This window comes from Streptomyces sp. NPDC101178, assembly GCF_044767965.1.
GTDB lineage: Bacteria > Actinomycetota > Actinomycetes > Streptomycetales > Streptomycetaceae > Streptomyces.
The window spans coordinates 462,412-517,702 of the sequence record NZ_JBIWOZ010000006.1; the positions used below are offsets into that span (position 1 = coordinate 462,412).

52 protein-coding genes and 1 pseudogene (2 of these 53 running past the window's edge) are annotated in these 55,291 nt (G+C 72.9%); 28 read left to right on the top strand and 25 right to left on the bottom strand.

The features are described 5' to 3' along the window. Positions 1-2,938 carry the 5' portion of a LamG-like jellyroll fold domain-containing protein gene (locus ACIRR8_RS20190; RefSeq protein WP_404066416.1) on the bottom strand. 416 nt of this gene lie to the left of the window's left edge, so the window shows 2,938 of its 3,354 coding nt (coding positions 1-2,938); its start codon is at positions 2,936-2,938; its stop codon lies off the left edge, out of view. Between the two features lie 257 nt (positions 2,939-3,195). Here ACIRR8_RS20190 and ACIRR8_RS20195 point away from each other — a divergent pair, with 257 nt between their 5' ends. Both ACIRR8_RS20195 and ACIRR8_RS20200 read left to right on the top strand, forming a co-directional pair. Continuing rightward, positions 3,196-3,612 carry an ATP-binding protein gene (locus ACIRR8_RS20195; RefSeq protein ID WP_404066418.1) on the top strand — a complete coding sequence of 139 codons (417 nt, stop codon included), beginning with the start codon at positions 3,196-3,198 and terminating at the stop codon, positions 3,610-3,612. Positions 3,613-3,730: 118 nt separating this feature from the next. Next, positions 3,731-4,279: pseudogene (locus ACIRR8_RS20200) on the top strand (FHA domain-containing protein); the annotation flags it as partial. 259 nt (positions 4,280-4,538) lie between these two features. Here the strand turns inward: ACIRR8_RS20200 and ACIRR8_RS20205 are convergent. The 4 genes from ACIRR8_RS20205 to ACIRR8_RS20220 all read right to left on the bottom strand — a co-directional run bounded on the left by ACIRR8_RS20205 (position 4,539) and on the right by ACIRR8_RS20220 (position 7,313). Further along, positions 4,539-4,922 carry a YkvA family protein gene (locus tag ACIRR8_RS20205; protein ID WP_404066420.1) on the bottom strand — a complete coding sequence of 128 codons (384 nt, stop codon included), beginning with the start codon at positions 4,920-4,922 and terminating at the stop codon, positions 4,539-4,541. A 49-nt stretch (positions 4,923-4,971) separates the two neighbouring features. Further along, a complete protein-coding gene (locus ACIRR8_RS20210; RefSeq protein ID WP_317824076.1) occupies positions 4,972-5,229 on the bottom strand; it encodes a WhiB family transcriptional regulator in 258 nt (85 codons plus the stop codon). Positions 5,230-5,310: 81 nt separating this feature from the next. Further along, a complete protein-coding gene (locus tag ACIRR8_RS20215; RefSeq protein WP_404066423.1) occupies positions 5,311-6,435 on the bottom strand; it encodes a PP2C family protein-serine/threonine phosphatase in 1,125 nt (374 codons plus the stop codon). Positions 6,436-6,479: 44 nt separating this feature from the next. Next, positions 6,480-7,313 (bottom strand): Scr1 family TA system antitoxin-like transcriptional regulator, encoded by an 834-nt coding sequence (locus tag ACIRR8_RS20220; protein ID WP_404066426.1) that lies wholly within the window; start codon positions 7,311-7,313, stop codon positions 6,480-6,482. A 168-nt stretch (positions 7,314-7,481) separates the two neighbouring features. Between ACIRR8_RS20220 and ACIRR8_RS20225 the strand changes: the two genes are divergently transcribed. Beyond that, positions 7,482-7,892: an ATP-binding protein gene (locus ACIRR8_RS20225; RefSeq protein ID WP_404066429.1), complete on the top strand. Its 411-nt coding sequence runs from the start codon at positions 7,482-7,484 to the stop codon at positions 7,890-7,892. Positions 7,893-7,979: 87 nt separating this feature from the next. On the opposite strand, the gene ACIRR8_RS20230 is transcribed toward ACIRR8_RS20225, so the two are convergent. Continuing rightward, positions 7,980-8,684 (bottom strand): ribonuclease H, encoded by a 705-nt coding sequence (locus ACIRR8_RS20230; RefSeq protein WP_404066432.1) that lies wholly within the window; start codon positions 8,682-8,684, stop codon positions 7,980-7,982. Between the two features lie 168 nt (positions 8,685-8,852). Here ACIRR8_RS20230 and ACIRR8_RS20235 point away from each other — a divergent pair, with 168 nt between their 5' ends. Next, positions 8,853-10,742 (top strand): ABC transporter ATP-binding protein, encoded by a 1,890-nt coding sequence (locus tag ACIRR8_RS20235; protein WP_404066435.1) that lies wholly within the window; start codon positions 8,853-8,855, stop codon positions 10,740-10,742. A gap of 12 nt (positions 10,743-10,754) precedes the next feature. Here ACIRR8_RS20235 and ACIRR8_RS20240 read toward each other — a convergent pair whose 3' ends face one another. Then, entirely contained in the window at positions 10,755-11,015 is a 261-nt protein-coding gene (locus ACIRR8_RS20240; protein ID WP_404066437.1) for a hypothetical protein, read from the bottom strand. 152 nt (positions 11,016-11,167) lie between these two features. Between ACIRR8_RS20240 and ACIRR8_RS20245 the strand changes: the two genes are divergently transcribed. Beyond that, complete coding sequence (locus ACIRR8_RS20245) at positions 11,168-11,896, top strand: class I SAM-dependent methyltransferase (protein ID WP_404066440.1); 729 nt, start codon at positions 11,168-11,170, stop codon at positions 11,894-11,896. A 508-nt stretch (positions 11,897-12,404) separates the two neighbouring features. Next, positions 12,405-13,874 (top strand): SulP family inorganic anion transporter, encoded by a 1,470-nt coding sequence (locus ACIRR8_RS20250; RefSeq protein ID WP_404066443.1) that lies wholly within the window; start codon positions 12,405-12,407, stop codon positions 13,872-13,874. A 121-nt stretch (positions 13,875-13,995) separates the two neighbouring features. Here ACIRR8_RS20250 and ACIRR8_RS20255 read toward each other — a convergent pair whose 3' ends face one another. The 3 genes from ACIRR8_RS20255 to ACIRR8_RS20265 all read right to left on the bottom strand — a co-directional run bounded on the left by ACIRR8_RS20255 (position 13,996) and on the right by ACIRR8_RS20265 (position 16,433). After that, the gene (locus tag ACIRR8_RS20255) at positions 13,996-14,430 is read right to left on the bottom strand and encodes a DUF2267 domain-containing protein (protein ID WP_404066445.1); all 435 of its coding nucleotides are present in this window, start codon (positions 14,428-14,430) and stop codon (positions 13,996-13,998) included. Positions 14,431-14,607: 177 nt separating this feature from the next. Continuing rightward, positions 14,608-15,393 carry an SAM-dependent methyltransferase gene (locus ACIRR8_RS20260; protein WP_404066448.1) on the bottom strand — a complete coding sequence of 262 codons (786 nt, stop codon included), beginning with the start codon at positions 15,391-15,393 and terminating at the stop codon, positions 14,608-14,610. A 110-nt stretch (positions 15,394-15,503) separates the two neighbouring features. Continuing rightward, positions 15,504-16,433, bottom strand: a complete 930-nt coding sequence (locus ACIRR8_RS20265) for an oxidoreductase (protein ID WP_404066451.1) — start codon at positions 16,431-16,433, stop codon at positions 15,504-15,506. Between the two features lie 158 nt (positions 16,434-16,591). Between ACIRR8_RS20265 and proP the strand changes: the two genes are divergently transcribed. Beyond that, complete coding sequence (gene proP, locus ACIRR8_RS20270) at positions 16,592-18,091, top strand: glycine betaine/L-proline transporter ProP (protein ID WP_404066587.1); 1,500 nt, start codon at positions 16,592-16,594, stop codon at positions 18,089-18,091. A gap of 3 nt (positions 18,092-18,094) precedes the next feature. On the opposite strand, the gene ACIRR8_RS20275 is transcribed toward proP, so the two are convergent. The 4 genes from ACIRR8_RS20275 to ACIRR8_RS20290 all read right to left on the bottom strand — a co-directional run bounded on the left by ACIRR8_RS20275 (position 18,095) and on the right by ACIRR8_RS20290 (position 21,713). Further along, positions 18,095-18,577, bottom strand: a complete 483-nt coding sequence (locus ACIRR8_RS20275; RefSeq protein ID WP_404066454.1) for an NUDIX hydrolase — start codon at positions 18,575-18,577, stop codon at positions 18,095-18,097. 29 nt (positions 18,578-18,606) lie between these two features. Further along, positions 18,607-20,193 (bottom strand): apolipoprotein N-acyltransferase, encoded by a 1,587-nt coding sequence (gene lnt, locus ACIRR8_RS20280; RefSeq protein WP_404066589.1) that lies wholly within the window; start codon positions 20,191-20,193, stop codon positions 18,607-18,609. 75 nt (positions 20,194-20,268) lie between these two features. After that, positions 20,269-20,832, bottom strand: a complete 564-nt coding sequence (locus ACIRR8_RS20285) for a hypothetical protein (protein ID WP_404066457.1) — start codon at positions 20,830-20,832, stop codon at positions 20,269-20,271. A 95-nt stretch (positions 20,833-20,927) separates the two neighbouring features. After that, positions 20,928-21,713, bottom strand: coding sequence for a glutamate racemase (locus tag ACIRR8_RS20290; RefSeq protein ID WP_404066460.1), 786 nt, complete (start codon positions 21,711-21,713; stop codon positions 20,928-20,930). A 58-nt stretch (positions 21,714-21,771) separates the two neighbouring features. Here ACIRR8_RS20290 and ACIRR8_RS20295 point away from each other — a divergent pair, with 58 nt between their 5' ends. Next, on the top strand, positions 21,772-22,971 hold the full coding sequence (locus ACIRR8_RS20295) for a glycosyltransferase (protein WP_404066462.1): 1,200 nt from the start codon (positions 21,772-21,774) through the stop codon (positions 22,969-22,971). A gap of 39 nt (positions 22,972-23,010) precedes the next feature. Here the strand turns inward: ACIRR8_RS20295 and ACIRR8_RS20300 are convergent, their stop codons facing one another. Further along, on the bottom strand, positions 23,011-24,327 hold the full coding sequence (locus ACIRR8_RS20300) for a TerD family protein (protein ID WP_404066465.1): 1,317 nt from the start codon (positions 24,325-24,327) through the stop codon (positions 23,011-23,013). Between the two features lie 77 nt (positions 24,328-24,404). After that, positions 24,405-25,085 carry a 2-phosphosulfolactate phosphatase gene (locus ACIRR8_RS20305; protein ID WP_404066468.1) on the bottom strand — a complete coding sequence of 227 codons (681 nt, stop codon included), beginning with the start codon at positions 25,083-25,085 and terminating at the stop codon, positions 24,405-24,407. Positions 25,086-25,346: 261 nt separating this feature from the next. Here ACIRR8_RS20305 and ACIRR8_RS20310 point away from each other — a divergent pair, with 261 nt between their 5' ends. From ACIRR8_RS20310 to ACIRR8_RS20330, 5 genes are all read left to right on the top strand, one after another. After that, the gene (locus tag ACIRR8_RS20310) at positions 25,347-25,526 is read left to right on the top strand and encodes a hypothetical protein (protein ID WP_404066471.1); all 180 of its coding nucleotides are present in this window, start codon (positions 25,347-25,349) and stop codon (positions 25,524-25,526) included. Between the two features lie 429 nt (positions 25,527-25,955). Then, positions 25,956-26,435, top strand: a complete 480-nt coding sequence (locus ACIRR8_RS20315) for a DUF6643 family protein (protein WP_404066473.1) — start codon at positions 25,956-25,958, stop codon at positions 26,433-26,435. A gap of 70 nt (positions 26,436-26,505) precedes the next feature. Beyond that, positions 26,506-27,330 (top strand): MOSC domain-containing protein, encoded by an 825-nt coding sequence (locus ACIRR8_RS20320; RefSeq protein ID WP_404066476.1) that lies wholly within the window; start codon positions 26,506-26,508, stop codon positions 27,328-27,330. A 58-nt stretch (positions 27,331-27,388) separates the two neighbouring features. Beyond that, positions 27,389-27,988, top strand: coding sequence for a hypothetical protein (locus ACIRR8_RS20325; RefSeq protein WP_404066479.1), 600 nt, complete (start codon positions 27,389-27,391; stop codon positions 27,986-27,988). Between the two features lie 170 nt (positions 27,989-28,158). Continuing rightward, a complete protein-coding gene (locus tag ACIRR8_RS20330) occupies positions 28,159-30,585 on the top strand; it encodes a right-handed parallel beta-helix repeat-containing protein (protein WP_404066482.1) in 2,427 nt (808 codons plus the stop codon). Here the strand turns inward: ACIRR8_RS20330 and ACIRR8_RS20335 are convergent. Next, complete coding sequence (locus ACIRR8_RS20335; protein ID WP_404066485.1) at positions 30,555-32,969, bottom strand: hypothetical protein; 2,415 nt, start codon at positions 32,967-32,969, stop codon at positions 30,555-30,557. The two genes, ACIRR8_RS20330 and ACIRR8_RS20335, sit on opposite strands and share 31 nt — an antisense overlap. Before the next feature lie 264 nt (positions 32,970-33,233). On the opposite strand from ACIRR8_RS20335, the gene ACIRR8_RS20340 reads away from it, so the two are divergent. The 5 genes from ACIRR8_RS20340 (at position 33,234) to ACIRR8_RS20360 (ending at position 38,907) form a co-directional block, all read left to right on the top strand. Continuing rightward, on the top strand, positions 33,234-34,088 hold the full coding sequence (locus ACIRR8_RS20340) for a DeoR/GlpR family DNA-binding transcription regulator (protein ID WP_404066488.1): 855 nt from the start codon (positions 33,234-33,236) through the stop codon (positions 34,086-34,088). Positions 34,089-34,149: 61 nt separating this feature from the next. Then, a complete protein-coding gene (locus ACIRR8_RS20345; RefSeq protein ID WP_404066490.1) occupies positions 34,150-34,587 on the top strand; it encodes an SRPBCC family protein in 438 nt (145 codons plus the stop codon). Between the two features lie 105 nt (positions 34,588-34,692). After that, positions 34,693-36,687 carry a hypothetical protein gene (locus ACIRR8_RS20350; RefSeq protein ID WP_404066493.1) on the top strand — a complete coding sequence of 665 codons (1,995 nt, stop codon included), beginning with the start codon at positions 34,693-34,695 and terminating at the stop codon, positions 36,685-36,687. A 77-nt stretch (positions 36,688-36,764) separates the two neighbouring features. Continuing rightward, the gene (locus ACIRR8_RS20355; RefSeq protein ID WP_404066495.1) at positions 36,765-38,369 is read left to right on the top strand and encodes an SDR family oxidoreductase; all 1,605 of its coding nucleotides are present in this window, start codon (positions 36,765-36,767) and stop codon (positions 38,367-38,369) included. A 58-nt stretch (positions 38,370-38,427) separates the two neighbouring features. Then, the gene (locus tag ACIRR8_RS20360) at positions 38,428-38,907 is read left to right on the top strand and encodes an SRPBCC family protein (RefSeq protein WP_404066498.1); all 480 of its coding nucleotides are present in this window, start codon (positions 38,428-38,430) and stop codon (positions 38,905-38,907) included. A 51-nt stretch (positions 38,908-38,958) separates the two neighbouring features. On the opposite strand, the gene ACIRR8_RS20365 is transcribed toward ACIRR8_RS20360, so the two are convergent. Then, entirely contained in the window at positions 38,959-40,104 is a 1,146-nt protein-coding gene (locus ACIRR8_RS20365; RefSeq protein WP_404066500.1) for a PLP-dependent cysteine synthase family protein, read from the bottom strand. A gap of 250 nt (positions 40,105-40,354) precedes the next feature. On the opposite strand from ACIRR8_RS20365, the gene ACIRR8_RS20370 reads away from it, so the two are divergent. Together ACIRR8_RS20370 and ACIRR8_RS20375 are read left to right on the top strand one after the other, a co-directional pair. Beyond that, positions 40,355-40,672, top strand: coding sequence for a hypothetical protein (locus ACIRR8_RS20370; RefSeq protein ID WP_404066592.1), 318 nt, complete (start codon positions 40,355-40,357; stop codon positions 40,670-40,672). A 246-nt stretch (positions 40,673-40,918) separates the two neighbouring features. Next, positions 40,919-41,437 carry an ATP-binding protein gene (locus ACIRR8_RS20375; RefSeq protein WP_404066503.1) on the top strand — a complete coding sequence of 173 codons (519 nt, stop codon included), beginning with the start codon at positions 40,919-40,921 and terminating at the stop codon, positions 41,435-41,437. 70 nt (positions 41,438-41,507) lie between these two features. Here the strand turns inward: ACIRR8_RS20375 and ACIRR8_RS20380 are convergent, their stop codons facing one another. Next, a complete protein-coding gene (locus tag ACIRR8_RS20380) occupies positions 41,508-42,722 on the bottom strand; it encodes an ROK family protein (protein ID WP_404066505.1) in 1,215 nt (404 codons plus the stop codon). A 241-nt stretch (positions 42,723-42,963) separates the two neighbouring features. On the opposite strand from ACIRR8_RS20380, the gene ACIRR8_RS20385 reads away from it, so the two are divergent. The 3 genes from ACIRR8_RS20385 to ACIRR8_RS20395 all read left to right on the top strand — a co-directional run bounded on the left by ACIRR8_RS20385 (position 42,964) and on the right by ACIRR8_RS20395 (position 45,286). Next, entirely contained in the window at positions 42,964-44,088 is a 1,125-nt protein-coding gene (locus tag ACIRR8_RS20385) for an MFS transporter (RefSeq protein WP_404066507.1), read from the top strand. 34 nt (positions 44,089-44,122) lie between these two features. Next, positions 44,123-44,884 (top strand): maleylpyruvate isomerase family mycothiol-dependent enzyme, encoded by a 762-nt coding sequence (locus ACIRR8_RS20390; protein ID WP_404066509.1) that lies wholly within the window; start codon positions 44,123-44,125, stop codon positions 44,882-44,884. Between the two features lie 90 nt (positions 44,885-44,974). After that, entirely contained in the window at positions 44,975-45,286 is a 312-nt protein-coding gene (locus ACIRR8_RS20395) for a DUF6332 family protein (RefSeq protein ID WP_404066512.1), read from the top strand. Positions 45,287-45,304: 18 nt separating this feature from the next. Here ACIRR8_RS20395 and ACIRR8_RS20400 read toward each other — a convergent pair whose 3' ends face one another. Further along, positions 45,305-46,024: a TetR/AcrR family transcriptional regulator gene (locus ACIRR8_RS20400; RefSeq protein WP_404066515.1), complete on the bottom strand. Its 720-nt coding sequence runs from the start codon at positions 46,022-46,024 to the stop codon at positions 45,305-45,307. A gap of 178 nt (positions 46,025-46,202) precedes the next feature. On the opposite strand from ACIRR8_RS20400, the gene ACIRR8_RS20405 reads away from it, so the two are divergent. Then, positions 46,203-46,655, top strand: a complete 453-nt coding sequence (locus ACIRR8_RS20405; RefSeq protein ID WP_404066518.1) for a nitroreductase/quinone reductase family protein — start codon at positions 46,203-46,205, stop codon at positions 46,653-46,655. Here ACIRR8_RS20405 and ACIRR8_RS20410 read toward each other — a convergent pair. Next, positions 46,639-47,310, bottom strand: a complete 672-nt coding sequence (locus tag ACIRR8_RS20410; protein ID WP_404066520.1) for an alpha/beta hydrolase — start codon at positions 47,308-47,310, stop codon at positions 46,639-46,641. The two genes, ACIRR8_RS20405 and ACIRR8_RS20410, sit on opposite strands and share 17 nt — an antisense overlap. A gap of 32 nt (positions 47,311-47,342) precedes the next feature. After that, the gene (locus tag ACIRR8_RS20415) at positions 47,343-48,560 is read right to left on the bottom strand and encodes a geranylgeranyl reductase family protein (RefSeq protein WP_404066522.1); all 1,218 of its coding nucleotides are present in this window, start codon (positions 48,558-48,560) and stop codon (positions 47,343-47,345) included. Positions 48,561-48,756: 196 nt separating this feature from the next. On the opposite strand from ACIRR8_RS20415, the gene ACIRR8_RS20420 reads away from it, so the two are divergent. Next, positions 48,757-50,121, top strand: a complete 1,365-nt coding sequence (locus ACIRR8_RS20420) for a dipeptidase (RefSeq protein ID WP_404066525.1) — start codon at positions 48,757-48,759, stop codon at positions 50,119-50,121. 241 nt (positions 50,122-50,362) lie between these two features. Here ACIRR8_RS20420 and ACIRR8_RS20425 read toward each other — a convergent pair whose 3' ends face one another. Continuing rightward, positions 50,363-51,400 carry an NUDIX domain-containing protein gene (locus ACIRR8_RS20425; protein ID WP_404066527.1) on the bottom strand — a complete coding sequence of 346 codons (1,038 nt, stop codon included), beginning with the start codon at positions 51,398-51,400 and terminating at the stop codon, positions 50,363-50,365. A 201-nt stretch (positions 51,401-51,601) separates the two neighbouring features. Here ACIRR8_RS20425 and ACIRR8_RS20430 point away from each other — a divergent pair, with 201 nt between their 5' ends. Beyond that, on the top strand, positions 51,602-51,805 hold the full coding sequence (locus ACIRR8_RS20430) for a hypothetical protein (protein WP_018514796.1): 204 nt from the start codon (positions 51,602-51,604) through the stop codon (positions 51,803-51,805). A 72-nt stretch (positions 51,806-51,877) separates the two neighbouring features. Here the strand turns inward: ACIRR8_RS20430 and ACIRR8_RS20435 are convergent, their stop codons facing one another. Next, on the bottom strand, positions 51,878-52,807 hold the full coding sequence (locus ACIRR8_RS20435) for an ROK family protein (protein WP_404066530.1): 930 nt from the start codon (positions 52,805-52,807) through the stop codon (positions 51,878-51,880). A gap of 286 nt (positions 52,808-53,093) precedes the next feature. Between ACIRR8_RS20435 and ACIRR8_RS20440 the strand changes: the two genes are divergently transcribed. After that, a complete protein-coding gene (locus tag ACIRR8_RS20440; RefSeq protein ID WP_404066532.1) occupies positions 53,094-54,122 on the top strand; it encodes a LacI family DNA-binding transcriptional regulator in 1,029 nt (342 codons plus the stop codon). 7 nt (positions 54,123-54,129) lie between these two features. Here ACIRR8_RS20440 and ACIRR8_RS20445 read toward each other — a convergent pair whose 3' ends face one another. Further along, complete coding sequence (locus tag ACIRR8_RS20445; protein WP_404066535.1) at positions 54,130-54,954, bottom strand: alpha/beta fold hydrolase; 825 nt, start codon at positions 54,952-54,954, stop codon at positions 54,130-54,132. Between the two features lie 93 nt (positions 54,955-55,047). Between ACIRR8_RS20445 and ACIRR8_RS20450 the strand changes: the two genes are divergently transcribed. Then, a protein-coding gene (locus ACIRR8_RS20450) for a CGNR zinc finger domain-containing protein (RefSeq protein ID WP_404066537.1) crosses the window boundary here: on the top strand, positions 55,048-55,291 show its 5' portion. It continues 311 nt past the right edge of the window; 244 of the gene's 555 nt are visible here — the first part of the coding sequence; the start codon lies at positions 55,048-55,050; the stop codon falls past the right edge of the window.

A 55,291-nucleotide genomic window follows, 5' to 3' on the forward strand; every position in this document is an offset into this window, starting at 1 on the left:
CCGTGTAGTCCTTCGTGGTGTCCACGACGGGACCGGTGCTCTGCGCGTACTGGCCCTCGCCGTCGAACTTCAGCGCCGAGCCCGTGACGCCCGGAGCCCAGGACGTGCCGCCTTCCAGGGTGAGATGGGCCTTGTTGGGGCCGCTGTCGCGGGCCGTGGCCCCCTTGTTCTCGTCGAGCGACCAGGAGCCGCCGCCCTTCAGCTCGTCGCGCTGACCGGCGCCGGCTCCGGCGGCGATGACCTGGCGGTTGATCTCCCGGACCTTCTTCGGGTCGACCTTGATCTCCCGACGGTCGTACGTCCAGAGCCCGTTGAGCTCGTTCTCCAGGTCGCTGACCTGCGTGTAGACGGAGCCGGACAGCTCGGCACCGGCAGCCGCGAGGTAGTACGTACGGGTGTTGTCGACGTACTTCGCGGTGAGGGCGGCCTTGTCCGCCACGCCGGAGTAGATGTTGGCAGGCGCACCCGGCCACATGTGGCCCGGCGTCCGGAGGGTGAAGCCGCCGTGTTCGCCGTCCATCGCCGCGCGGCGGTCGTCCGGGAAGGCCGGATCGTCGTTCACGTAGTCGTGGTGGTCGATGATCTCGCCCTTGCCGGAATCACCCTTGGAGGCACAGCAGTTGACGCCACTGTGCGCGTTGACGACCCGGGACGGGTCCAGCGCCTTGACCTCCTCGGCGATCTCACCGGTCACCGTCCGGTCCCACTCCCCCCAGCCCTCGTTGAAGACGATCCAGCCGCTGATCGAGGGGTAGTTGTGGAACTGCTTCATCAACTCCTTGCCCTGCGTGAGGAAGGCGTTCTTTCCGGCGTCGTTGTCGATGTCGGCGTTGACGAAGTCCTGCCACACCAGCAGGCCGAGCCGGTCCGCGTGGTAGTACCAGCGCGGCGACTCCACCTTGATGTGCTTGCGTACGGCGTTGAAGCCGAGGTCCTTCTGCGCCTTCAGGTCGAAGGTGAGGGCCGCGTCGCTGGGCTGGGTGTACAGCCCGTCCGGCCAGAAGCCCTGGTCGAGCATGGCGAGGGAGAAGAACGGCTTGCCGTTGAGGACGAGCTTCTGGTAGCCGCCGACCTTGTCCACCTTCAACTGGCGCATGCCGAAGTAGCTTTCGACCCTGTCCTTGGACCGGCCGTCGGTGAGCGACACGTCGAGGTCGTACAGGTAGGGATCGTCCGGCGACCAGAGGCGCGGGTTCTTGAGCTGGAGGCTGAGCTCGCGGTTGGCGGGTCCGGAGACCGCACCGACGACCTTGCCCTTGCGGTCGCGGGCGACGGCGGTGATACGGGAACCGGCAGACGCCTTAGCCGAGTTGACGGTGACCGCGAGGCGGCCGGTGTCGATGTCCGGGGTCATGGTCAGGGAGTCGACGGCGGCGGGCGCGACCGGCTCCATCCACACGGTCTGCCAGATGCCGGAGGTCGGCGTGTAGACGATGCCGCCGGGGCGGGTGGACTGCTTGCCCTTGGGCTGGTTGGGGCCGGTCTTGTCGGTGACGGCGACGACGATCTCCTGCGGACCGGTGCCCTTGAGCGCGTCCGTGATGTCGGCGCTGAACCCGGTGTACCCACCGGTGTGTTGGGCGACCTTGGTGCCGTTGACCCAGACCGTGGACCGGTAGTCGACGGCGTCGAAGTTGAGCTTCAGCCGCTGGTCCTTGCCGGAACCGCCCTTCCCGACCGACCAGTTCTTCGGCACGGTCACGAGCTTGCGGTAGAACATGTGGTCCTCGTCGCGCTCCAGGCCGGAGAGCTGGGACTCCACCGGGAACGGCACGATGATGCGCTCACCGAGCTTCTTGCCGAACACCGGCTTCTCGCCTTCGGTGGCTCCGGCGAACTCCCACGGGCCGTTGAGGTTCTTCCACCGGTCGCGGACCTGCTGCGGGCGCGGGTACTCGGGCAGCGGGTTGTTCTCGTCCAGCTTGTCGCCCCAGGTGGTGGTGAGGCGGTGCGTGGAGAGGTTCTTCGCCGTCCGGCCGATCTCCGGGACGGTCTCGGTGCCGGACGTCAGCCCGCCCTTGCCGTCGTAGACGACCTTGACCCGCTGGTCCTTCAGAACGGGAGCGGCGAGGTCGATGATCAGCGCCCGGGGGTTGCCGGAGGCGCGGCTCACCTTTTTCACCGGCATCGGTGAGGTGTCGACCTCGATCTTGAGGTGGTCCTTCACCTTCCCGTGGTTCGCGACCCGGTCCTTGAAGGTGGCCTGGAGGCGCCTGCCGTTCTCGGCGATGGTCAGGGCGACCGGGTAGACCTCGAAGTCGGCGGGCGGGGTGAAGGCGGACTCGGGCACGATCTGCTTCTTCAGCGTGTCGCTCTGCCAGCGCAGGAACATGCTGGCGCCGCCGATGTCCTGGAACATCTCCAGCTTGAAGTCGTGCTTCTCGCCCGCCTTCAAGCTGATCGGCGCGCTGTGCTGCTCGTTGTCCCAGTCCGGCTGCCAGTGGTCGATGACAACGTTGCCGTCGAGGAAGAGCCGGAAGCCGTTGTCACCGATGGCGGAGAAGGTGTACGAGCCGGTCTCGGGCGCTTCGAGCTGCCCGGTCCACCGGGCGGTGGTGTGCTCGGTCCTGCCGGTCGCCGACTCGAACGTCCCGGTGAGACCGGGGAAGTCGATCTCGGGGTCCAGGGAGGTGGCGCCGAGCTCCGCGAAGTCCCGGGCGCCGGGCGCGGACATGCTGAAGTACTCGCCCTTCAGCCCGCGCACATCGGTGACCGGGTCGTCGGCGGTGAAGGTGGGCGCGGAGGCCGGTGCGGAGGTGGCCGGTGCGGCGGCGGCCGTCGGCACCAGGGTGGCGCCGACCGGTATCAGGAGCGCCGCGGCGCAGGTGAGGGCCCTGAACAGGGCACGGGGGCGCGGGTGTTGTCGTGTCAAGGCGTCATCCTCGTCGAAGAGCCGGGAGTACCTCGAACCGGCGAGGCACTGCACATAGTCGAACATTGAGCCACAACACCAAACACGGCACAACGGTCGTGCACGGAGAATTTTCAACGATAGAAACGTGCGGGACGGCGTGGCCGCACGCACCCGGAGCCTCGGCGCGGCCCTACTTCGGGAGGGCCGCTACGGTCGTGCGGGGGGCCGTGAGAAGGCTGCGAGAGGGCCGGGTTCACCCGTTCTCGCGGCCGATTTCCATGAAACGCCGATACGGGGGTATCCGGACTTCAGCCAGAAAGCTACGCGACGGGGTGACCGCCATGAACGACCGCATGCTGATGACACTTTCGCCGGACGGGGAGACCCGCACCGATTACGTCTGCCGGCCGGAGAAAGCCGCCGACGCCCGGGACGCGGTCGCCAGCTTCCTCTCCCGGCTGCACCCAGCGCCGGCCTCGCACGTGGTGCAGAACCTGCTGCTCCTCGTGACGGAGCTGGTCACCAACGCCGTCCGGCACGCCGGATCCGTCACCGCGCTCTGGCTGACCGCGGACCGCACCGGCGTCCACGTCCGGGTCACCGATCCCAGCCCGGCGCACCCGCAGGACCGGACGCCCGACCTGACGGGCCGCACCGGCGGCTTCGGCTGGCCGATGGTCCAGCGGCTGTCCCAGGAGGTCACGGTCCGCGAGTCGCCGGACGGCGGCAAGGTCATCCTCGCCACCGTGCTCCGCTGACGACGAGATACCTCCGCCGGACGTCGGCACCCCAGCACCCCGGCACCCCCACACCTTGCTCCACGGTCGACCCCGGCCGCGACGGGTGCCGATCATGATGTCTCCGTAGAATTCGGACATGGCAGAGCGGCCCGCAGCGCCGACAGCGCCCGAGCCCGCCCTGGAGACCGACATCGCCTCCACGGTGATGAGGCCGAGCCGGGACCACCATGTGGGGCGCGATCCCGAGAGCGACCTCGTCATCGACGACGCCCGGGTCTTTCCCGGAACCACGCGGTGCTCCATCCCGAGGCCGGTCACTGGACGCTCCAGGGCAAGGACAGCTCCAACGGCACGTACACCGATGTTCATCGCATCCACGATTCGGGCGCCGGCAGCATCATCAACTTCGGCAACCCGGGCGACGATCCCGCCCACCGCGGACGGCCCCTCCCCCGTCTCGATGCCCGCCGCCACCGGCACCTTCCGGCAGCCCACCGCCGTACGCCCGCCGCCCGCGAAGACCGTGCGCATCAGCCGCGACGGCGGCGACGACCTCGTCATCGACGATCTCGTCGTCTTTCGCCACCACGCCGAGCTGCGGGCGCTCCCCGACGGCCGGCACAAGATCCTCGACCTCGGCAGCCACAACGGCACGTTCCTCGACGGCCGGCCCGTCGTAACCGCCCTGCCCGCCGGGGTCCGGCGACGCTTCCTGCCCTCCGGGCGCAGTGACGCCCCCACGCGACGCCCCGTCCCCGCGGGACGGCGGGACCACACCTGCGAACGACGGCAGGACCACGCCGCCGACGACGACCGAGCCCCAGGTGGATACCGGGCCCGCCTCCGGAGACCTCGACCGAGCCGCAGCCGGAGAGCCGGCCGGCTCCGCCGCCACAGGAACAGCCGCAGGAACAGCAGCCCGACAACCGGTCGGCGCCGCAGCCTCAGGACGGAAAGCCGGAGCCCTGCGAGGACTGACGCACCGCGCCCGGTCGCGGCCCGGCCGCCTTCTCGGGGTTCGGGATCTCCGCCGGGGCGCCCGCGCCCTTGGCCCGGCCCAGTCCCGCGGACGCGGCGGCCTGGTGGAGGGAGCGCAGCGCGAGCAGCAGGAAGCCGATGTCGTCGAGGTAGACGGGATCCGGCAGCAGGTCGACCGGGGAGACGGTGTAGACCACGGCCGCCCAGACGAGCGCCTTGCTGCGCAGCGGGATCCCGGCGTCGACCAGGAGCTTCCTGGCCTTGAATACCCGCACCAGCAGTACGGCGGCCAGAGCCAGCATGGTCAGCGCGGCGACGGCGGCGACAACGAGCCAAACGGTGGTGTCCATGGCTCATCGTCTACCCGATCGGCCGCCGCTGACGGCGTTTGCGGGGAAGTCAGCGGGCGGTGTTCCCGGTACGCCGGCGGTTCCTGCGCTTGAGCGCACGTCGTTCGTCCTCGGCGAGGCCTCCCCAGACGCCGGAGTCCTGGCCGTTCTCCAGGGCCCATTCCAGGCACTGGGCCTGGACCGGGCAGGTCCGGCAGACCGCCTTTGCCTCCGCGGCCTGGACGACGGCGGGGCCGGACGTCCCGATGGGGAAGAACAGGTCCGGGTCCTCCTCGCGGCAGGCCGCGTGCGTGCGCCAGTTCTCCATGCTGCTCACTCCCGGTGTCGGATGCGTGCCGTAGGCACCTGCCGTACGGCCGTAACGTCCGGATGACCGGTGATCGGCGGCTCAAACACGTGGCCGCCGGGGAAACCGGACGGCTTCGGGGCCGGGGCGGTGCAGGGCCAGGAGGGCCTGGTCGTCCTGGATGCGGCCGCCGGTGTGGCGGCCGACGTCCTCGATCAGCAGTTGGAGGATCTGTGCGGGGGCCGGTGGATCGCCGACGAGGGAGCGGTGGCGCAGGAGGCGGGGCAGCCGTACGGACGCGTCGTAGAAGACCCCGGCCTCGTCACGGGCCTCGGTGACGCCGTCCGTGTAGCACAGGAGCGTGGAACCGGGCGGGAACGGGAACGTGTCGACCCGTGCCGACCAGGTGCCCAGGTCCGCCATACCGAGCGGGGGCGCCTCCTGGGACGGTTCGAGGGCAGTGGCCGTGCCGCGGGCGTCCAGCAGCAGCGGGGGCGGATGGCCGCGGTTGACGATGCGTACGGCGTCGAGACCGGCGGCGAACTCCACGATCAGCGCGGTGGTGAACCCCTCGTCCTGCTCCTGGCCGCCACGCCGCCCGCCCTCGCGCAGCAGGGCGCCCTCCAACGCGGTCACCAGGTGCGGCAGGTCCGCCGCCTCGTCGGCGGCGAACCGGAAGGCACCCAGGTCCGCGCAGACCGCGCTGACGGCCCCCAGCCCCTTGCCCCGCACGTCCCCGACCATGACGCGCACCCCGTGCGGGGTGTCCTGCACGACGTAGAGGTCGCCGCCGATCATGGCCTCGTCCTCAGCGGGGACGTAGCGGGCGGCGATCCGGAGGTCGCCGAGGCGTGACGGGGGCCGGGGCAGTACGGCGGCCTGGGCGACGGCGGCGACCTGGCGGGCGCGCCGGGTCCGTGCGCTCTGGCCCTCAAGGGTGCGGTTGATGAGGACGGCGAGCACGGTCACGGCCAGAAGGGTGAGCTGGTTGGAGACGCCTCCGTGCCAGCCGAAGGTGTGATCGACCCGGGCGAGGATCACCTGGACAGCCATCGAGAGGGCACCGACCGCGATGATGCCGGGCGGGCCCAGGAGCGGGGCGGCGGCGACGGGCGCGGTCGCCAGCAGGGGCGCGGACGTCACATCGGTCGGGGTCACCAGGTCGCTCACGACGGCCAGCACGACGACCCCGACCGGAATCCACTGGGCCCACCGCTGCCGCGCCACTCCCTCACCCTGGACGCCCCGGGCCCGGACCGCATCCCGGGTGCTCAGAGCGGCAGCGGGGTTCCCGGCGGCGGGGCGGCGGCGCACGCGGCGTCGAGACGGATGCGGTGGGCCATCACGGCGTCCGGGTCGTCGATGAGGTCGACCCGCACGCCGGGCATCTCCAGGACGGCCTGGTCACCGATCTCCGGAGCGGGCACCCGGAGCAGGTGCAACGACGGCATGGCGGTCATGGGGTGCGGGGGGTGATCCAGTGGCACCACCTGGACGGTGACGTGCTGCCGCTCCATCGCCTCGGCCAGCGCCTGCCGCTGTCCGGCCATCGTCGCCGGATCGCCGACCCGGGTGTGCAGAGCGGCGGCCGGGAGCAGGGCCCACAGAGCCGTACCGCGCTCGGTCAGCCGGCGCTGCCGCTCCCGCAGCAGCTCCAGGCGGCGCTCGCGCCGGGCGGGGCTGTCGTCGGGGTAGCGGATCCGGTAGAGCCCGTCGGCGTAGGCGGAGGTGCGCAGCAGCTCGGGTACGAGGGCCGGGTGCCAGGTGCGGACCAGGGCGGCCGAGGACTCGACGCCGATGACGTCCTGCTGCCAGCTCTCCATCGCGTCCCGCCACCGGTGCCACCAGCCGGGCAGGTTCGCGGCCCCGAGTCCGGCCAGGATCGGCTCGGCGACGCGCGGCGGGGCCCCGTAGCAGCGCAGCAGCTCGGCGACCTGCCGGGCGTCGAGCCCGGTCTCGGCCCGCTCGATCCGCCGTACGGTCGCGGGGTGCGCGTCCAGCGCGTCGGCGGCGGCCCGGAGCGTGACGCCCGCCTGCTCCCGCAGGATCCGCAGCCGGGCGGCCAGGACGCGGTGCTGCACCGTGGGGCCGGAGCGGGGTCGCATGCTCGTACCTCGTTCGTCGAGCCCCGGAGCGGAGCTTTGGACATTCTGTCGCTTGCAAAGTACGCGTTTTGCACCGAGAGTGCATACATGTCGGAAATAGCCATGAGTGCGGAACGCACTCCGGACAGCGGGGGAGTCAGAGGTGCGCACAGTTGGTGGGTCCCCCGGTTGCCAGGGGGCGTTCCCGAGGCCCGTCACCGGGTGCAGGAGGCGATGCGCGCGTGGGGAGAACCCGCGGAACGCATCGAGGCGGCGGCGCTGATAGTGACCGAACTGGTCACCAACGCCGTGCAGCACACCAGCACCCGCCGGATCCGCTGCCGGCTTCTCCGCTCGGCGGAGGGGGTGCGGATCTGCGTATGGAACCGCGGCCGGGCCCGTATCCCGGGGCCGGCGTCCTCGCCCGACGCGTCGGGGCTGCCCGTCGCGGCGGCTCCGGCGGCGGACGGACCCGACGGCGACGATTCACTCGACTGCCTGGCCGAGGACGGCCGGGGCCTCCTGCTGGTGGACGCCCTGGCGGCCCGCTGGGGCACGCGCGCGGCGCTGGCCGGCCGACTCGTCTGGGCCGACGTCTGATGCTCCCCGCATGAGCAGGGGCAGGAACTCCCCCAGGTGACCACCAGGCGAGGGCTCGCGTGCGATCAGGCAGAGGCTCGCGCGTGATCAGACAGGGGCGGTACGGCACTCCGGGTGGCCCCAGCCGTTGGGGTTCTTCGCGATCGGCTCCTTGGCCGCGTACGGCCTTCCGCAGTGGCACCGCCCCGCGAACCGCGCCTTGATCGTGGAGCCGGAAGACCGCCCGCCCCGGGACGCGCCCTTCGCCTTCGTCTCCCCCGCGCCGCCCGCCTCCGCACGCCCCTTCGTGGAGCGCGCCTGGGCGGGTACGGGCAGGGCCGTCGCGCCGTGGGCCGTACCGGCCGGCCGCTGCGCCACCGCCGCCTCGCTGGCGGCCTGGTCGGCGAGCGCGTTGAGCGGGTCGCCGTCCACCTGGTGGGCGGGCACATAGCGGAACGTCACCGAACGGGCGGTGAGCAGGGCGTCGATGCGGGTGACCAGCTCGCGGTTGGCGACGGGCTTGCCCGCCGAGGTCTTCCAGCCGTTGCGCTTCCAGCCCGGCAGCCACTTGGTCACGGCGTTCATGGCGTACTGCGAGTCCATCCGCACCTCGACGCGCGCCGCCGGGTCGGTGGACTCCAGCAGTTCGGCCAGCGCGGTGAGCTCGGCGACGTTGTTCGTCGCGGTGCCCAGCGGGCCCGCCTCCCAGCGCCGAGGGGTGCCCTGCGCGTCGGCGACGACCCAGGCCCAGGCGGCCGGTCCGGGATTTCCCTTGGACGCGCCGTCACACGCGGCGATGATGCTCTCGTTCATCCCTCGATCATGCCAGCCCCGCATGACCGTCCCGACCCGCCGCCGCCCCACCGGCCGATGACCGACGCCTGACGGTGCGCGGACCGCACCGTTGACCTCAACCAAGCTTGAGGACTTAGCGTTCCGAGCAGTCCGCACAGGCACATCAGCAGAGTTCGGAGCTCTCCCATGGACATGGAAGTCACCGCTTGGACATCGCTGCACAGCGCGATGAACGCCGAGCACGACCGGCGGCCCTTCTCCAGAGCGACGTTACGGCGCATCCTGGTCTTCGCCCGGCCCCACCGGAGCCGTATCTACCGGTTCCTCCTGCTCAGCGTCGTCACCGCGCTGCTGGCGGTGGCCACCCCGGTCCTCGCCGGCCGGGTCGTCGACGCCATCGTGCGGGGAGCGGACTCGGGTACGGTCACCCGGCTCGCCCTGCTGATCGCGCTGATCGCGGTCGCCGAGGCCGGTCTCGGTCTCCTCACCCGGTGGCTTTCGGCCAACCTCGGCGAGGGGCTGATCCTCGATCTGCGGACCGCGGTCTTCGACCATGTGCAGCGGATGCCCGTCGCCTTCTTCACCCGCACCCGGACCGGCGCGCTGGTCAGCCGGCTCAACAACGACGTGATCGGCGCCCAGCGCGCTTTCAGCAACACGCTCTCCGGTGTCGTCTCCAACCTCGTCACCCTGCTGCTGACGCTCGCCGTCATGCTCACGATCTCCTGGCAGATCACCGTGGTCTCGCTGGTCCTGCTGCCCGTCTTCGTCATCCCGGCCCGCCGCATGGGAGCCAGGATGGCCGGAATGGAGCGCGAGGCCGCCAACCACAACGCCTCGATGGGCACGCAGATGACCGAGCGCTTCTCCGCGCCCGGCGCCACCCTCGTCAAGCTCTTCGGCCGTCCGTCACGCGAGTCGGCCGAGTTCGCCGTGCGGGCCCGCCGGGTCCGCGACATCGGCGTCCGCTCCGCCATGATCCAGTCCGCGTTCATCACCGCTCTCACCCTGGTCTCGGCCCTCGCGCTGGCCCTCGTCTACGGGCTCGGCGGCTACTACGCGCTGCGCGGCACGCTGGAGGCCGGTGCCGTCGTCTCACTGGCCCTGCTGCTGACCCGCCTGTACGCCCCGCTGACCTCGCTGGCCGGGGCACGGGTCGAGGTGATGAGCGCGCTCGTCAGCTTCGAGCGGGTCTTCGAGGTGCTGGACCTGAAACCGCTGATCGTCGAGAAGCCGGACGCCCGCGGGGTGCCGGAGGGCCAGGTGTCGGTCGAGTTCGAGAAGGTCTCCTTCGGCTACCCGTCGGCGGACAAGGTCTCGCTCGCCTCGCTGGAGGAGGTGGCGACGCTGGACAGCCGGGGCGGCACCACGGTCCTGCACGAGGTGTCCTTCCGGGCCGAACCGGGCCAGATGATCGCCCTGGTGGGCTCGTCGGGCGCGGGCAAGTCGACCATCGCGCAGCTGCTGCCGCGGCTGTACGACGTGGACGCCGGTTCCGTACGGCTGAACGGCGTCGACGTACGCGATCTGAGCGCCGACTCGCTCCGCGACACGCTGGGCATGGTGACCCAGGACGGGCACCTGTTCCACGAGTCCGTACGCGCCAATCTGCTGCTCGCCCGGCCGGATGCCTCCGAGGACGACATCTGGGACGCGCTGCGCCGCTCCCGGCTGGAGGGGCTGATCGCCTCGCTGCCGCAGGGGCTGGACACGGTGGTGGGCGAGCGCGGCTACCGGCTCTCCGGCGGTGAGCGTCAGCGGCTCACCATCGCGCGGCTGCTGCTGGCCCGTCAACGCGTCGTCATCCTGGACGAGGCGACCGCGCACCTCGACTCCACCTCCGAGGCCGCCGTCCAGGAGGCCCTCGGCGAGGCGCTGGAGGGGCGGACCGCCGTGGTGATCGCCCACCGGCTCTCCACCGTGCGGGCGGCCGACCAGATCCTCGTCGTCGAGGCGGGCCAGGTCGTCGAGCGCGGCACGCACAGCGAACTGCTCGCGGCAAACGGCCGGTACGAGGAGCTGTACCGCACGCAGTTCGACCGGCCGTCGGCGGACGAGGCGCAGCCGGTCGGCTGAGAAGGGTCCCGCTCAGCGGCGGACGAGTCGGGGACGTCCCGTGGCGCGCAGGCGCCGCAGGGCGTCCCCGCCGCAGCTGCGCCACTGCTTCGGCGAGACCCGCGGGCGGTGGGCGCCGTTGGTGACGAGCGCGTTCACCGAGGTCATCGGGTCCGCAGCCATGGACTTGGCCAGCAGCACACCGACCACCAGCGGGAGCAGCGAGACCGCGAGGGCGGTGCCTGCGGTGGTGACGTGCTGGATGCGGGGGTGGGGCTGCGCTGCGGAGTCCATGGCCTCATTCGAACAGCGGGCGGACGGCGGAACATCGGGGCAGGTACTCAGCGGTGCGGGCCGCGCATACTCAGACGCGCGTACGGGGACGCTGGGGACGCGGCCCCCGACGGCGGGGGCGCGGGCCCCCGGACCACGGAAGGACCACGCCGATGAGTGAGCGCCAGGGAGAGCCGGCGGAGCGCCCGGACGAGGACGCGGGCGTGGCCCACGGCCTGCCCGCCGCGGCGGTGTTCGACGCGCTGGGGGCCGAGTACGAGCGGGCGTTCGCCGGTTCGGCCGCCCACCGCGCCTCGCTGGACCGGCTGCTGGAGCACCTCGCGCCGGGCAGCCGGGTCCTGGACGTGGGCAGCGGTACGGGGGTGCCGACCGCTCGGCGGCTGGCGGCGGCGGGGCACCGGGTGGTGGGCGTCGACGTCTCCCCGGTGATGACCGCGCTGGCGGCCCGGCAGGTGCCGGAAGCCGAGTTCCGGTGCGGCGACGTCCGGGAGCTGCCGTGGGCGGACGGGGAGTTCGACGCCGTCTGCGTCTATTTCTCACTGCTGCAGATGTCCCGCGGTGAGCAGACGGAGCTGCTGGGCCGGCTGGCGCGTGCGGTGAAGCCGGGCGGCCTGCTGGCCGTGGCCACCGTTCCGGTGGACGTGGCGGACGCGCACGCCGTCTTCATGGGGCAGCCGGTGGTGGTGTCGAGCTTCGGCGAGGAGGAGTTCGCCTCCGTGGTGGCCGGGGCGGGGTTCGCGTTGGAGGAGCGGCACAGCGTGCTGTTCACGCCGGATCACCCGGCAGGCGCACCGGAGCCGCATCTCTTCCTGCACGGCCGTCGCATCCGACGCCCCCGCCCCAAGCCTTTCGCAGTCACAAAGAACAAGCCGAATGAATGACAAGAATGGCGCATTCGCACTCCTTCACAAGAAGGTAATGCGATAGCAAAGTTCCGGTCTATATGCTGAGCTGTAGTCGTATACGTCCGGACGCTGGCCGCGCGCCCGGACGGGCCGGATGTTCGATGAAAACACGAGGTGGAACACATCTCCCCCTCCGAACATTCATACGGATTTAATCAGCACATTCGTCAATATGACCCGACCACACCGCTCCCCGGCACCCCCGGATGCAGGAGGCAGGCCACCCATGAAGTCCCTTGTCGTACCCGTCCGGACTTTTCCCGGACACGGCGCCGCGAACGCAAAGGAGGCCGGGCTCCCCACGTACGCCCGGCCCCCGAGACCTTTCCGTACGAGCCGCGGCGTAGTGCACCCCGGCTCGATCAGCGTTCACCGGCCGGAGAGCGGCCCCTCGCGCGGCCGCCTCTGACGGCTTCCCGCCCCCACCCATCCGCGCCCGGCCCCCGGCCGGGCGCGGATCTGACCCTCAAGGGAATCGTCACCCGTGATCTCCGTGAAGGAACTCAGGAACCCCCACGTCGTACGTCGTGACCTGCTGGCGTCACTCGTCGTCTTCCTCGTCGCCCTCCCGCTCTGCCTCGGCGTCGCCGTCGCCTCCGGCGTACCGGCCGAACTCGGCCTGGTCACCGGCATCGTCGGCGGCCTCGTCGTCGGCATGCTGCCGGGCAGCAGGCTCCAGGTCAGCGGGCCCGCCGCCGGCCTCACCGTGCTCGTCTACGAGGCGGTCACCGAGTTCGGCCTCGGCACGCTCGGGCCGATCGTCCTGGCCGCCGGCCTGCTCCAGGTGGTGATGGGCTTCGCGCGCTTCGGCCGCTGGTTCCGCGCCATCTCCGTCTCCGTGGTGCAGGGCATGCTCGCCGGCATCGGCCTGGTCATCGTGCTGGGCCAGCTGTACGCCATGGCCGACACCGAACAGCCGGGCACCGCGCTCGCCAAACTCGCCGGGCTGCCCGGGCTCGCCGCCGAGATCGCCACGGACCAGGAGGCGCTGACCGCCTTCGGGCTCGGCGCCGGGACCGTGGCCGTCCTGCTCATCTGGCCCAAGCTCCCCGCGCGCGTACGGCTCGTGCCCGCGCCCCTCGCAGCGGTCGGCCTGGCCACCGCCGTCGCCGCGCTGGCCGGACTGCGGCCGCTGGTGGCCGATGTGAACGGCCTGCTCCACGCCATCGAACTGCCGGGTGCGGCGGAGTTCGGCAACCTGACGAACGTGGCGGTCATCGGGACCGTCCTCGCCTTCGCCCTCATCGCCTCGGCCGAGAGCCTCTTCAGCGCGGCGGCCATCGACCGGATGCACGACGGGCCCCGTACGAACTACGACAAGGAGCTCGTCGCGCAGGGCGTCGGCAACACGATCTGCGGGGCGCTCGGCGCACTGCCGATGACGGCGGTGATCGTGCGCAGCGCGGCCAACGTCCAGGCCGGGGCCACGACCGCGCTCTCCCGGGTCGCGCACGGGCTGTGGCTGCTGCTCTTCGCGGCGCTGCTGCCCGCCGCCATCGGCATCATCCCGCTCGCCTCGCTCGCCGGAATCCTGGTGCACGCCGGGTGCAAGCTGGTGCCCTGGAAGGAGTTCGGCCCGCTCTGGCGCGAACACCGCGGTGAGGCCGTGCTGTTGGCGGTCACGGCGCTGGCCATCGTGGTGACCAACCTCTTCGAGGGTGTGGTGCTGGGTCTGCTGCTGGCCGTGGTCAAGTCGGCCTGGGAGACCTCCCACGTACAGCTCTCCACCCGCGAACTCACCGGCGGCCGGGTCGTGGTGACGCTCACCGGCAACGCGACCTTCCTCCGGCTGCCGCGCATCCTGGAGCAGTTGGAGAAGCTGCCGCAGGACCAGCCCATAGAGCTCGACCTGAGTGGCCTGCGCCACCTCGACCACGCCTGCCGGGTGGCGCTGGAGAACTGGGCGCGCCGGCACAACGACGCGGAGACCGATCCGGTGACGATCCGCCGGTAGCGCGGTGGTTCAGGCGGCCGCGCGGGGAGCCGATGGACACCGTCCCGGCGCTCACCGATGCGGCCGCCGCCCCGCCCTCGGCCGGAGCGCCCGGCGGAGGGCTGGGACCGGACCGGCGCGCTCAGGCCGCCGTGGTGAGCTGCGCGCGGCCGAAGAGCAGCGCGTAACCGGTCGGCAGGGTGTCGATGATCCGGGTGACGAGGGCCGGGTCCATCAGCGTGCCGGCCGCGGCCAGCACGGTGCCCGCGTCCCAGCGGGCGGTCGCCGCCGTGCCTCCGGTGCGCACGGCCAGGTCGTCGACGAAGCGGGCGGCGGGAGCCGGGGCGATGCCGGGGGCCTCCGCGGTGAAGACCAGGGCGGCCTCCCTGGGGAGCGCGGCGGCGAACGCGACCCGCTCCTCGCCGGTGATCTGGGCGCCGAGGCCGCCGAGGACGGCGCGGAGAGCCTCTTCGGCGCGTTCCCGGGTGGGGTAGGCCCCCTCGTACCTGATCTTCTCCAGCAGCCGGTCGAACGTCATGGCCTTCGGGGCGGCGATGGTCCGAGGCTCAGGAATCATGGCGGCGGAGGCCCTTCTCGTCGTGGTGCGGTGGCGGTTGCCTCTCGCTTCTTCTCCGAAAACGGCGCCGTACACCCCCTGGGGGGTATTCACTCGGTCACACCGGAACACGACGGAGCGGCGGAGGCCTCCCGGAGGCCTCCGCCGCTCAGCTCACCGCACCGTCCCGCCGGCCGCCTACGGCTTGCGGGCCACCAGCCCCCACTGGTCGACCAGGACCGGGTCATCCTCCTCCGGGCGCCACAGCGCGATCGACAGGAAGCCCGGCTCGATGATCTCCAGGCCCTCGGCGCAGCCGGTGATCTCCTCCGGCTCCCGGACCAGGTAAGGCGGGTTCTCGCCGGAGTCGTACGCCTCCTGCGCGGCCAGCGTCTGCGGCGTCTTCACCGTGTCGCAGAGCACCAGGTAGCTGCCCGACGGCATCCGGGCCATGTACCGCTGGACGACCTCGATGCCGTCGGCCGGGGTCAGGTGACCCAGCGTCGAGAGCAGCAGGACGGCCACGGGCTCGTTGAGGTCGAGCGTCTTCGCGGCCCTGTCCACCACCGTGTCCGTGTCGGAGAGGTCGGCCTCCACGTACTCCGTACGGCCCTCGGGAGCGCTGGTCAGCAGCGCGTGGGCGTGGGCGAGGACGATGGGGTCGTTGTCGACGTAGACGATGCGCGCGTCGGGCGCGATGCTCTGCGCCACCTCGTGGGTGCTGTTCGCCACCGGCAGGCCGGTGCCCACGTCCAGGAACTGGCGGACGCCCAGCGAGGCGAGGTGCCGGATCGCGCGGGCCTGGAACGCGCGGGAGGCGCGCGCGATGTCGACCATCTGCGGGTAGGCCGCGCTCACCACGTCGGCCAGTTCGCGGTCCACGGGATAGTTGTCCTTGCCACCCAGCCAGGCGTTCCACACCCTCGCCGAGTGCGGGACATCGGAGCGGATCCTGCGGCGGAACTCAACGTCGTCGACGCTCATGTCTCTCCTCTACTCACTGTCCGTGCAAGGCCGTTGACCGCATTACCGCCGGTGAGAGCCTTGAGCTGACCGTACATCGCCATCTCTGTTCCCGCTGGACCGCCTCCCGCTCACACGAGGTCCCGGTCCAGTCCGGTCAGCCGCGCCGACGCGTCCCACAGCGCCCGCGCCATGTCCAGGTCCCGTGCCCGGTCGGACCTGCGGGCCGGCCCCGGCGCTCCCCGGGTCTCGCCCAGGCGCCCGGGGCCGTAGTACGAGCCGCCGGGCGCGTCCGGAAGCGTCGCGGCGTACAGCGCGGGCAGCGCGCCGGCGGAGGCGGGCTGGGTGTAGAGGCGCGAGGCCCGCTCCAGCTTCGCCGCCCAGTTCCGGCCGGCCAGCTTGGGTCCCGCCTGTCCCAGCTCCGTCGCGGAGAGGCCCGGGTGGGCGGCCAGGGCGAGCAGGTCCCGGCCCGAGGCGCGGGCGCGCCGGTCGAGTTCGGCGGTGAAGAGCAGGTTGGCGAGCTTGGACTGCGCGTAGGCGCCCCATTTGCTGTACCCGCGCTCGGCGTTGAGGTTGTCGAGGTCGATGCGGCCGATGCGGTGGCCGAGCGAGGAGAGCGTCACCACGCGGGCCGGTCCCGCCGCGCCGAGCACCGGCAACAGCCGGAGGGTCAGGGCGAAGTGGCCGAGGTGGTTGGTGCCGAACTGCATCTCGAAGCCGTCCGCCGTGCGCAGCGGCGGCAGGGCCATCACTCCGGCGTTGTTCACCAGCAGGTCGAGGCGGCCGTCGGCCTCCTCGGCGATGGTGTCGGCCGCCTCGGCGACGGAGGCCAGATCGGCCAGGTCCAGGCGGACGAGCCGGGTGTCGGAGCGCGGGGCGGCGCGGCGGACGGCCTCCAGCGCGCGCCGGCCGCGCTCGGGGTCGCGGCAGGCGAGCAGGGTGCGGGCGCCGGAGCGGGCGAGGGCGAGCGCGGTGACGGCGCCGATGCCGCTGTTGGCGCCGGTGACCACGGCGGTCCTGCCGGAGAGGTCGGGCATGTCGTGGAGGTTCCAGGAGTGCATGCCGTACGCCTCCCCTGCCGACGCCGGGTCACACACCGGACATCGCTACGGGCGGTGCCGGGTCACCCGTGCGGGCCGCCCGGGAGGCCGGTCGCGGGCGACGGGCCGAGAATCGGAAGGTGCCGCGCCGAGGGAACGACAACGCCGCAGTGGAGCGGATGGTCCGCACGGTCATCCGCCGACGGAAGAGGTCCCTGCGCGAGCAGGACGTGACCGTCACCGATCCGCCGAAGGTGCGCCGGGCCGTCACGGCGGCCGCCCTCGGCAACACCATGGAGTGGTTCGACTTCGGCGTCTACGCCTACCTGGCCGGAACGCTCGGCAAGGTGTTCTTTCCCTCCAGCTCCCCCGGTGCCCAGGTCGTCTCCACCTTCGCGACCTTCGCCGCGGCCTTCCTGGTGCGCCCGCTCGGCGGGTTGGTCTTCGGGCCGCTGGGCGACCGGGTGGGACGCCAGAAGGTGCTGGCGCTCACCATGATCATGATGGCGGCCAGCACGTTCGCCGTCGGCTTCCTCCCCACGTACGCGGCGGTCGGCTTCGCCGCTCCGCTCCTGCTGCTGGTCTGCCGTCTGGTGCAGGGGTTCTCGACCGGCGGGGAGTACGCGGGCGCCACCACGTACATCGCCGAGTACGCGCCCGACAAGCGGCGCGGCTTCCTCGGCAGCTGGCTCGACTTCGGCACGTTCGTCGGCTACTCGCTCGGCTCCGGTCTGGTCACCGTGCTCACCGCCGTCCTCGGCACCGACGGGATGGCCGACTGGGGCTGGCGCATCCCGTTCTTCGTCGCGGGCCCGATGGGCCTGATCGGCCTCTACATGCGGCTCAAGCTGGAGGAGACCCCGGCATTCCAGCGCGAGGAGGAGGCTCAGGCGAAGGCGCGTACGGAGAACGATCCGGTGGAAGAGGCGCGGCAGTCCGGGAAGGGCCGGCTCAAGGAGATCTTCACCCGCCACTGGCAGGCGGTCCTCATCTGCATGGGACTCGTGCTGCTCTACAACGTCACCAACTACATGGTCACGTCCTATCTGCCGACCTACATGTCCCAGACGCTCGGCGAACCGGAGACCACGTCCCAGCTGCTGATCCTGGGGACGATGCTGCTGGTGGTGCTGATGATCACGACGGTCGGCCGCACCTCGGACCGCTGGGGCCGCAGACCGGTGTTCATGGCGGGCAGCGTGGCCCTGATCGTGCTGGCCGCGCCCGCGTTCCTGCTGATCCGGCAGGGCGGGATCCTGCTGCCCGCCCTCGGCTGCGCGGTGCTGGGGCTGCTCCTGGTCTGCTTCGCGGGAACGGCGGCCTCGACGCTGCCCGCCCTGTTCCCGACCCGGCTGCGGTACGGCGCGCTGTCGATCGCCTTCAACATCTCCGTCTCGCTCTTCGGCGGCACCACGCCGCTGTTCGCCTCGGCTCTGGTGGAGGCGACGGGCGACGAGATGGTGCCCGCGTACTACCTGATGGTGGCCGGGGTGATCGGCCTGGTGGCCACGTTCTTCCTCCATGAGACGGCCGGGCGGCCGCTGCGCGGCTCGGGCCCGATGGTGGAGACGCCGGAACAGGCGCGGCAGCTGGTGGCCCGGAGCCGTACGACGGCGGGCCGGCAGGCGCGGGACGTCTGGCTGCGGGTCCGGAATCTGTGGCGGCCGCCGGACAAGTAGGCGTCAGGCGCCGACCGACGTCGGCTGGAACCAGGCCGGCCCCTCCGTGAGCGCCTGCTTGATGCGGAAGAGCGCGAACTCGGCGAGCGGCGGCAGTCCGTCCAGCGGGAACCAGCCCACCTCCAGCGACTCGTCGTCGTTGACCCGGGCCTCGCCGCCGGTGGCCCGGCAGCGGAAGGTGATGTCGAGGTACTGGCAGCGGTCGCCGTTGGCGTACTCCACCGGCTGGAGCGCCTGGGTGAGGACCAGGCGCTCGGCCACGCAGTGCACGCCGGTCTCCTCCAGCACCTCGCGCTCCGCCGTCTGCGCGGGCTCCTCGCCGGGCTCGGAGATGCCGCCGACGACCGACCACGCGCCGGTGTCCGCGCGCCGCCCGAGCAGGACCCGGCCCTCGTCGTCGAAGACGATGGCGGTCACCCCCGGCAGCAGCAGGAGCTGGTGTCCGGCGGTGGCGCGGATGGTGCGGATGAAGTCGGGAGTCGCCATGGATCCGAGCCTACGTGGCCGCTTCCGGACTACTTCGCGGTGCCCCGCCGTGCCCGTACCGCCGTCACACCGGCCCAGCCCAGGCCGACCACGGCCAGCAGCGCGATGACGCCCTCCGGCAGCGCACCCATCCGGGTGGCCGGGGTGAGCGAGGAGCGCAGCGGGACCTCGGCGACCAGGGCGTCGGGCGTGAACATGCCGCTGCGGTCGGCGATCGTGCCGTCGGGCCGGATGACCGCGCTGACCCCGCTGGTGACGGGGACGACGACGGACCGGCCGTGTTCGACGGCCCGGACCTGGGACATGGCGAGCTGCTGGTAGGTCATCTCGCTGCGGCCGAAGGTCGCGTTGTTGCTCGGCACGGCGATCATCTGGCCGCCGTGCAGGACGGTGTCGCGGGCGGCGTCGTCGAAGGCGGCCTCGTAGCAGGTCACCAGCCCCACCTTCGTACCGGCGAGGTCGAAGACGCCGACCTTCGTACCGGGGACGAACTCGCGCTGCACCCGGTCGACGTCCTCGCTGAAGAAGCGGGCGACGGTCCGCATCGGCATGTACTCGCCGAACGGCTGGATGAACCGCTTGTCGTAGGTGTCGACGGGGCCCTTCTCCGGGTCCCACTCGATGAGCGTGTTGCGCAGGCTGTCCGAGCCCTTCTCGACCACCGAGCCGACGACGGTCGGAACGCCGATCGCCTTCACCGCGTCGTCGATGACTTCGTACGCGTCGGCGTTGAGGTACGGGTCGAGGTCGGAGGAGTTCTCCGGCCAGAGGACGAAGTCGGGCTGCTTCGCCTTGCCTGCCTTCACCTCGTCGGCGAGCTGCGTGGTGCGCTTGGCGTGGTTGTCCAGGACCGCGCGGCGCTGGGCGTTGAAGTCGAGGCCGAGGCGGGGCACGTTGCCCTGGATCGCGGCGACGGTGGCGGTGCCGTCCTCTGCGGAGTCGTCGACCAGCGGGAGCGCGGCGAGCGCCGCCACGACAGGGACGAGGACGCAGGCGGCGGCTCCAACGGCGGCAGCGCGGTGCACCGTGCCGGAGGAGCGGTACGTGCGGAGGTGGCGCACGGCCGCGTACAGGCCGAAGCCGCACAGCACGACGGCGAAGGTGAGCAGCGGCGTGCCGCCGAGCGCGGCGAGCGGCAGGAACGCGCTCTCGGCCTGGCCGAAGGCGATCTTGCCCCACGGGAAGCCGCCGAACGGGATCCGGGCGCGGACCGCCTCGTCCAGGGTCCAGACGGCGGCGGCCCAGACCGGCCAGTACGCGATCCTGCTCACGGCGGCGATCCCGAGGCAGCCGACCGCGATGAAGAGCGCCTCGGCGGTGGCGAGGGCGAGCCACGGCACCGGGCCGACGTCCTCACCGGTCCAGTGCAGCAGCGGGAGCATGAAGCCGAGCCCGGCCAGCAGCCCGAGGCCGAAGGCGGCGCGCAGCCGGCGCCCGTGCAGGACCCAGCCGAGCAGCGCGAAGCCGGGCAGGACGAGCCACCACAGCGGCCGGGGCGGGAAGCTCGTGTAGAGCAGCACCCCGGAGAGGGCGGCGGCGGCCGGGCGCAGGAGTCGCCGCAGGATTCCGGCGGTACGGGGCGTCGGCGCGGGCCGCGGGTCGTCGACGGGGGTCATAGTGGCGCTCACCTGGCGGAGTCTACGGTGGGCGGCTGTGTGCCCGGGGCGTCGGCCTGTGGGGATCCCCCGAGGTCAGTCGCGGTCGCGGTCGGCGCGCGCGGGCAGGTGGAGGCGTGCGCGGATGAACCGTACGGCGGTCTCCGCGTCGTCCACCGTGACGGTGAAGGTGCGGCCGTCGCCGAGCCGCAGCGCCATGCCCTCGCCCTTGCGGACGACGACGGCGGTGCCCTGTTCGGGCCGCCAGCGGTAGCCCCAGCCGCCCCACTGGCGCGGGTTGATCTTGGGGACGTACTCCGCGCCGACCACATGGTCGAGCAGGATCCGGCGGCGCGGCAGCCCGGCGTGGCCGCAGCGGACCTCCAGGGCGTCGCCGTCGACCTTCACGGCCACATGGACGAAGGCGAGCGTCCCGAAGAGGATGAGCAGGCCGACGGCGAGGCAGCCGATGACGGACATCAGCAGCGGGGCGATCCCGGAGGACCAGGGCGAGACCACGGCGAGCTCGATGCCCAGAGCCATGCAGCCCGCGCCCGCCAGGGCCAGGAGCCACTGGGTGTGGTTGGTCGCGCGGCCGGTCCAGACGGTGGACGGTGCCTGTGTCGAGCCGTGGTGCGTGCTCCCGGAGTGGTCCGTCATATCCGCAGCGTACCCATGATCAAGCCGACCGGCCCGGGAGCGGCCACCGGGGGTACGGAGCTTGCGCGCGGTGCGGATCGGCGGAGAGCCGCAGGTCAGCGGGTTGGCGCGACCGACTGCAGGGTGCGGCCCTCCGCGTAGGCCAGGGCGGGCTCCGGCAGGGTGCCGGGGCGGCCGGCGAGCAGGACGGTGAGCGTGCCGGAGGGCGCGGCCGACGGGTCGGGTGCGGCGCCGATCCGGCGCAGCGCCTGCGCGGCCACGGCCCCGGCGGAGCCGTGCAGGACGAGGGGCGGGTGGCCGGACTGCTGGACGGCGGCCCGGATACGGTCGGCGACCAGCTCGTAGTGGGTGCAGCCGAGGACCACGGCCCGTACGCCCGGTGGGGTGAGGGCGGCGGCCGCGGCGACGGCGCGGTCGATGCCGGCCTCGTCGCCGTGCTCGACGGCGTCGGCGAGGCCGGGGCACGGGACCTCGGTGACGTCGACGGTTCCGGCGAACTCGGCGATCAGCCCGCGCTGGTAGGGGCTGCCGGTGGTGGCCGGGGTGGCCCAGATGGCGACCGGGCCGCCGCCCGCCGCGGCGGGCTTGATGGCCGGGACCGTGCCGATGACCGGCAGCGCGGGTTCCAGCGCGGCGCGGAGCGCGGGCAGGGCGTGGACGGAGGCGGTGTTGCAGGCGACGATCAGCGCGTCCGGCCGGTGGGCGGCGGCGGCGCGGGCCACCGCCAGCGCGCGGGCGGTGACGTCCTCGGGCGTACGCGGGCCCCAGGGCATGGAGCCGGGGTCCGAGGAGACGACCAGCTCGGCGTCGGGCCGCAGCCGGCGAACGGCGGCCGCTGCCGCCAGCAGGCCGATTCCGGAGTCCATGAGCGCGATCTTCACCCGGTCACCCTAGCCGACAGCCCTTGCGGACCGGGCTCGGTGGGGCAGACTGCGGCCAATGAGCGCCGTTGCCTGGATCGCCGTGGGTTCCCTGATCGCGTGGGTGTGGCTGCTGCTCGGGCAGGGCTTCTACTGGCGGACCGACCAGCGGCTGCCACGGCGTACCGACCCGGTGCGCTGGCCGTCGGTGGCGGTGGTCGTACCGGCCCGCGACGAGGCGGAGATGCTGCCGGTGAGCCTGCCGTCGCTGCTGGTCCAGGACTATCCGGGCGAGGCGCGGATCATCCTGGTCGACGACTGCTCCGGCGACGGCACCGGGCAGCTGGCCCGCGAGCTCGCGGCACGTTTCGGCGGGCTGCCGCTGACCGTGGTGGAGCCCGGGGAGCCGGAGGCCGGGTGGACGGGCAAGCTCTGGGCGCTGCGGCACGGCATCGCGCTGGCCAGGCTCCGGAAGCCGGACTTCCTGCTGCTGACGGACGCGGACATCGCGCACGAGCCGGACAGCCTGCGGGATCTGGTGGCGGCGGCCGGGACCGGAGGGCCGGACGGCTACGACCTGGTGTCGCAGATGGCACGGCTGCGGGTGGAGAGCTTCTGGGAGCGGCTGGTGGTGCCCGCGTTCGTCTACTTCTTCGGGCAGCTCTATCCGTTCCGCCGGGTGAACCGGGCCCGGTCGCGTACGGCCGCCGCGGCGGGCGGCTGTGTGCTGCTGCGGACGGAGGCGGCCGAGCGGGCGCGGATCCCGGAGTCGATCCGGCAGGCGGTGATCGACGACGTGTCGCTGGCGCGGGAGGTGCGGCGCGGCGGCGGCCGGATCTGGCTGGGGCTGGCGGACCGGGTGGACAGCGTGCGGCCGTATCCGGGGCTGCGGGATCTGTGGCGGATGGTGGCGCGGAGTGCGTACGCGCAGCTGCGGCACAGTCCGCTGCTGCTGGCCGGGACGGTGCCGGGGCTGCTCCTCGTGTACGTGGCACCGCCCGCGACCCTGGCGGCGGGTCTGGCGACGGGTGACGAGGTGGCGGCCTGGGCGGGTGGCGCGGCGTGGGCGGTGATGACGGCGACGTACCTGCCGATGCTGGCGTACTACCGGCAGTCGCCGTGGCTCGGACCGCTGCTGCCGCTGACGGCGGTGCTGTACCTGCTGATGACGGTGGACTCGGCGGTGCGGCACTACCGGGGTCGCGGGGCCGCGTGGAAGGGCCGCACCTATGCCCGGCCGGATCCGGACGGGACTGCGGGGGCCGCGCCCGGCCGGTGACGCCGTGGAGGCAGCTCTCCGGCCGGGCGGGCGGGCCGGTCACTTGCGGCCGGGCGTCCAGTTCATGCCCCAGCCATAAGCGGCGTCGATGGTGCGCTGCGGGCTGACACCGCGCTGCGGTACGAGGTAGCGGGCCTCGCGCTGCACGGTGAGGTCGCCGCCGTTGTTGGTGATCAGCGCGAGCGCGCAGACCGTGGAGGGCACGGTGCACTCGTCGAGGGAGAAGTCGATCGGCGCGCCGTTCTGCGGCTGGAGGGTGACCGTGGCGTGGAGGTCGGCGAAGCTACGGGCGCCTTCGTAGATGGTGACGAAGATCAGGACGCGGCGGAGCAGGTCCTTGCGGTCGAGGTTGACGGTCATGTTCTCGCCGGTGGAGAGCGCACCGGTGCGGTCGTCGCCGTCGAGGTGGATGAAGGGCGGCTGGGCCAGCGAGCCGAAGGCGTTGCCGAGGGCCTGGACCACTCCCTTGCGGCCGTCGGTGAGTTCGTACAGCGCGCAGAGGTCGAGGTCGAGATCGCCGTGCATCGCGACGGCCCGGCCGAGCTTGGCCCCCCAGCCCTTGAACTGCTTGCGCACCTCCCAGTTGAGGTTGACGCGGAGCGCGCCGGAGGTGCCGCCCTGCTTGGCGAGCGAGACGGACGGGGCCTCCTTGGTCAGCGTGACCTTGGAGAGCCGCACGGGCTGCGGAGGCGCCGGGGCCGGCGGCACGGGAGGGGCGGGCGGGGCGGCGTGGAGCGTCGGGGTGGGGGCGGGAGGCGTGGGCGGTACGGGGGCGGGTGCGGCGGGCCTGCTGGGTGCGGGCGGTGCGGCGGCCTGCTGCGGTTCGTCGACCGAGATGCCGAAGTCCGTGGCCAGGCCTTCGAGCCCGCTGCTGTAGCCCTGCCCGACCGCGCGGAACTTCCAGGCGCCCTGGCGCCGGTACAGCTCGCCGAGGATGAACGCGGTCTCGACGGTGGCGTCCGTGGCGTCGAAGCGGGCCAGCTCGGCGCCGCCCGCCGCGTCGACGACCCGTACGTACAGCCCGCTGACCCGGCCGAAGGTGCCGCCGTCCGCCGAGGCCGCGACGACGATGCGGTCGATCGCGGGCTCCACCCGGCCGAAGTCGACGAGGAGGGTGTCGGTGACCCCGTCACCGGCGGTCCGCTTGCCCTCGTGGCGGACGGCGCCGGAGGCGTGGGCCGGCTGGTTGTAGAAGACGAAGTCGGCGTCGGTGCGGACCTTGCCGGACAGCAGCAGGAGTGCGGAGCCGTCGACATCGGGAGCGCCCGCGGCGGCCCGCCATCCCAGCTCGACGCGCACGGTGCCCGCCGGCACCGGAACGTTGGTTCCCTTTTGCATGGTCATGCTCGCCCCCATCACGGTTCCGGCTGCCCGCAGGCCTTGCCCCACAACCTAATCCCTCCACCGGGCCGGCACGGGAATCGGTCCGACGGCTATCCCACGCCCGGGCAGGGGCGCAGGACCATGAGGGAGTCCTCCAGCGCCGCCACCATGGCGAAGGGGAACCGGTCGAGTTCGAGGCAGAGGGCGATGTCGTCGGCGTGGACACCCTGGCGGACGCCCTGTGCCAGCTCGACGGCGGCGCGCGAGTCACCGGCTCGGCGGAGGAACTCGGCCGCGTCCGTCCCGTCCTCGGTGACCCGCCGCGCGATGTACTGGGCGCACGCCAGGTCCTCTTCGGCGCGCCCGTCCTCGCCGGTGACCACGAACGTGACGTTGTCGGCCGCCCGTGCCCGCAGGGCCCGGGCCGTGGCCTCCGCCACCACGAACCCGGCGCAGAGCACCAGCGACGCGTCCTTCACCGCGAGCGCGCCGACCGTCCCGGCCGTGGTCTTCTGCACGACGGTCCGGCCGCCGAGGTCGAGGGAGCGCAGCAGGCCCGGCGAGTTGACGGCGTCGAAGCCGGGCGCGGGCGGGCCGTCCTTGAGCGCCGCCCACTCCGGGTGGCGGGACTTGAGCGACAGGACCTCGTCGAGCGACTCGGCGAGCACGATCTTCTCCGCTCCCCGGGCGAAGGCCCAGGCGGCCACGGTGCAGGCGCGCATGACGTCGACGACGACCGCTACGGACGGGACTTCGGTCAGCTCGGGTATGCCGAGGAACTGTGCTTTCATCCGGCCATGATCGCGTAGACCCGGCGCGCTTCCCGGACTTCCGTGGAGACCCGGGTGGTTCAGGTCGCAACAGGCTTACATCTGCGCTCAGTTCACCACTCGGGCATTCGACCGTTCGGAAATCCGGTCGCCGCCGCACAACTCGACGGCGGCCCAAGTCGCGGGTCGATCGGCTGAATTACGCGTCCCTGGGGTGTGTCCGGCCCTGATCCGCCGGGCCCTGGGCCGAGCGCGGGCGAGGGCGGCGGTGACGGGAGCCTGTTGGCCGGGCAGGTACGTGGCGGACCGGTCGGCCGCCAGGGCGAGGAAGGCGGTCAGGCCGCGCTCGACACCGCTGAGCAGGCGGCGGAGTTCGGAGGCGGGCAGTTCGATCTCCGGGCTGCCGCTCCGCTCGGCGTCGGCGGTGAGCCGGAGGCGGTCGCCGATGCGCTCGACCGGTGACAGGGATCGCGGCCGAAGCCGAGGAGGCCGTCGCGGGACTCCGTGGTCCCGGCGACGGGCCAGAGGCCGAAGCCGTCAGGTGTACGCGTCTCCAGGACCGGCCGCACGGTGATCACCCGGTGAGGTGTGCCGCATCCCCGCGCCGGCAATGCCCCGCCCGTATCGCCTTCGGAAGGGCCCGTATCGCCTTCTCGCGAGCCCGTATCTCCTTCCGGAGGGCCCGGATGACCGTTCCGCGAAGAGGCCGCACGTCGCCCTTTGTAGCCCGGCTGCCACTTCTCGTTGACAACGGCAGCCGTGTGGAAAGCCACCTGATTGGCGAACGATTAGCGATGTTTTGACACTCCTGGCCCACAGAACCCGCGTAAATCGGATGAGCCTAAGATTGGGGCTCCCCAACCGGCACATCGTGGGCTTAACTTAGGTGCCATGACCTCCCCTCGCTCCGCCTTCGGCGGCGGCTACTACGCCGCGTCGTTCCCCGACACTCCGATCTACGACTCCCTGGTCGCGGAGCGGGGCACCCCGCAGATCGCACCGATCCGCGTCCCTGCCGCGTACGACACCTCCAGCAGCTACCTGCCGGCCCTGCCGTCGGCGCTGCCGGCCCTCCCCGCGGCGCCGTCGCAGCACACCGGCTCCTACGGCTATCCGCAGCAGCAGCCGGTGCCGCAGTACCAGCAGGCCCCCGCGCAGAGCGCGCCGATGTACGGCGGTGGGCTGCAGAGCGCGCCGGCGCCGTACATCCCGCAGCAGCCCTCCGCGGTCCGCGGCTATCCGCAGCAGCCCCAGCCGCAGCGTCCCGCGCCCGGCACCGGCTACGAGTCGATGCGCCCGGCCTCGCCGCGGCCCGCCCCGTCGCCGTACGAGGACCCGTACAACCGGCCGTACCAGGGCCGGGGGTACTGACCCGCCGACCACGGCGGACGCCGCGGAAAGCCAGGCGTAAGCGGGGAAGATCGGCTGGCAGGATGGGCGCATGGCCAATCCCGCACTCCGGTCCGTCCACCGCTACCCGGTCAAATCGCTGGGCGTCCAGACATCCGACGAGGCCGCCGTCGAGCCATGGGGACTCGAGGGCGACCGCCGCTGGATGCTGGTCGACAAGGCGGCCCGGGTGATCACCCAACGTCAGCAGCCCTTCATGGCGCGGATCTCCGCGGTGCTGCTGGCCGACGGCGGGATCGCCCTCTCCGCTCCCGGCCATCCGCCGCTGCGGGTGGCGGTGCCGGGTCCGGAGCGGCCGGCCGAGGTGGAGCTGCACCGGGACACCGTCACGGTCGCAGAGGCGGCGGCCGAGGCGCACGACTGGTTCGGTGAGGTCCTCGGCACGGAGGCCCGGCTCGTCCATCTCGACGATCCGGCGCGCCGCAGAGCCGTCGACCCTCAGTACGCGCGCCCCGGCGACATGGTCTCCTTCGCCGACGGCTATCCGCTGCTGCTCACCACCACCGCTTCGCTGGACGCCCTCAACAACCTGATCGCGGCGGGCGACCGGCCGCACGAGGGACCGTTGCCGATGGACCGCTTCCGGCCGAACGTCGTGATCGGCTCCACCGACGCCTGGGCCGAGGACGGCTGGCGGCGGATCGCCATCGGCGAGGTGCGCTTCTCCGTGGTGAAGCCGTGCGGCCGCTGCGTGATCACCACCACCGACCAGCGGACCGCCGAGCGCGGCCGGGAGCCGCTGCTCACGCTGGCCCGGCACCGACGGGTCGGCAACCAGCTGCTCTTCGGCCAGAATCTGATTCCGGACGGGACCGGGGTGATCCGGGTCGGGGACCCCGTCACGGTCCTCGACTGAGGACGCGGGACACGAGGACGCGGGGACACGGGGAAGTCCGGACGGGAGGAACACCGGGGTGGGGGCGATACGAGCGGTCCTGCGGGGGCGGGGCAATCCGCTGCTGCGCGCCACCGACCGCCACGAGGCGTGGGTGACGCTCGGCGCGCTGGCACTCCTTGCGGTCGGCGCGCCGGCGGCCGGCTGGGCGGGCGGTGCGCTCGCCGAGGCCGCACTCCGGCAGGAGGTACGGGTCCAGCACGAGGAGCGGCGGGCCGTGACCGCGGTCGTGGTGGGCCCGGCACCGGAAGCACGGCGGTTCGCCGGTGACCCGGACGACGGGTCCGGGCGCTCCACCGTGGTGGCGGCCTGGCGGGCGCCGGACGGCACCGCACGCACCGGCGAGGTCACCACGGGGTCGCGGGCGCGGGAGCCGGGTGCGCCGGTGCGGATCTGGACGGACGGCGCGGGCCTTCCCGTACGGCCGCCGATGGACGCCGAGGCGGCCCGCACGCACGCGCTGTCCGGCGGGGCCGGCGCGTTCCTGCTCGCCGCCGGGTGCGTCGAGGCGGGCAGACGGTCCGCCGTAGGACGCCTGGTGCGACGGCGGTACGCGCAGTGGGACCGGGAGTGGGCCGAGGCGGGCCCCGACTGGGGCCGGGCCGGAACGGGCAGCTGACCGCCGGGGCCGGGCGGCCGGCACCAGCACCGCGACTCGTCAACTCCCGCCCCTCCCGCGCGCTACGGTGGTCCGACCGCGTCCGCGTCCTTCGACACCAGGACGGCCGGACCCGGGCACCACAGCACGACCCGAGGCATCACAGCACGAGGTGGGGGCAGAGCAACTCCATGGCACAGGGCACGGTCCAGGTGACGCACACCGGCACATCGCGATGGCGCCGCCGCACGGGCGAGTACGCCTCCCTCTCCGCGGCCCTGGAAGCGGCGGCCGAAGGCGACGTCCTCACCGTCGCGCCCGGAACGTACCGGGAGAACCTCGTCGTCCACCGCGCGGTGACCCTGCGCGGCCCCGAGGGGTCGGTCGGCTCCGTGCGGATCGCGCCGGCCGACGGCGTACCGCTGACGGTCCGCGCCTCCGCGATCATCCAGGATCTGCACATCGAGGGTCAGGACTCCGCCGCTCCGGCGCTCCTGGTGGAGGACGGCACCGCCGAGTTCACGGATCTGCGGATCGTGACCCGGTCCGCCGCCGGCATCGAGGTACGCGGTGCGGCCCGGCCCACCGTGCGGCGCTGCACCGTCGACAATCCGGCCGGGGTCGGCATCGCCGTCCTGGACGGCGCCGGCGGCGTCTTCGAGGAGTGCGAGGTCGTCTCGGCCGGGCAGTCCGGCGTCTCGGTCCGCGACGGCGGCCATCCGCGCCTGGACCGCTGCCGGATCCACCACTCCTCCGGCGCGGGCATCGGCGTCACCGGTGAGGGGAGCGGTCTGGAGGCGATCGGCTGCGAGGTGTACGAGGTCAAGGGCAGCGGCGTCCAGGTGACCGCCCGCGCCACCGCGCACCTCACCGACTGCACCGTGCACCGCACCTCGGGCGACGGCGTCACGCTGGACACCGACGCGGTGCTGACGCTCGCCGACTGCGACATCCACGACATTCCGGAGAACGCGATCGACCTGCGGTCGCGTTCGGTGCTGACGCTGACGCGCTCCACGGTCCGCCGCTTCGGCCGCAACGGCCTCTCGGTCTGGGACCCGGGCACGCGCGTGGACGCCAACCAGTGCGAGATCCACGACAGTACGGGCGACTATCCGGCGGTCTGGGTCAGCGACGGCGCCACGGTGATACTGGACGCCTGCCGGGTCCACGACGTGCCGGACGCCCTCTTCGTCCTCGACCGGGGCTCGCGCGCCGACGTGGTGGACAGCGACCTCACGCAGATCCGCAACACCGCCGTCTCGGTGAGCGACGGCGCCACCGCGCAGCTGGACGACTGCCGGATCCGGGAGACCTCCACCGGCGCCTGGTTCCGCGACCACGGCAGCGGCGGCACGCTGAACAACTGCACCATCGACACGGCCCAGACCGGCGTCATCGTCACCAAGGGCGCCGACCCGGTGATCGAGCGGTGCACCGTCACCAACCCCGCCGAGGCCGGGTTCTACGTCTCCGCCGAGGGCCGCGGCACCTTCGACAGCTGCCGGGTGACCGGCAGCGAGGGGTACGGCTTCCACGTCATGGACGGCTGCCGCACCACGCTGACCCGCTGCCGCACCGAGCGGTGCGCGCGCGGCGGTTACGAGTTCCCCGAAGGCGGCGACGGCTCCGGTACGTCGGGCCCGGTGGTCACGGACTGCACGAGCGACGAGAGCGGTCTGCGTACGGCACCGGCTCCGGCCCCCGCCGTGCTGACGGCCACCCAGTCCACGCCCGGCCTGCTGAACACGATGCCCGGCCGGCGGACCGCGGAGCCCGAACCGGTGGTCCCGGCCGCCGAGCCCGCCCGGGACTCCGCGGCGGTCCTCGGTGAACTGGACGCGCTGGTGGGGCTGGAGAGCGTCAAGCGCGAGGTGCGGGCGCTCACCGACATGATCGAGGTGGGCCGCCGCCGCGCGGAGGCCGGGCTCAAGGCCGCCTCCGTCCGCCGCCACCTCGTCTTCACCGGCTCCCCCGGTACCGGCAAGACCACGGTCGCCCGGCTCTACGGCGAGATCCTGGCCTCGCTCGGCGTGCTGGAGCGCGGCCACCTGGTCGAGGTGTCCCGGGTCGATCTGGTCGGTGAGCACATCGGCTCGACGGCGATCCGGACCCAGGAGGCGTTCGACCGGGCGCGCGGCGGAGTGCTCTTCGTCGACGAGGCGTACGCGCTCTCCCCCGAGGACTCCGGCCGCGACTTCGGCCGGGAGGCCATCGACACGCTGGTGAAGCTGATGGAGGACCACCGGGACGCGGTGGTGGTGATCGTCGCCGGCTACACCCACGAGATGGAGCGGTTCCTCACCGTCAACCCCGGGGTGGCCTCGCGCTTCTCGCGGACCATCACCTTCCACGACTACCTGCCGGAGGAGCTGCTGCGGATCGTCGGGCAGCAGGCCGAGGAGCACGAGTACAGCCTGGCGGACGGGACCGGGGAGGCGCTGCTGAAGTACTTCACCGCGCTCCCCAAGGGCCCCGCCTTCGGCAACGGCCGCACCGCCCGGCAGACCTTCGAGTCGATGGTGGAGCGGCACGCGGGCCGGGTCGCCCAGCTCGCCGAGACGAGCACGGACGACCTGACCCTGCTCTACCCGGAGGACCTCCCCGAGCTCTTCTGACCCTTCTCCAGCGTGTCCGCGCCCTGCCGGGGCAGTCGCGGGCCGAGCTCTTCGAGGAGGGCTCCGCGTGCCGTGGCGAAGACCGGGTCGGCCTGGTAGTCGGAGTGGCCGAGGATCGGTTCGGGCAGCGGGAGCGCGGTCGTACGTCCGTACGCCAGCGGGTCCTTCAGCGGACCCCGGTCGACGCCGGGGTCGGGGACGGCGCTCAGCCGGACGGGTCCGCCGATCGGGTCGGTGGCCCGCCAGAGGTTGCGCCAGCAGTGCACCGAGCGGTTCAGGCCGAGCAGGGGCACGGGCCCGAAGTAGGACGGGAACCAGCGACCGTACAGCCGCTCGATCGGCGAGCCGTAGGTGAGCAGCCCGACCCGGCGGCGGGCGGAGTCCGGGAGCTGCCAGACCGCGGCGGCCGCGAGGACGCTGCCCTGCGAGTGGCCCGAGATGATGAGCCGGCCCTGGGTGGTCGCCGTCCAGGCGCTCATCCGGGAGGCCAGGTCGGGGACGGCGCGTTCGGCGTAGCACGGTGGGGCGAAGGGGTGGGAGGCGCGCGGCCAGAAGGTGCCCACGTCCCAGAGGATGCCGATGGTGCGCCGGGCGGAGGCGTCCCGGTAGGCGCGGCGGCCGCTCGCGACGAACAGGATGAAGCCGAAGCCGATCAGCCAGGAGCCCATCGACTGGGCGGCCTCGGCGAACGACTCGACGGGCGCCGCGGCGCCGTCCGTCGCGAGGCCGGGCACCTCGCCGCTGGCCCAGGAGCCGACGACGGCCGCCGAACCGAGGAGCAGAGTGGCGGCGGAGACCACGCCGATGATCCAGGGGGCCGAGTCGGTGAGGCCGGCGGTGGCGCGGATGCGGGCGATGCGCCGGGTGCGGGCACGGTCGGGCGGCTCGGGGGCGTACTCGGCCTCGATGGCCGGGCCCATGCGGCGGGCCCGGCGGGCGGTGCGGACGACGAGGAAGACGACCGGGCCGAGCAGCAGGAGCAGCAGCACCGGGATGACGGAGGCCTGCCAGCTGAGCAGGACGGGCGGGCCCTCGATGATGGAGCCGCGTCCCGTGCCCGGGGTGCCGGGGCCGTCCAGCCAGTCGGCGACGCGCTGGGCCACGCCGCCGGTCATCACGCCGCCGAGCGCGCAGGCCAGCATGGCGACGGACGGGCCGCCGAGCCCGTACAGGGTGGTGCGGGGTTCGGGTGCGCGCCGGTAGAGGCTGCGGGCGACCAGGGCCATGATCACCACGAGGAGGCCCTGGCCGAGCGCGAGGAGCCGGAAGGTGGTCTCGCCGGAAAGGCTGCCGGAGGAGACCCACTCCGGACGTGACCAGCCGGCGTGCACGACGGCGAGGCCGAGCAGGGCGAGCGCGGAGCCCGGCAGGTACGTGATCAGGGCGCCGTCGACCCGGGTGTCCCGGACGCTCTCGCTGCGGCCCCGGCGGCAGACGACCCACACGGCGACCACGGCGCACAGGAGGAGCGCCGCTTCGATGACCAGGCCGAACACCGGCGGCACCGAGCTGCCGACGGTCCGGTCGTGGCGGGCCGCGGCCCCCATGACGAAGGCCGCGACGGTGAGGAAGCCGGCGGCGGTGTGCGCGGCGCGGAGCCGGGACACGAGCCGGCGGCCGTACCAGAAGCCGGGCCTGCTGAGCGCCGGCGGAACCGGCCTGGCGGACTCCGGATCGTCGGCGATGCCCTGCGCGCCGGGCCCGTGGACCTCCTCGGTCCCGTCCGGGTCGCTCCCGTCGGCGTCCGTGGCGTCCAACGGGCTCTGGGACTCGTAGGCGCTCCAGGTCCGGTTGGAGAGGTACCACAGGAGCCCCACCAGAGCGGCGGGCACGACGGCCGCCAGCGCGAGGCGCCGTCCGGGCTGGGACCACCAGCCGCCCTGATGGCTCGACAGGAAGCCGAGCCAGGAGCGGCGTTCGGAGCAGGCGGAGGTGCCCGCGCACTGCCAGGCCACCAGGTCGAGCGCGACCTCGCAGGCGGCCGCGGTGAACAGCACGGTGAGGCTGAGCGCGACGAGCCGCACCACCACGCCGTACAGCCGGACCGCGCGGCGGCGGCCGGTGGCGGTGGGGCGCATCCAGTGGGCGAGGTTGACGACCATGAACGGCAGGAGCAGCAGCCACAGGGCGCGGGAGCCGTTACCGGAGGTGAGCCCGGACCAGCAGTACGCCTCGGCGACCGGCTCGTCCCGGTAGCGCTCGGGGTGCTGCTCGCCGTCGGCGTCCTCGGTGCGCCGGTAGACGGCGGCGGTCGCGTCACCGGTGACCCGGACGGTACGGGGATCGCCGAGCATCTCCTGCGGGGTGGCGCCTCCGACGCCGTGGACCAGCAGTTCCAGTGCTGCCCCGGTGTTCTGCGGCGGGGGCGGGACGGCAGGAGCCAAAGCGGAACTCTCTCTCGGGCGCGTCGGCCGCACGGGCCGGCGAAGACATGACAGGGGTCGGTCGGAAGGTGTGCGGAGAGCCGTGAGGGTGTCAGGCCCCCGGGGGGCTCCGGCCCGGCCCCAGAATTCCGGAGGCGGGGCGGGTGCGTGAGCGGTCTCACGGAATCTCCCCAGGTGGTACGCCGGACATGCCTGCGTGGCAGGATGAGCGTGTCTCGCAGACCGCTGCGGACCGTACGGCAGAGGGAAGGACCGGCGACCGCGTTGAGCGAGAATCAGAACCTGCTCGCGGAGCAGCGACGTGCGCTGATCCTCGACGAGGTGCGCAGGCGCGGCGGGGTCAGGGTCAACGAGCTGACCCGCAGGCTGAACGTCTCCGACATGACGATCCGTCGGGATCTGGACGCGCTGGCCCGGCAGGGGGTCATCGAGAAGGTCCACGGCGGCGCGGTCCCGGTGGTCGAGGCGAGCACCCACGAGCCCGGTTTCGAGGCGAAGTCGGCGCTGGAGCTGAGCGCCAAGGAGGACATCGCGCGGGCGGCGGCGGCGATGGCCCAGCCCGGCAGCGCGATCGCCCTCTCCGGCGGCACGACGACGTATGCGCTGGCCCGGCATCTGCTGGACGTACCGGATCTGACGGTGGTGACCAACTCGGTGCGGGTGGCCGATGTGTTCCACGACGCGCAGCGGCCCGCGTCCGGCCGGGCGGCGCGTCCCGGGACGGCGACGGTGGTGCTGACGGGCGGGGTGCGGACGCCGTCGGACTCGCTGGTGGGGCCGGTCGCGGACCGGGCCATCGACTCGCTCCACTTCGACCTGCTCTTCCTCGGCGTGCACGGCATCTCGGCCGAGGCGGGCCTGTCGACGCCGAACCTGGCCGAGGCGGAGACCAATCGCCGGTTCGTCCGGTCGGCGCGCCGGGTCGTGGTGGTGGCCGACCACACCAAGTGGGGCACGGTGGGACTGAGTTCCTTCGCCACGCTGGACGAGGTGGACACCTTCGTGACGGACGCGGGGCTGGCGCCGGGGCTGCGTGAGGAGATCGGCGAGCACCTGCCGGGCCTGGTGGTGGCGGGCGGGTCGCCCGAGTCGCCCGAGGAGACCGTCTCCCCCGGCTGACCCCTGGGGCGCGGCCGGGCGGATTCCGCTCGGGTGGCCGCACACCGCCTACGATCGGGGAATGGCCGTCTTCCGGATCGAGCGCTTCTCCCCTCTCCCCGCAGCCGAGGCCTGGCGCCGGGTGACCGACTGGGAACGGCACGCCGAGCGTGTCCCGTTGACCGCCATCACGGTGGCGGGCGGGCCGCCGACCAGGGTCGGCACGGTGTTCACGGCCCGTACGGGGGCCGGTCCGCTGGCCTTCGACGACCCGATGGAGGTCGTCCGCTGGACGCCGCCCTCCGGTGGCCGGGCCGGGATCTGCCTGCTGGAGAAGCGCGGCTCTGTGGTGCTGGGGCGGGCCTCGATCGACGTGCTGCCGACGCATTCCGGTTCCCATGTGGTGTGGGTGGAGGAGCTGCGGGTGCGGCTGGTGCCCCGCTGGGGTGATCCGCTGCTGGCCTCGGCCGGGCGGCGGCTGTTCGGCGGGGTGCTGGACGAGCTGCTGGACCTGGCGTAGCGGCCGTCCGGGGGCGGCGAGCGACAGGGGTGATGTGACCGTCACACGATTGACTCGTTTGTCGGTATGACACTCCTGGCCCCGGCCCCGGAAGGCACCCCACTCATGCCGATCCATCAACCGACGCGACACTCCGCCTCCGCACCGAGCGAGCCCCTGGCCGTGAAGCAGGCCGAGGCCGCACTCGTGGAGCATTATCCGCGCCTGGTCAGGCTCGCCTACGTCGTGCTGCCGCCCTCGCTCGGCCGGCACCGCAGGGTCCTGGCCGCGCACGCTGCCGTGCAACGGGCGCTGCCCGTCACCAGGACCGCGCCGGCCCGCCCGGCCCAGGTGCCCGCGCAGTCCCGCCGCTCCTCGGAGGCGGAGCGGGCCAAGGCGCCTGCGAGCGCCCCGTACGCCTCGATGCGGCTGCGGGTGCTGCGGACGGCCCTGGCGCACGAGCGCAGGCCCCGCTGGTGGCCCGGTCGGCTCCCGGCGCCCGCCGCGCTGCGGCCGACGCTCCCGGTGGTGTGGGGGCTGCGGCTCTTCCCCCGGGCGGGGGGCGTCGACGAACTGGCCCTGGACCGGGCTCTGTCGGCGGTGCCGGGTGCCGTACGGGCCGCGTTCGCGCTCCAGTTGCTGGACGGGCTGCCGGAGTCCGGTGTGCGGGCGCTGCTCGCCGAGGCGGGGGTGGCCGATCCGGCGGGGGCGGTGCGCGGGGCGGGCCGGATCGGGAGGCCGGACCGGGCGGGAGCCCAAGCGCTGCTGCGTTCCGGGGAGTTCGACCCGTGCACCGTGCAGACCCGGCCGAGCGATCTGCTGCGGCGCAGGCACCGGACGCGGGCGGTGTGCCTGGCGGCGGTGGTCTGCGTGGTGGCGGGCACGCTCGCGGTGGCCGCCGAGAAGGGCGTACGGGAGGAGGCCCCGGGAGCCGGTGTGACGGTCCCCGTGCTCGACCCGGCGGCCCTGCTGCGTACGGCGGCGGAGCAGTGGGCGGACACCTCGCGCATCGACTTCACCGCCTGGCCGGTACGCGGTGACCGGCAGGGCGACGACGAGCTGCTCGGGCGGGCGCTGCGGGCCTGGTCCGAGCCGTCGGAGGACGTCAAGGTGTCGACCACCCCGGGCACGGCCGACGTGCCACCCGCGCAGCCGCCCCGGCTGCTGTTCGCGGGCGAGGTGGACGGGGCGGCCGTGGTACTGCTCCACGACGGTGGCGTACGGGTGGTGCGGTACGCGGAGCCGCTCTCGGGCGGCGGAGCGGCGCTCGACTTCGCCCGGACCGATGACGCGGACGTGACGACGAGCGCGGCGGTGGTCATGAGCCGTACGGGCGAGAAGGCGCGGTTCCTGCTCGCGCCCTGGATCTCCGAGACCACCACCCGGGACCTGCTCGCGCCGGACACGCCCGGCCGGCCGCTGGAGGTGGGCCCGGACGGGATCACCGCGGCGGTGGAGCGCCCGGCGGCGGGCGGCGGCTGCGACGCCTGGCCGGTGCTCCAGCTGCGCTCCTCCGAGCGCATCGTGGAGAAGCACGCGTTCCTGGTGACCGACCTGGGCGACCTGACCCCGGCGCATCTGACGTACACGCCGAAGCCCGGCAGTGGCGCACCCGCCCGGCAGCCGCGCGAGGCCACGAGCCCGGAGGCGCTGCTGGCCTGGGCGCGTACGGCGTGTTCGCTGCGGACGCTGTCGGGCTCGGGGATCCGGGCGGTGAACAACTGGGCGTTCGCCGAGCAGCGGCTGCCCGAGGACGGGGCGTCGGCCGACTGGCTCTGCACCCGCGCCGACACCTGGCGCGGCCCCGGCCGGGTCCTGGTGCAGTTCCTCAAGCCCGCCGCCTCCCCCACCGACCCCGCCGAGGTGGTCGCCGACCGGAAGAACACCGCGCTGTGCAGCCGGTTCGGCCAGCACATCCTGGCGGGCACGCACTGGAAGGCCGCCTCCGGCCGGTGGTACGTGCTGGCCGCGGGCAGCCGCGCGGTGGACCGGATCGAGGCCACCGGCCAGGTGCGGGGCACGGCGGGCGGCTCGACACTGGCGGTACGGGCGCCGCGCGACGCCTCCGTGGAGCTGACGGCCAGGCTGCGCGAGGGCGGGACGCTGGCAGCGGTGCGCTGAGCCTTCGGGGGCGCGCGCTCCGCCGTACGGAGTCCTCGTCCCGACCTCGTACGCCATCAGGTGCGAGACTCGGACAGGTGACGGATCTTCCGGAAGAACCCGACGTAACTGATGGCCCCGTCGAGACGCCGCTGCGCTGCCTGGTCACCGGCGCCACCGGCTACATCGGCGGCAGACTGGTGCCCGCGCTGCTCGACGCCGGCCACCGGGTCCGGGCGCTGGCCCGGACGCCCGGGAAGCTGCGCGACTACCCGTGGGCGGACCGGGTCGAGGTGGTGCGCGGCGATGTCACCGACGCCGACTCGCTGACCGAGGCGATGCGGGACGTCGACGTGGCGTACTACCTGGTGCACGCGCTCGGCTCCGGTTCCGACTTCGAGGAGACCGACCGCCGGGCCGCCCGGAACTTCGGCGAGCGGGCACGCGCGGCCGGGGTGCGGCGGATCGTCTACCTGGGCGGACTGACCCCGGAAGGGGTGCCGGAGAAGGAGCTGTCGCCGCATCTGCGGTCGCGCGCCGAGGTCGGGCGGATCCTGCTGGACTCCGGAGTACCGGCGGCGGTGCTCCGGGCGGCGATCGTGATCGGTTCGGGGTCCGCCTCGTTCGAGATGCTGCGCTATCTGACCGAGCGGCTGCCGGTGATGGTGACGCCCAGCTGGGTCTCCACCCGGATCCAGCCCATCGCGGTACGGGATGTGATCCGCTATCTGGTGGGGAGCGCGACCCTGCCGTCCGAGGTGAACCGGACCTTCGACATCGGCGGCCCGGACATCATGACGTACCGGGACATGATGCAGGGGTACGCCCGGATGGCGGGGCTGCCGCGGCGGGTGATCGTGCCGGTCCCGGTGCTCACCCCGACGCTCTCCAGCCACTGGATCGGGCTGGTCACCCCGGTCCCGCGCTCGATCGCCCGGCCGCTCGCGGAGTCGCTGCGCCACGAGGTGGTCTGCCGGGAGCACGACATCGTCGAGTACGTCCCCGATCCGCCGGAGGGGCCGATCGGCTTCGACCGGGCACTGGGGCTGGCGCTCCAGCGGATCAAGGAGGCCCGGGTCGACACCCGCTGGTCCTCCGCCTCGCTGCCGGGCGCGCCGAGCGACCCGCTGCCCACCGACCCGGACTGGGCGGGCGGCAGCCTCTACCGGGACGAGCGGGAGCTGGCCGTGCCGGTGGACCGGGCTGACCTGTGGCGGGTGATCGAGGGCATCGGCGGTGAGAACGGCTGGTACTCCTTCCCACTGGCCTGGGCGGTGCGCGGCTGGATCGACCGGATCGTCGGCGGGGTCGGGCTGCGGCGCGGGCGGCGGGACGCGCACCGGCTGCGGGTCGGGGACTCACTGGACTTCTGGCGGGTGGAGGAGATCAAGCCGGGCGAACTGCTTCGGCTGCGCGCGGAGATGCGGCTGCCGGGCCTGGCCTGGCTGGAGCTGTCGGTGGCCTCCGACGACCAGGGGCGCACGCTCTACCGGCAGCGCGCGCTGTACCACCCGCAGGGTCTGCTCGGCCATGCGTACTGGTGGGGCGTGTCGCCGTTCCACGCTGTGGTGTTCGGCGGGATGGCCCGCAACATCGCGGAGGCCGCGAGGACCGCGGCGCGGGCGCGGAAGGAGGGCCGGGAGCCGGTGGCCGGCGGTGGTGAGGACCGGCAGCCGGCGGCCGGCAGTGGTACAGACAACTGACGTCCCGGCCGCTAGGGTGTGCCTCCCCATACGCGCAGACCACCGGGAGGTGCAGGCGATGGCACGCCGACTCCGTACCGTAGGAATGGAGTTCATCGACTCCGCGCCGATACGCCTGGTGTTCGCCGCCGAGGTGTCCGCGTCCCCGGACGTGGTCTACCGGGCGCTCGCGGAGGACGTCGCCTCCTGGCCCTCGTGGTTCACCGCCGTCACCCGGGCCACGCCCACCGACGGGGGCGCGGGCCGGGAGGTGCGGCTGCGCGGCGGGATCCGGTTCCGCGAGACGATCGTGGCGGCCGAGCCGGGCGAGCGGTACGCCTACCGGGTCGACGAGACGAACGCGCCGGGCCTGCGGGCCCTGGTGGAGGAGTGGCGGCTCACCGCGGACGGGACCGGGACCCGGGTGCGGTGGACCTTCGCCGCCGACGGGACGGGCCCGTTCCGCTCGGTGCTGGGGGTCGCGCGGCTGGGGATGGGCCGGTCCTTCCGGGACGCCGTGCGGCGGCTGGACGGACGGCTGACGGCACCGGCGGCCTGAGCTCCCGGGGCCTCAGCCGGTCAGGGTGCCGGCGCCTGAGCTCCTCGGGCCTCAGCCCATCAGGGTGCCGGTGGTGAGGAAGGTGGCGATCGCCGCGCTGTACGGGGCGATGTCCAGGCCCTGCTCCTCCAGCCAGGAGTCGGAATAGTACTTGTCCAGGTAGCGGTCGCCCGGGTCGCACAGCAGCGTGACGACGCTCCCCCGCTCTCCCTGTTCCACCATCTCGGCGATCAGCTTGAAGGCGCTCCACAGCCCGGTGCCGGTCGAGCCGCCCGCCTTCCGGCCGATGGCTCGCTCCAGCGCGCGTACGGCGGCGACGCTCGCCGCGTCCGGGATCTTCATCATCCGGTCGATGGCGCCGGGCACGAAGCTCGGCTCCATCCGCGGGCGGCCGATGCCTTCGATCCGGGAGCCGCAGTCGCTGCTCGCGTCCGGGTCGTTGCGGGTCCAGCCGTCGAAGAAACAGGAGTTCTCCGGGTCGGGGACACAGACCCGGGTGTCGTGCTGGAGGTAGTGGACGTAGCGGGCGATGGTGGCCGAGGTGCCGCCGGTCCCGGCGGTGGCGACGATCCAGGTGGGTTCCGGATACCGCTCCAGCCGGAGCTGCTGGTAGATCGACTCGGCGATGTTGTTGTTGCCGCGCCAGTCGGTGGCGCGCTCGGCGTAGGTGAACTGGTCCATGTAGTGGCCGCCGGTCTCGGCGGCGAGGGACGCGGACTCCGCGTACATCGTGCGGGAGTCGTCGACGAAGTGGCACTGGCCGCCGTGGAATTCGATGAGCCGGCACTTCTCGGGGCTGGTGGTGCGCGGCATCACGGCGATGAACGGCACGCCGATCAGCTTGGCGAAGTACGCCTCCGATACGGCGGTCGAGCCGCTGGACGCCTCGATGACCGGCTTGCCGGGCCGGATCCAGCCGTTGCAGAGCCCGTAGAGGAAGAGCGAGCGGGCGAGCCGGTGCTTGAGGCTGCCGGTGGGGTGCGTCGACTCGTCCTTGAGGTAGAGGTCGATGCCCCACTCCTCGGGCAGCGGGAAGCGGAGGAGGTGGGTGTCGGCCGAGCGGTTGGCGTCGGCCTGGACCTTGCGGACGGCCTCCTTCAGCCAGGCCCGGTACTCCGCGTCGCTGCGGTCGACGTCCACCGTCTCCATGGCCGTCCCTGTGGCCCCGCGGTCCTGTCCCAGCTCGTGGGTGTCCATCGCCGTGCTCCTGTTCGCCGCTGTTCTTCGCTGTTCTCCGGCCCGGTGCTCCTGCTTCCACGATATGCCCCCGACCTGCACAAACGTTGACTTTGATGGTCCATAGCCCTGCCTTTGACCCTGCCTGCGGGGGCAGTTGGGGCAGGCGGTACGAGCAGCGCGCCGAGGGCCTTCGTGCCCTCTGGCGGTCGGGGGCGCGGCCGGGCACACTGCAACAGGAGAAGTGGTGGCGAAGGGGGGCGAAGCCGCGATGGCGGACGTCGAGTTCAGTGCCTCGGGGGTCAGGATCGAGCGGTTCACCCGGTCGCTGACCAGGGCCGGGCAGGTGGTCGTCAAGGACGGCCGGCTGTCCCTGCTGACGAGCACCGGGCGGGAGATCGACAGCGCACCGGTGGGGACGGTGAGCGCGGGGAAGCGGTGGTTCTTCGCGGCGGATTCGGCCATCGCCCGGGTGAACGGTGTGCGCTACCGGTTGACGATGGGGCAGCGCAACCGCAGACGCGACGGGGCGGGCGCCCTGCGCCGGTTCCTGGAGGCGCTGCGGAACGCGGGAGGCCGCCGGGGCTGAAGGGTTGAGGGCGTTACGCGGCTCCGCGAGTTGCGGAGGCGGCGGGGCTGGGCCACGCTGGATCCACGTCACTGAAGGTGCACCCTCGGTGACAGAGCGATTCGCTCCCACGGAGACCGCGGGGCCGGATCGCGCGACACGAGCAGACTCGACAAGAGCAGAGCGGATTCGGCAGTCAGTCCAGTCGTCCGCCGGCTCCGTTCGTCCGTCTTCTTTCTTCCGGACCTATTTCGGGGAGTCGCAGCCGTGATCAGCGAGCCAAGCAGGCACTGCACGGTGGAGCTCCAAGCCCTGCCGTCGCGGATCGGTCAGGTCCGCAGAATCATCTCGGCGCAACTGCGCTACTGGCATCTCGATCCTCTGATCGACCAGGCAGCCCTCGGCGTCACCGAACTGCTGACCAACGTCCACCGGCACGCGCAGCCGGACAAGTCATGCACCGTCGACATCGAGCTGCTGCTCGACCGGTTGACGGTCTCCGTCCACGACCACGACCCCCGTGTCCCCACGGTGAACGAGGCGGATTCCTTCGCCACCTCGGGCCGGGGCCTGGCCCTGATCGCCGCCGTCAGCGAGAGCTGGGGCGTACGGCCGAGCGGCGCGGCCGGAAAGGCCGTCTGGTTCACCTTGCCGGCGGTCTGCGCCACCTCGACCCTGCCACCCCTCGCGGTCTACGGGTCGATCACCGACGGGCCGTTCGGGTCCGTCTCCATCAGCCCGGAGGCCGTCGCGGCGGTCCCCGCCCGGTCGGCCGTCGTCGGCTGACGGGAAAGGCGGCCCGACCCGCTCGCCGCCCCGACCCCAGCACAGGTTTCCGGCCTCACCGGGCCGAAGCTCAGGTCAGGACGGCGAGCGGGTCGTCGAGCACGGGCTGCCAGGCGAGTTCGGCCGCGCCGACGAGGCTGTTGTGGGCCAGGGTGCAGGGCAGGATCGGCACGCTGCCGCTGCGGCCCCAGAGGCTGCGGTCGGCGACGACGGCCCGCAGCCGCTCCGGGTCCGCCTCCAGCAGGTCGCGGTGGAGCCCGCCGAGGATGATCCGGTCCGGGTTGAGGATGTTCACGAGCCCGGCCAGGCCCAGGCCCAGACGGTCGATCAGCGCCTCGGCGGCGTTCCGTACGTCCGCGTCCTCGTACTCCGTACGCAGCAGGTCACCGGCCTGTTTGAGGAGTGACTCCTCCGGGCCCGGGTCGCGGCGCGCGGTGGTGAGGAAGGCGAGCGGGTCGGTCTCCACGTCGAGGCAGCCGCGGCCGCCGCAGTGGCAGGGCCGGCCCTCGGGGTTCACGGTGAGGTGGCCGACCTCCAGCGCGAGCCCCGAACTCCCGCTGTGCAGGCGGCCGTCGAGCACCAGGGCCCCGCCGACGCCCCGGTGGCCGGTGGCGACGCAGAGGAGGTGGTACGCGCCGCGTCCGGCGCCGTGGCGGTGCTCGGCCAGCGCGGTGAGGTTGACGTCGTTGCCGGTGAAGGCGGGGCCGGTGATGCCCGCGTCGCGTACGCAGGCGGCGAAGATGTCGCGGACCGGCGAGCCCGCGGGCCAGGCGAGGTGGAGCGGGTTGAGCGCGGTGCCTTCGGGTTCGGCGACCGCCGACGGCACGGCGAGCCCGGCACCGACGCAGCGCAGCCCGCTCGCGCGCAGCAGCTCGGCCCCGGCGGCCACGACCTCGCCGAGCACCTGCGCGGGGTCGGCCATCACCGTGACACAGCCCGGCGATGTGGCGACGATCCGGCCGCCGAGCCCGACGAGGGCGGCCCGGAAGCCGTCGGCGTGGACCTGGGCGGCGAGGACGACGGGACCGGCCTCCAGGACGGAGAGCCGGTGTGAAGGGCGGCCCTGCGAACCGGCCGCGGAACCAGGGCTGGAGTCCACCCGGATCAGCCCGAGCGCCTCCAGCTCCGCGGCGACCGCACCGGCGGTGGCCCGGGTGACGCCGAGCTCGGAGGTGAGGACGGCGCGCGTGGGGGCGCGGCCGGTGTGGACCAGTTCCAGTGCGGGCCCGAGCGCGCTGCGGCCCCTCTCCAGCTTCGTGCGGGTGGTGGTCGCCTTGCCGTTCATGAGGGCGAGTCTCCCATGATCCGGAGGCGTCCAGGACGCGCGGGGAGACCCGTGGAGAGGGGCGGCGCGCACGCCGGCGGGCGGGTGGCACGTGTCTCCGTCAGCCATGTTGCGCCCGCGCTCCGCCCGCCCCTATGCTGCTTTTGTGCCGCAACTAAACAAACTGCGGACGGCCCTACCGGGGGGACCTGGCGGAGACACCGCCCCACCCTCGTCGGCCCGCCTCCGTACCGCGCTGACCGTGTTCTTCGCCCTCGATGGTTTCCTCTTCGCCGGCTGGGTGGTCCGTATCCCGGCCATCAAGCAGCAGACCGGCGCCTCCGCCTCCACCCTCGGCCTCGCCCTGCTCGGCGTCTCGGCCGGTGCCGTCATCACGATGATGCTCACCGGCCGGCTCTGCCGCCGCTACGGCAGCCATGCCGTGACCGTGGCCTGCGGAGTCCTGCTCCCGCTGAGCATCGCCCTGCCCGCGCAGACCCATTCGGCGCTCGCACTCGGCCTCGTCCTGCTGGTCTTCGGAGCGGCGTACGGCGGGATGAACGTGGCGATGAACAGCGCGGCCGTCGACCTGGTGGCCGAGCTGCGCCGGCCGGTGATGCCCAGTTTCCACGCGGCGTTCAGCCTCGGCGGCATGGTCGGCGCCGGGCTCGGCGGGCTGGTGGCGGGCGGCCTCTCCGCCTCGACGCACCTGTTCCTGCTGGCCGGAACCGGCCTGCTCGTCACCGCGTTCGCGGGGCCCGCCCTGCTCCGCCACCGCCCGGCCCGTACGGCTCCCGAGCGGCACGAACCCCAGCGGCGGGCCCAGCGGAAGCTCGACCCGCGGGCCCGCCGGATCGTCGTGCTGTTCGGCGTGATCGCGCTGTGCACGGCGTACGGGGAAGGCGCACTGGCCGACTGGGGCGCGCTCCACCTGGAACAGGACCTGGACGCCCACCCGGGCCTCGCCGCCGCCGGATACGCGCTGTTCGCGCTGACCATGACCATCGGCAGGCTCACCGGCACGATGCTCCTGGAACGCCTCGGCCAGACCCGCATCCTGGTCCTCGGCGGCGCGGTCGCCGCGAGCGGCATGCTGCTGGGCGCGCTGGCGCCGACCGTCTGGCTCGCCCTGACCGGATTCGCGGTCACCGGTCTGGGCCTGGCCAACATCTTCCCCGTAGCCGTCGGCCGGGCCGGTGAACTGGCCGGACCCAGCGGCGTGGCCGCGGCCTCGACGCTCGGCTACGGCGGCATGCTGCTGGGCCCGCCCGCGATCGGCTTCCTGGCCGACTGGTTCTCGCTGCCGCTGGCGCTGACGACCGTGGCCCTGCTGGCCGCGGCGGCCGCCGCCCTCGGGTACGGGGCCCGGAACGCGACGCACGCCTGAGCCGCCGGATTCCGACCCCTGGCACAATCCGGCCATGGAGATCACCGAGTACATCGCGTCCCTGTCCGAGGAAGGCCGGCTCCTCGCGGCGGCAGCCGAACAGGCGGGTCCCGGGGCCTCGGTCCCGACCTGTCCCGGCTGGCAGATACGCCATCTGCTGCGCCACACCGGCATGGTGCACCGCTGGGCGGCCGAGCTCATCACCGAGGGGCACACCATGCCCCAGCCCGACGGCGGGGAACCGGATCTCGACGGCGAGGAACTCCTCGACTGGTTCCGGGAGGGCCACCACCACCTGGTCAGCTCGCTGGAGGCCGCTCCCGCCGACCTGGACTGCTGGACCTTCATGCCGGCCCCGTCCCCGCTGGCGTTCTGGTCCCGCCGCCAGCTGAACGAGACGACCGTGCACCGGGTCGACGCGGAGTCGGCGCTCGGCGGGCCGCTGACGACGGTGGACGCCGACCGGGCGGCCGACGGCATCGACGAACTCCTCACCGGCTTCCACGCCCGGCCCAAGAGCCGGGTGCGCTCCTCCGTACCGCGCACGCTGCGGGTGCGGGCCGTGGACACGGACGCGGTGTGGACCGTACGGATCTCGCAGGAGCCGCCGCAGACCGTACGTACGTCTGCCGCCGTGCCGGACCGCGAGGGCGGCCGGGTGGACTGCGAGCTGAGGGGAACGGCGGAGGGCCTCTACCTCACCCTGTGGAACCGCCTGCCGCTCGCCGCCGTCACCCTGCGCGGCGACCGCGCGGTGGCCCGGCTCTGGACGGACAACTCCGCGATCACCTGGTGAGGTTGAGCGGTACGGGGGCGAGCGGACGGCCCATTCGTACGCGGCGGGGCGCGCTTGCCGGGAGCGCGCCGCGCCTGTGAGACTGCGCCCATGGGGCGGCGGACACAGGCGGAGCGGGACGCCATGACGATCGAGATCGGCTACGCCCTGGTCAGCGCCGCCGTGCTGGCCGGGCTCACCTTCGCCGCGGTCGCCGCACCAGCGCTGCTCCTCCTCGACCTCGGCCGCACCGCGCGGACGGTGGTTCTCACCGTCGCCGCCACCATCGCCGTCCTGGCCTTCGTCACACGGGTCGTCCACGTCCTGTGGCGCTTCCCGCGGAAGCCGGAGGGCCACCGGCTGGACGGCGCCCCGGACCCGGCGCGCCTGCCCCGATCCGGCCGCTCCGAGCCCTCCCCGTAGAGCCGCGCGCCCCTCACCTCAGCGGCCGGCCGGCCTCCCGCGCAGACCCACCGAGCGGGCCAGCTCCCCCGCCGCCTGCCGGAAGACCGCCTCGCGCGCCTCGATCATCCGGTTGAACTGCCCGAAGAGCTCGAACGAGATCAGGCCGAAGAGCTGCGCCCAGGCGGTGATGAGGGCGAGCATCGCGGCGGGCGGGAGGTCCGGGGCGATCTCGGCGGTGAGCCGCTCGGCCTCGGCGCGCAGCTCCGGCGTGAGAGGCGGTACGGCGAGACCGTCGGCACGGAACGCGTCGCGGACGAGGCCGATGAAGACCATCCCGACCCGGGACGCCGGGCCCACCGTGTCCGTCGGGGCGCTGTAGCCGGGGACGGGTGAGCCGTAGATCAGCGCGTACTCGTGAGGGTGCACGAGAGCCCATTCGCGTACGGCGGCGGCCACGGCGACCCAGCGTTCGGCGTACGGGGCAGGGCGGGGCCGGATCCGGTCGGCGGTGGCGCGGGCGGACTCGGCCACCTCGCCCACGGCGTCGTACGCGTCGATGATCAACGCGGTGAGCAGGTCGTCGCGGCTCGGGAAGTAGCGGTAGAGCGCGGAGGAGGCCATGCCGAGTTCGCGGGCGACGGCGCGCAGGGAGAGCTTGGCCGCGCCCTCCGCCGCCAGCTGCTTCCTGGCCTCGTCCTTGATGGCGGCGGTCAGTTCGACGCGGGCGCGTTCCCGGGCTCCTCGGATGGCGGTCATGATGATCAGTCTGCCACGCGACCAGAGCACCGGCCAGAAACGAGAGCGGTGCTCTTGCTTTTGAGCAGCAGTCTCGCGCACACTGATCTCAAGCGAGAGCAGTGATCTCGCGGACCGCAGCGGCACCCCGGCGCCGAGGCACCTCGGCTCAGCCCGCACGCACACCACGGGAGTCACCATGTCGCAGACGTACTACCTCCGGGCGAGCGCTTCCGCCCAGCGCCTCAACAAGGCCGTCGGCTGGCTGGCCCGGCACGGCATCAGCCTCATGGGCTCCGCCGAGCTGTCGGTACGCGGACGCACGAGCGGCCGGACGCAGCGCATCCCCGTCAACCCGCACACGCATGAGGGCGTCAGGTACCTCGTCTCGGCCCGGGGCCACTCCCAGTGGGTGCGCAACATGCGCGCCGCGGGCGGCGGCGAGCTGCGGGTGGGACGCAGAACCCGCACCTTCACCGCCGTGGAGATCGCCGACGACGAGCGGAAGGCGGGAATCCTCCGCGGCTACCTGGAGCGGTGGGGCTGGGAGGTCAACCAGTACTTCCGGGGCGTCACCGCGAAGTCGACGGACGCCGAACTCCTGGCCGCCTGCCCGGACCACCCGGTCTTCCGCATCACATTCGCCGACTGACCACGCCGAGCAGCTCCCGCACCAGATCCACCACGAGCCCGGGCCGGGACACGAACGGCGAATGGCCCGTACGCCACTCGCGTACGGCGGTGCAGCGGGCGGCCATCGTCCGTTGCAGAGCCGGATCGATCGCCCGGTCCCCGGCGCAGACGACGTACGTCGAAGGGGTCCGCTTCCAGCTGTGGTGCCGGGGAACTCCTCGCCCGCAGCCAGGGGCCTGCTCCCGGAGCAGGCCGAGAGCCCAGGCGGCAAGAGGTTCGGGGCAGTCGTGGTAGAGGACGTCGGCCGCCCGGCCGGGGTCCAGCCGCGTCGTACCGCCGGCCCCCTCCCCCGGCACGACAGCGTCGAGCAGCTGCGGTGACGCCCCGCCGAGGCCGGCCGCGCTCTCGCCCACGTCCGGCACGAAGGCCGCCAGGTGGACGAGGTGGCGCGCGCCGCGCACCCCGGTGATCACGGACCCGCCGTAGGAGTGGCCGAGCAGCAGCGGCGGCTCCTCCAGCGCGTCGACGACCGTCTGGACCGCAGCCGTATCGGCGGCCAAGGAACCCCGGTGCAGCTCGGGGACGACCACACCGACACCTCCGGCCCGCAGACCGTCCGCGACCGGGCCGAAGTGCTCCGGACGGTGGTAGAGGCCGTGGACGAGCACGGCCACGGGTCCTCCACCCACGGCCGTCGGTGCCGCGCTCAGCGGTCCATCGCGCTCAACGCCCGCTGGGCCAGCGGATGTGTACGGACCAGCTCGGCCAGCGACGTCGTGCCCCGGGTGATCCCGGCGAACGCCTTCCAGGCCGGGCGGAAGCCGGTCAGCACCGCGTGCAGCACACCAGGCCGGCGCTCGAACAGCTTGAGCATGCGCCGGCCCACGCCCATCTCCACGCCGAGACCGGCCTTGATGGCGAAGGCGTAGTTGAGGGCCTGGCGGCGGGCGTCCACCGCGTCGTGCGCCTCGGCGATCCTGACGGCCCATTCGCCCGCGAGCCGGCCGGAGCGCAGCGCGAAGGAGATGCCCTCCCGGGTCCACGGCTCGAGGAGGCCCGCCGCGTCACCGCAGACCACGACCCGGCCGCGCGAGAGCGGAGAGTCGTCACTGCGGCAGCGGGTCAGATGGCCCGAGGAGATCGACGGCTCGAACCCGGCGAGGCCGAGGCGGGCGATGAAGTCCTCCAGATACCGTTTGGTGCCGGCGCCGTCGCCGCGCGCCGAGATGACCCCGACGGTCAGCGTGTCGCCCTTGGGGAAGACCCAGCCGTAACTCCCGGGCATCGGGCCCCAGTCGATGAGGACCCGGCCCGCCCAGTCCTCCGCCACCGTCGCCGGAACCGGGATCTCCGCCTCCAGGCCGAGGTCCACCTGGTCGAGCTTCACCCCGACATGCGCTCCTATCCGGCCCGCGCTTCCGTCGGCGCCGACGACCGCGCGTGCCAGCACCGTCTCACCGCCGGCCAGCACCACCGCGACCGTACGCCGGTCGGGCACGGCGGGGCCGTGCTGCTCGACCCGCACCACCGAGGCGCCGGTGCGCAGTTCGGCGCCGGCCTTCTGCGCCTCCTCCACCAGCCCGGCGTCGAACTCCGGGCGGTTGATGAGCCCGAAGAGCATGCGCCGGGAGCGGCGGGTGCGGGCGAGCTTCCCGTTGAGAGAGAAGGTGACCGCGTGGATGCGGTCCTTCAGGGGCAGTTCGAACCCCGGTGGCAGGGAATCCCGGGAGAACCCGATGATGCCGCCGCCGCAGGTCTTGTAACGCGGCAGTTCCGCCTTCTCCAGCAGCAGGACCCGCCGGCCCGCCACGGCTGCCGCGTACGCCGCCGATGCGCCGGCCGGTCCGGCGCCGACGACGACCACGTCCCAGACCGACGACGACTCTTCGATTTCCCGCCCGGCGTCTGCGTTCTCGCTGCTCACGATGTGCTTCTGCTCCCGATCCGACCAGTGGCCCCAAGCTGCTCACGGCATCCTACGGCGCGTCCCGGCCGAGCCCCTCTGTGGGAGGATCGGCCATGATTCTGTCCTGCCGCACGGCACCACACCCACGGTGCCGTGGCGGGGCGCGTACACAGCGCGCCCTACCCATAACGTCGCAGCCACGAGGAGCGTGCCCATGACCGCCCGCCCGATTTCCGACACCGTCGCCTCGCTGATGCCCCGTGCGCGGGAGGAGCTCGCCGAGCTGGTCGCGTTCCAGTCGGTGGCCGACCCGGCGGTGTTCCCGAAGAGCGAGTGCGAGGCCGCGGCGAACTGGGTCGCGGATGCCCTGCGTGCCGAGGACTTCACCGACATCGCCCTGCTCGACACCCCCGACGGCACACAGTCGGTCTACGGCTTCCTGCCCGGCCCGGCCGGCGCCCCGACCGTCCTGCTCTACGCCCACTACGACGTGCAGCCGCCGCTGGACGAGTCGGCGTGGCTCTCCCCGCCGTTCGAACTGACCGAGCGCGACGGCCGCTGGTACGGGCGCGGTGCGGCGGACTGCAAGGGCGGGTTCATCATGCACCTGCTCGCGCTGCGCGCCCTCAAGGCGAACGGCGGCATACCGGTCTCGGTGAAGGTGATCGCCGAAGGGTCCGAGGAGCAGGGCACCGGCGGTCTGGAGCGGTACGCGGAGGCGCACCCGGAGCTGCTGGTGGCCGACACGGTCGTCATCGGCGACGCCGGGAACTTCCGGCTCGGGCTGCCGACGGTCACGGCGACGCTGCGCGGGATGACGATGCTGCGGGTGAAGCTCGACACGCTCGAAGGGAACCTGCACTCGGGTCAGTTCGGCGGTGCCGCGCCCGACGCGCTGGCCGCGATGATCCAGCTGCTCGCCTCGCTGCGCGACGAGAACGGGACGACGACGGTCGACGGGCTGACCGGTGACGCCGACTGGGACGGGCTGCAGTACCCGGAGGAGGATTTCCGGCGGGACGCCAAGGTGCTGGACGGCGTCGGCCTGATCGGTGCGGGCACGGTCGCGGACCGCATCTGGGCGCGGCCCGCCGTCACCGTCATCGGGATCGACTGCCCGCCGGTGGTCGGCGCGACCCCGTCCGTGCAGGCGAGCGCCCGCGCCCAGATCAGCCTGCGGGTGCCGCCCGGCCGCGACGCGGCCGAGGCGACGAAGCTGCTCACCGCCCACCTGGAGGCGCACACGCCGTGGGGCGCGCGGGTCACGGTGGAGCGGGTGGGCCAGGGCCAGCCGTTCCAGGCCGACACGACCAGCCCGGCGTACGCGGCGATGGCGGACGCGATGCGGGACGCCTACCCGGGCCAGGAGATGCAGTCGGCCGGCATGGGCGGCTCGATCCCGCTCTGCAACACCCTCGCCTCGCTCTACCCGCAGGCGGAGATCCTGCTGATCGGCCTGAGCGAGCCGGAGGCGCAGATCCACGCGGTGAACGAGAGCGTGTCGCCGGAGGAGCTGGAGCGGCTGTCGGTCGCCGAGGCACTGTTCCTGCGCAACTACGCGGAGTCGAAGAAGGCCTGACCTTCGCCGGTGCCCCTGTCCACTGCGGGCAGGGGCACGGCTACGCCTTCGGCGAAGTCGCCGGGAGGTAGTTCCGTACGGCGGGTGGTGCCGGCTGCGTACGTTCGCGGCATGGATCTCGTCGAGGTACTCCCCGGGCGTCCGCACCTGTTCCCTTTCCGGATCGGCCAGGCCTGTCTCCGGCGCGACGGGGCCGAGTTGATGCGGGCGGCGGCCGAAGCGGCGGCCGGAAGGGACGCGTTCATCCCACCGGGACGCCCGCCTCCAGGTTGAGCACCGTGGACCGTTCGCGGGCCCGCAGCGCCCAGCGCAGTCGCTCGAAGCGGGTGGGGGGCAGCATCCCGGCAGCCTCCTGCTCCGTGGCGAAGCGCCAGCCGCGCAGTTCGGAGCCGGGGAGCAGCAGCCGGCCGGCGTCCTCGGACCGGAGCAGCCCGCCGTCGAAGAGGAAGCGCAGCCCGCCGTAGCCGGGCGGGGAGGGCGGTTCCCAGTCGACGAGGAGCAGGGTGGGGAGCCGGTCGAGGTGGAGGCCTATCTCCTCGGCCACCTCCCGTACGCCGGCCTGCGCCGGGGCCTCGCCCTCCTCCACGACCCCGCCCGGGAACTCCCAGCCGGGCTTGTACGTCGGATCGACGAGGAGGACGCGGTCCTCCTCGTCGAAGAGCAGGACTCCGGCCGCGACGGTCGCGGCGGTCGGCTCGGGGCTCTGCACGATCTCGCACGCCCCGGCGGCACCGCTGCGGACGGCCTCCGCGATCCGTTCGGCGGTCTCGCGCGGAGTGAGGGCGCCGTTGTCGATCACATGGGCGTCGGCGGTGATCCAGTCGAGCGCGTCCCGGTAGGGGCCGATGTGGTCGTACGCCCACCGGTTGACCCGCTCGCTCTGCTCACGGTCGCCGGGATACTCCGTCCGGCCCGCTATCCGGCTGCGCAGGATCGTTTCCTCAGGTGAGAGCAGTACATGACGGACCGGAATGCGCCGGGAGGCGAGGCCGCCGAATATCTCGTCCCGGTACTCCTGTCTCAGCAGCGTCATCGGCACCACCAGCACCCCGGGCACCTCGGCGAGCAGCGCGGCCGCCGTGTCCACCACGAGCCGCCGCCAGATCCTCAGGTCCTGGAAGTCGCCCACCTCGGCCAGCTTCTTCTGGGGCAGCAGTCCGCGCAGCCCCGCTCCGGTGAGCTCCGGGTCGTACAAGGTGCTGTTCGGGATCAGATCGATCAGTTCGCCCGCGACGCTGGTCTTGCCCGCGCCGAACGCACCGTTGATCCAGACGATCACGGTTCCCCCTCTTCGTAGCCCCCTGTGGCTTGCCCGCAACACCCTCCCGGGGAAACCCCACGGCGGCGACGGCGTTGCCGGGATACGGAGATCCGGGACGTTTCGGCGGAGCCGGCGGTACGAAGCCGGGTTCGGGGCAACCGTATCCATGACGGGCGATGCTCGTTGGGCAGGTATTAACCAGGCCTACGGCATGGGCCGGTGGCACAGGACGACTGGGGGTGCGCCGTGCGGCGGACAATTCTCGAACAGTTTCCGGCAGGAGATCCTCGCGGCAGCTGGGCGGCCGAGGAGTTCGCGGCCGCGCGCCGCGGCGAAGGCCTGGCGGCGGAGGTCGTGATGAGCTTGGAGCAGGACGCCTTCCTCGTGGTCGTCCCGCAGCAGACGGCGGACGCCGGGCGCTGAGGGGATGTCACGGCCTTCGGCGGGTGCCCGGCCTGACGAACCGGGCACCCGCCGAAGGCCGTGGACAGGTCTCTAGCGGAGTGCAATCGCCGCGGCCGCCGCGCCGACCAGGCCCGCGTCCGTGCCCATCACCGCCGGTGCGACCGTGAGCCCCCGGACGAAGGAGAGCGTGGCGTAGTCGCCGAGGCTGCGGCGCAGGGGTGCGAAGAGCACATCGCCCGCGCCCGCCACTCCCCCGCCGATCACCGCGATGTCGATATCGACCAGCGTGGCGGTGGCGGCGATCCCGGCCGCGAGCGCCTGGGCCGCCCGCTCGTAGGAGGCGATGGCGACCGGGTCCCCGGCGCGCGCGGCGGCGGCCACCGCGGCGGCCGTGGTGTCACCGTCCGGGCCGGGGAGCCAGCCGCCTTCCAGGGCGCGGCGGGCGATGTTCGGGCCGCTGGCGATGCGTTCGACGCAGCCGCGCGCACCGCAGGGGCAGAGGTCGCCGTCCAGGTCGACGCTGATGTGGCCGATGTGGCCGGCGTTGCCGGAGGGGCCCGGGTGGAGGGAGCCGCCGAGGACGAGGCCGCCTCCGACGCCGGTCGACACGACGAGGCAGAGCGCGTTGTCGTAGCCGCGCGCCGCCCCGAGCCAGTGCTCGGCCGCCGTCATCGCGACCCCGTCGCCGACCAGCGCGACCGGCAGCCCGCCGATGGTCTTCTGCACCCGCTCCACCAGCGGGAAGTCGCGCCAGCCGGGCACGTTGACCGGGCTCACCGTGCCCGCCGCCGCGTCCACCGGACCCGCGCTGCCGATCCCGGCCGAGCTTGCGCGCTCCCACAGCGGTGAGGCCGTCAGCTCGCCGAGCACCTCGTCCACGGCGCCCATCACCGCCTCGGCACCCTCCCGGGCGGGCGTCGGCCGCTGCGCCCGCACGAGGAGGTTTCCGTCGCCGTCGACCAGCGCGCCGGCGATCTTGGTGCCGCCGATGTCGAGCGCGGCGACGAGGTCGGTATGCATCGGTGTGGCTTCTCCGGATGAGTGAAGGACGGGACCTGCGGGTTCAGTCAATAGTCTGCACAGTCTTCACTGCGTTGACAACGTTGTCCAGGGCCTATGCTCGACGCCACAGCCTCCGTTCGGCTCCGCAGCAGGCCCCGCGGGCCTTCCGGAGGTGCCCGTATGACGCCCGCATGAAGCCCGTACGACGCCCGTACACAACGCCCGAACCGCCTACCGCCGCCTCGCTCCACCACCCGCCGCACCACCCTCACCCCGCCCGTATCCGACGACAGGACAGCGCACCGTGGACCGGACCACCCGTCATTCCGAGACCCGTTACGGCAACCGGCCGACCATGAAGGATGTGGCGGCCCGCGCCGGAGTGGGCCTCAAGACGGTCTCCCGGGTGGTGAACAGCGAGCCCGGCGTCACGCCCGACACCGAGCGCCGCGTGCAGGAGGCGATCGACGCGCTGGGCTTCCGCCGCAATGACAGCGCCCGCGTCCTGCGCAAGGGGCGTACGGCCTCGATCGGCCTGGTCCTGGAGGATCTGGCCGACCCCTTCTACGGCCCGCTCAGCCGCGCCGTGGAGGAGGTGGCCCGCGCGCACGGGGCGCTGCTCATCAACGGCTCCAGCGCCGAGGATCCCGAGCGTGAGCAGGAGCTCGTCCTCGCGCTGTGCGCGCGCCGGGTGGACGGCCTGATCGTGATCCCGGCGGGCGACGACCACCGCTATCTGGAACCGGAGATCAAGGCGGGCATCGCGACGGTCTTCGTGGACCGCCCGGCGGGCCGGGTCGAGGCGGACATGGTGCTCTCCGACAGCTTCGGCGGCTCCCGGGAGGGCGTGGCCCACCTGATCGCGCACGGCCACCGCAGGATCGGGTTCATCGGCGACCAGCCCCGGATCCACACCGCCACCGAGCGTCTGCGCGGCTACCACGCGGCGATGACGGACGCGGGGATCACCGTCGCGGACTCCTGGGTCTCACTCGGCACCACCGATCCCGGCCGGGTGCGGGCGGCCGCCGAGGCGATGCTCGGCGGGCCGGAGCCGGTCACCGCGCTCTTCGCGGGGAACAACCGGGTGACGGTGACGGCGGTCCGGGTCATCGCGGAGCGGGAACAGCCGGTGGCCCTGGTCGGGTTCGACGACATCGAGCTGGCGGACCTGCTCGGCATCACCGTGATCTCGCAGGACGCGGCGGCCGTCGGCAGGACCGCCGCCGAGCACCTGTTCCGCAGGCTCGACGGCGCGGACCACGCTCCGGCCCGGGTGGAGCTGCCGACGACGCTGATTCCGCGCGGCTCGGGCGAACTGCCGCCGACCTGAGCTCCCCTCAGCCCTCCGCCCCGAACTCCCTCGCCAGCAGAGCCAGCACCCGCGCCGGCGCATCCTCCTGAACGGCGTGTCCGGCCCCCTCCACCCAGTGCAGCTCCGCGTGCGGGATCAGCGCGTGGAGCTGCTCGGCGAAGGGCGGCGGCAAGAAGCCGTCCTCGCGTCCCCAGATGATCCGGACCGGCACCGGCACGGAACCCAGCAGGTGCTGGAACTCGTCGGTGGCGGACTGCTCCAGCTGCCCGTACTGCCGGTAGTACGCCGCCCTGCCCTGCTCGCCGCGCCACGGATCGAGGTGCGCGGCCAGCACGTCGGGCCGGAGGCCGGAGTGGCTCGCGAAGCGCAAGTGACTCTCGACCAGGGCCTCGTGGGCGTAGACGGGGAGCTGTTCGAAGACGCGCGCGTTCTCGCGTACGAGGCGGAAGAGGCCCGTCCCCCAGTCACCGCAGGCCACCGCGTCGACCAGGGTGAGATCGGCGTACCGCGCGCCCTCCAGCAGCAGCGCCCGCAGCGCCACGGCCCCGCCGATGTCGTGGGCGATCACCCGCGGGCTCTCCAGCCCCCAGTGGTCCAGGAGCCCGGTGAACACCCTTGTCTGGGCCTCCAGACGGAGATCCTGGCCCTCGCGCTGCTCCGAGCGCCCGTAGCCGAGCAGGTCGAAGAAGAAGACCTGGCGGTCCTGGGCGAGCGCCGGCGCGATGTCGCGCCAGACGAACGACGAGAAGGGCGTGCCGTGGAGTAGGACCAGCGGGTCGCCCTCCCCCATCACGTCCCAGCGGACCGTGCCGTCCGGGGTCTCGAACGTCCTGGCCGGATAGATGGTCATGACATGCCTCCCGATGCCGGATGCAGAACCCTGTCGGACTCTCGACGTTACCAGAGCAAGCTTCTTGTCGGTAACGTTGTTAGAGTGAGAGCCATGCGACGGAACCCGGCACCCGCGGAGCTCGAACCGGTCGAGGCGTTCTGCAACACGGCGACCCTTCTCCACGGCGAGGACGAGTTCGCGCGGCCGGAGACGGCGGGGGCGTGGCTGCGTGCGCACGGCTGCCCGGAAGAGGTCTCACCGGCCGGGCTGGCGGCGCTCACCGAGGCTCGGGAGACCGTGCGGGCCTACCTCGTCGAGCGGTCCTCGCCGGAGGCGCTCGACGCTCTCAACCGGC

Bases quoted from the DNA above. Each gene is read 5' to 3' on its own strand.
- ACIRR8_RS20195 (WP_404066418.1), top strand. From the start codon at position 3,196: ATGAACGACCGCATGCTGATGACACTTTCGCCGGACGGGGAGACCCGC.
- ACIRR8_RS20205 (WP_404066420.1), bottom strand. From the start codon at position 4,922: ATGGACACCACCGTTTGGCTCGTTGTCGCCGCCGTCGCCGCGCTGACC.
- ACIRR8_RS20210 (WP_317824076.1), bottom strand. From the start codon at position 5,229: ATGGAGAACTGGCGCACGCACGCGGCCTGCCGCGAGGAGGACCCGGAC.
- ACIRR8_RS20220 (WP_404066426.1), bottom strand. From the start codon at position 7,313: ATGCGACCCCGCTCCGGCCCCACGGTGCAGCACCGCGTCCTGGCCGCC.
- ACIRR8_RS20230 (WP_404066432.1), bottom strand. From the start codon at position 8,684: ATGAACGAGAGCATCATCGCCGCGTGTGACGGCGCGTCCAAGGGAAAT.
- ACIRR8_RS20235 (WP_404066435.1), top strand. From the start codon at position 8,853: ATGGACATGGAAGTCACCGCTTGGACATCGCTGCACAGCGCGATGAAC.
- ACIRR8_RS20240 (WP_404066437.1), bottom strand. From the start codon at position 11,015: ATGGACTCCGCAGCGCAGCCCCACCCCCGCATCCAGCACGTCACCACC.
- ACIRR8_RS20245 (WP_404066440.1), top strand. From the start codon at position 11,168: ATGAGTGAGCGCCAGGGAGAGCCGGCGGAGCGCCCGGACGAGGACGCG.
- ACIRR8_RS20255 (WP_404066445.1), bottom strand. From the start codon at position 14,430: ATGATTCCTGAGCCTCGGACCATCGCCGCCCCGAAGGCCATGACGTTC.
- ACIRR8_RS20260 (WP_404066448.1), bottom strand. From the start codon at position 15,393: ATGAGCGTCGACGACGTTGAGTTCCGCCGCAGGATCCGCTCCGATGTC.
- ACIRR8_RS20265 (WP_404066451.1), bottom strand. From the start codon at position 16,433: ATGCACTCCTGGAACCTCCACGACATGCCCGACCTCTCCGGCAGGACC.
- proP (WP_404066587.1), top strand. From the start codon at position 16,592: ATGGTCCGCACGGTCATCCGCCGACGGAAGAGGTCCCTGCGCGAGCAG.
- ACIRR8_RS20275 (WP_404066454.1), bottom strand. From the start codon at position 18,577: ATGGCGACTCCCGACTTCATCCGCACCATCCGCGCCACCGCCGGACAC.
- lnt (WP_404066589.1), bottom strand. From the start codon at position 20,193: ATGACCCCCGTCGACGACCCGCGGCCCGCGCCGACGCCCCGTACCGCC.
- ACIRR8_RS20285 (WP_404066457.1), bottom strand. From the start codon at position 20,832: ATGACGGACCACTCCGGGAGCACGCACCACGGCTCGACACAGGCACCG.
- ACIRR8_RS20295 (WP_404066462.1), top strand. From the start codon at position 21,772: ATGAGCGCCGTTGCCTGGATCGCCGTGGGTTCCCTGATCGCGTGGGTG.
- ACIRR8_RS20300 (WP_404066465.1), bottom strand. From the start codon at position 24,327: ATGGGGGCGAGCATGACCATGCAAAAGGGAACCAACGTTCCGGTGCCG.
- ACIRR8_RS20305 (WP_404066468.1), bottom strand. From the start codon at position 25,085: ATGAAAGCACAGTTCCTCGGCATACCCGAGCTGACCGAAGTCCCGTCC.
- ACIRR8_RS20315 (WP_404066473.1), top strand. From the start codon at position 25,956: ATGACCTCCCCTCGCTCCGCCTTCGGCGGCGGCTACTACGCCGCGTCG.
- ACIRR8_RS20320 (WP_404066476.1), top strand. From the start codon at position 26,506: ATGGCCAATCCCGCACTCCGGTCCGTCCACCGCTACCCGGTCAAATCG.
- ACIRR8_RS20330 (WP_404066482.1), top strand. From the start codon at position 28,159: ATGGCACAGGGCACGGTCCAGGTGACGCACACCGGCACATCGCGATGG.
- ACIRR8_RS20345 (WP_404066490.1), top strand. From the start codon at position 34,150: ATGGCCGTCTTCCGGATCGAGCGCTTCTCCCCTCTCCCCGCAGCCGAG.
- ACIRR8_RS20350 (WP_404066493.1), top strand. From the start codon at position 34,693: ATGCCGATCCATCAACCGACGCGACACTCCGCCTCCGCACCGAGCGAG.
- ACIRR8_RS20360 (WP_404066498.1), top strand. From the start codon at position 38,428: ATGGCACGCCGACTCCGTACCGTAGGAATGGAGTTCATCGACTCCGCG.
- ACIRR8_RS20365 (WP_404066500.1), bottom strand. From the start codon at position 40,104: ATGGACACCCACGAGCTGGGACAGGACCGCGGGGCCACAGGGACGGCC.
- ACIRR8_RS20370 (WP_404066592.1), top strand. From the start codon at position 40,355: ATGGCGGACGTCGAGTTCAGTGCCTCGGGGGTCAGGATCGAGCGGTTC.
- ACIRR8_RS20380 (WP_404066505.1), bottom strand. From the start codon at position 42,722: ATGAACGGCAAGGCGACCACCACCCGCACGAAGCTGGAGAGGGGCCGC.
- ACIRR8_RS20390 (WP_404066509.1), top strand. From the start codon at position 44,123: ATGGAGATCACCGAGTACATCGCGTCCCTGTCCGAGGAAGGCCGGCTC.
- ACIRR8_RS20395 (WP_404066512.1), top strand. From the start codon at position 44,975: ATGGGGCGGCGGACACAGGCGGAGCGGGACGCCATGACGATCGAGATC.
- ACIRR8_RS20400 (WP_404066515.1), bottom strand. From the start codon at position 46,024: ATGACCGCCATCCGAGGAGCCCGGGAACGCGCCCGCGTCGAACTGACC.
- ACIRR8_RS20405 (WP_404066518.1), top strand. From the start codon at position 46,203: ATGTCGCAGACGTACTACCTCCGGGCGAGCGCTTCCGCCCAGCGCCTC.
- ACIRR8_RS20420 (WP_404066525.1), top strand. From the start codon at position 48,757: ATGACCGCCCGCCCGATTTCCGACACCGTCGCCTCGCTGATGCCCCGT.
- ACIRR8_RS20435 (WP_404066530.1), bottom strand. From the start codon at position 52,807: ATGCATACCGACCTCGTCGCCGCGCTCGACATCGGCGGCACCAAGATC.
- ACIRR8_RS20445 (WP_404066535.1), bottom strand. From the start codon at position 54,954: ATGACCATCTATCCGGCCAGGACGTTCGAGACCCCGGACGGCACGGTC.